We start from the raw sequence: 57,671 nt of genomic DNA on the forward strand, positions 1-57,671 counted from the left end.
AGCAGGAAGCTCCCACTTCAAAATCTGTAAGATTTAAGTGGCGAGAGCATGTCACCAAGTTTCAGATTTGTCTGTGACTGGCCATGAAATAAAATTTTGAAAAAAGTTATTTTCTTAACACAGATTTTATTTCTCAGATGCTATAATGTGTGCATATCAATAAAACGATGCCTGTTATGCGGGGACAAAATCCAAATCTGCGGACAGACATAAGGAATTAACCAATTAAACTGTGAAGCAGTTATTTGGTTAGGAGCAGGTAGAGAAGTGTATGTTTTTATCGGCTTGGCTTAAAAGTAATATAAAAATCATAACAGTAAAAAATGAAGGGAGCTTACTTATAATGAAAAACAGAAGAATGAGATTAATGGCGATTTTTGCAGCAGGTGTATTAAGTGTGACATCTATGGGAGGTATTGTAACTGCACATGCAGAGGAAACTCTTTCAGTGCCTGCAGAGGAAGCCGGTGCAGGTGCGGTTCAGATGGATGGAAAGGATGCTCAGGCAGCAGAAGATGGCAGTGTGGCAGCTTCCGAGGGCTTGATCGCAGGATCTTTCAAACCGTCAGAGATTGCTCAGCCGGCACAGGATACTTATGAATATCCATTCCTTGGAATGAAATTAGGGATTTCCAAAGATCTGAAAGAGCAGATGGAGAAGAAGAACATTTCCATGTTTACAGATGAGAGATGGAATGACAATGCAGATGCAGTCACATATGCTACAGCAAGCTGGTGCACCCTGACAGATGAGCAGAAGGATGCAGAGGTGGACAAGATGGGCACCGGATATGACGACTGGCTGAAAAGTCTCAGCAGAGTAGGTGTGATCGGAATGTATGATGAGGAATCCCAGAAAGATCTGGATACGATTACCGGTTGTACAGAGCATAAAGAACTGGGTACCAGCAGTGACGGTAAATATAAATATTATCTCAGCACAAACAAGGATGCAGATGCAGACCTGTTAAAGGATGTGGAGGGGATTGAGGTAACACTTACAGAAATGACTCCTTTCCAGATGCTCTCTGCATTTGATCAGCCGCAGGATACTTCTGACAGTACAGAGGCAGCTGAAGGAACAAATGTAGGCAAATTTGAAACAACAGGAGTTGACGGAAAAACCTATACACAGGATATCTTCAGCAAATATGATCTGACTATGGTAAATATTTTTACTACCTGGTGTTCTCCATGTGTCAATGAGATTCCTGATCTGGAGAAACTTTATCAGGAGATGAAGGATAAAGGTGTGGGAGTAGTAGGCGTGACACTGGATACAGTAGGCAGTGGTGGAAAGCAGGATGAGGAAGCAGTGAAAAAGGCTCAGGTACTTCAGAAGAAAACAAAGGCATCCTATCCATTCCTGATCCCGGATTCCGGAATGATGAACGGACGTCTCAATGGAATCTCTGCTTTCCCGGAAACATTCTTTGTTGACAAAAACGGAAATATTGTAGGTGAGACCTACTCCGGAAGCCACAGTCTGGATGAGTGGAAAGAGATCGTGGAAAAAGAGCTGGAGAATGTCACAGAGGGAAAATAAATGAATAAATTAAAAACCAGCAAAATATGGAACAGTAAATGGCCGGCGCTGATTCTTATGCTTGTGGGAGTCTGCTTTATGGGATATGGGATTTCCCGCGGAGAGCTGGCAGTGGTGTTTACAAAAGCCATTAATATCTGTATGGAATGTGTAGGAATAGGATAAATGAGTAACAAAAAGAACAGCGATAACAAAAGTAATAAGAAACAAAACACAAAAAATATGAAGATCAATGAGTGGCCCCGCCACGGAATCCAGGCACTGTGGGCGTTCATTACAAACAGTCATGTTACCGGCTTTGTCACAGGCAAAATTTACACAGGCAAATTGAAAAATGCCTGTGTTCCGGGCCTGAACTGCTATTCCTGCCCCGGTGCTGTTGGCGCCTGTCCTATCGGTTCTCTTCAGGCTGTGATAGGGAGTTGGAATTTCAAGATGGCTTATTATGTGGTGGGATTTCTTATCTTCATCGGAGCTATGGTGGGAAGGCTGATCTGCGGTTTTCTCTGTCCCTTCGGACTGATTCAGGATCTGCTGAATAAGATTCCATTTCCTAAGAAAATTCGTACATTCAAGGGAGATAAACTGCTTCGTAAGCTGAAATATGTGATTTTCGCAGTATTTGTAATTCTGCTTCCATTGTTTCTGGTGGATATTATGGGACAGGGGGCACCCTATTTTTGCAAACTAATCTGCCCGGCAGGAACACTGGAGGGCGGACTGCCACTGGTACTTCTGAATAAATCCATGCGCAGTGCACTGGGCTGGCTGTACATATGGAAGAATGTGATCCTTGTCATAACGATCATTCTCTCCATTTTGATCTACCGTCCGTTCTGCAAATATATCTGTCCTCTGGGGGCATTTTATTCCGTCTTTAATCCTGTTTCCCTGTATAAATACAGAGTGGATAAGGATAAGTGTATAAAATGCGGAAAATGTGCAAAAGCCTGCCAGATGATCGTAGACCCTGTGGAAAACTCCAACAGTCCGGAATGTATCCGTTGTGGAAGATGCCGCAAAGTCTGTCCGACAGATGCAATCCAGTGTGGAATCAGAAGAAAATCACAATCATGAAAAAAATAAAGTGATACCAGAGGTATGTATAGAACTGTTATCAGTCAAAATTATTCAGATCCAGCCCATAAAATGATTGATAATAACAGATATGGAAAAGGGATACCTGGCAGATTATAAAAAGTAGTCTGCCAGGTATTTTTGTATGTTTTTATTAAAAAATGTACAAAAATATCGAAAAATATATAAAAAACTGGTAGAATCATATTGTGAAAATACAGAACAGAAAATGAGGTGACTGTATGGCAAAGAAGAGAAAAAAACCGAAGATGGAATTCCGCTATTACCAGATGCCTGCCGGAAGTCCGATCCTGGCTCTTCTGGGGCAGAAGTGGGTTCAGAATTATGGAAATGATGTGGATTATCTTCATTTTCATAATTATCTGGAGATTGGTTTCTGTTACGAAGGGGATGGAGTTATGGCGTTTGGTGAGGCTAAAATGCGGTTTTCGGGAAGAGAATTTACGGTGATTCCACCCAATTATGCTCATACGACTAACAGTGATCTGGGTACGGTCAGTAAATGGGAGTATCTTTTCATAGATGTGGAAGGTTTCATGAAAAAATTTCTGAACAATCCGGTAAAGGCTGAAAAAATGATTCAGAGAATATATTCTAAGGCTTTATTTCTGAAAGAGAATGAGTCCCCCTCTATAGCTGCAAAAATTCTTAAGATCATGAATATCATGCGTGAGGGAGAAGAATTTTATATTGAAGAATCCAGTGGAGTTCTTGCGGCATTACTAGTAGAAATTGCCAGACTGAACCGGGTTTCACCGGAAGACAGGGTGGAAGAGGAAACAGGGAAACTTACAAATATGATCACCCGTGTACTGGATTTTGTTTCTTATCACTATATGGAGGACATTCGGATTGAGGACCTGGCGAAAATCTGTCACATCAGTGAAACTCATTTCAGAAGAGTATTTACATCGCATATGAAAGTAAGTCCTTTGGAGTATATTAATTCTGTGCGGATTCATACTGCCTGTGAATTTCTGCAGAAAACAGATATACCGGTGGCAGATATTGCGCACAAATGTGGTTTCACGACCAATTCAACGTTTAACCGGAACTTCAGACAGATAATGGGAGTGACTCCGGTTGAATGGAGAAAACGGCCGGAGAATTATGAACAGCAGCTTTTGGATTTCGATATTCATTCAGAGGAAGGATGGTAAAAAAGTTATGAACTATAAGATTGTGGAGCAGGTATCAAGAAAGAAAAAGAGTATGTCCGGAGTCCTGTGTGTGGTAATGATTATTTTTGCAGTGCTTTTTGTGGTTATGGGAATCACGATTTCCCAGGCATTTATGCTTCCGGGATTTCTGCTTGCGGGGCTGTATTTTGTCTTTGATATATTCAGTCAGAAGGATTATGAATACATGATGGAAAACGGTCAGTTTGAAATAGATGTGATCTATGGCAAGAAGTATCGCAAAACAGCTCATATACTGGAACTGAGTAATCTGGAGACAGTGGCACCGCACTGGCATGAAAGTGTTGCAAGGTACAAAAAGAATGGTGGAACGGAGAAGCTGAAAAAATACGATTATACCTCTTATGATGAAGATACTCCTTATTATACAATGATCATCCGGGAAGACGGGCACAAAATAAAACTGCTTCTTGATCTTAATGAGGAACTGCTTCATGCGATGAAAACACAATATCCTGAAAAAGTCTATTTTGCATAAAATGAATTAAAAACTGTAAAATATGTACAAAAATTGAACGGAAAATTTATGAAATAATAACAAAGGTCATTTTTAAAGACAAAAATATATATTTTTTTGTCCATGAAAGTGGCCTTTGTTATTAAAATTACATAGTAAAAACATAGTAAATGAGAAAGTGAACAAAAAATATATTTTTAAATATTTTTAATAGTGCAAAATACATAAAATGGTCGAAATTGCACATTATGTGTGCGGTTATGCAAACTATACCTGAAAATCGGATGCTATAATCAACTTACAAGCGATTCGGAAGAAAGAATAAGCTTAATAAAGGAGGATATAAATATGAGAAAAAAATTACTCGCAGTATTAATGACCGGTGCTATGGTAGCATCCTTTGCAGGATCAGCTACAGCTGTTTTTGCGAAATCTGATGATGACAACAAGTTAACTGTATGGGCGTGGGATCAGAACTTCAACATCAAATCCATGCAGATCGCAGCAGATCAGTATGCAAAAGATCATGAGGGATTTTCTGTAGATATCGTAGAGACATCTTCTGATGACTGCCAGACTAAACTGACAACAGCAGCAAATGCAGGCGATTACAGCACACTTCCTGATATCGTTCTTATGCAGGACAACAGCTATCAGAAATATCTGAAGAGCTATCCGGATGCATTCACAGATCTGAAAGATATCAACATTAACTGGGATGATTTTGGTAAACTGAAACAGTCCTATTCCATGGTAGATGATACACACTATGGTGTTCCGTTTGATAATGGTGCTGTTATTGCATGCTATCGTACAGATATCCTTGACGAGGCAGGATATACTATTGATGATCTGACAGATATCACATGGTCCAAGTTCATGGAAATCGGTAAAGATGTTCATGAAAAAACCGGAAAATATCTTCTTACAAGTGAAGCTACAGGTGGCGATACTCTGATGATGATGATGCAGTCCTGCGGAGCTAACTTCGTAAACGAAGATGGCGAAGCTTACATCGTAGGCAATGAAGTTGCAGAGAAATGCATCAATCTTTATGTAGATCTGGTTAAGAATGACGTTGTTAAACTTGTAAATAACTGGGATGAATATATCGCTACTATTACAGGCGGTGAGGCAGCAGGTATTGTAAATGGTAACTGGATCACAGCTACTCTGATGTCTACAGAAGATCAGAAGGGTCTGTGGCAGATCACAACAATGCCTAAAGTAGACGATGTTGATACAGCTACAAACTATGCAAACAATGGTGGATCTTCCTGGTATGTTACATCCAACTGCCAGAATGTAGAACTTGCAGAAGATTTCCTTGCAAGTACATTTGGTTCCAGCACAGATTTCTATGATGCAATCCTTCCGGAAGCAGGTGCAATCTCCTGTTATCTGCCGGCAGGTGAATCTAAGGTTTACAACGAGCCAAATGAATTCTTTGGTGGACAGCCAATCTTCTCCACAATTGTAGAATACTCTTCTCATATTCCGGAGTTCACAAAAACACCGTATCATTATGAAGCAAGAGAATGCGTCAACACAGCAGTTGTAAATATCGTAAACGGCACACCTGTAGAAGATGCCCTTCAGGAAGCTCAGGATACTCTGGCATTCAAGATGACTGAATAAATTCTGATCGCAGGATCAGATGATGTCAGGATTGCGGGAACAGTGAAACTGTGAAGCAATCTGTAGACAGTGATTAAGTGAATGAAAACAGGTAAGTGCGGGGGACTGCCAGCAGTCCCCCATCTTACTGCAAAGAGTTGGTAATTGTCCGGCAAAATGCCGAACAGTTACAGAGTTTTTTGAAAGGAGGAGTTCACGTGAATTCTAAGAAAAAAGGTATGTCTCTGCTTGGCAAGCAGAGGGCAGCAGGATGGACGTTCCTGGCTCCTGCAACTATCATGATCGCGATCATGAGCTTTTATCCAATGATACGTGCATTTATCATTTCCCTGCAGACCGGAGCCGGAGCAAATATGAGATTTGCAGATCCGATCTTCAGCAACTATAAACGTATTCTGGCAGACAAGGTATTTCAGCAGTCTATTGTAAATACATTCCTGTATCTGATCATTCAGGTGCCGATCATGCTGATACTGGCAATTCTTCTGGCACAGCTTCTGAATAACAAAGATTTGAAATTTAAGGGATTTTTCCGTACCTGTGTATTTCTTCCATGTGCGACATCCCTGGTATCCTATTCATTGATCTTCCGTTCCATGTTTGCTACAGATGGTCTGATCAACAGTATTCTGATCAAACTTGGAATCTTATCTACCGGCTATAATTTTCTGGGGAATTCCGCCAGTGCCAAGATTGTAATTATCCTTGCGCTGATCTGGAGATGGACCGGATATAACATGGTATTCTATCTGGCAGGACTTCAGAATATTGAATATTCTGTATATGAAGCAGCAAAGATTGATGGCGCCAATGGCTGGAAGACTTTCTGGAAGATTACTGTTCCGCTTCTGAAACCGACAATTATTATGACATTTATCATGTCAATTAATGGTACACTGCAGTTGTTCGATGAGTCTGTCAACCTGACAAAGGGTGGACCGGCAAACTCAACAATCACAATGTCCCACTATATTTACAACACATGTTTTATTAACGTACCAAACTTTGGATATGCAGCAGCAATGTCATTTATCATATTCATTATGGTAGCTGTACTTGCATTTATTAATTTGAAAGTAGGTGATACACGTGACTAAGAAAAACAAATCAGCCATTCAGAGAAGATTGATTCCAACCTATATTTTTCTGATCATCGTGTCATTTATTTCAGTATTCCCGTTATACTGGATGATTTCAGCTGCAACTAATACATCCACAGATGTATCACGTGGACGAATTATTCCGGGAAGCCATTTTATGGAAAACTTCCGTAATCTTACATCCCAGCAGCCACTGTGGAGAGCACTTGGAAACTCCTTCTTTTATGCAATCCTTACTACAGTGATCTGTCTTCTGATCTGCTCTATCGCAGGTTACGGATTTGAAGTTTACCATGATAAGTGGAAAGACAGAGTATTTTCAATCCTGCTTCTGGCTATGATGGTTCCGCAGGTTGCAACTATGGTTCCGTTATTCAAAATGTTCTCCAAGGCAGGACTTTTGAATACAGCAGTAGGTTTTATCCTTCCGATTATTTCCACACCGTTTATGATCATGATGTTCCGTCAGAATGCCAGATCATTCCCGGTTGATATTATTGAAGCTGCACGTATTGACGGACTCAGCGAAGTAAGGATTTTCTTCCAGATGTTCATTCCTACAATGAAATCTACATATGCGGCAGCTGCTGTTATTACCTTTATGAATGCATGGAATTCTTATCTGTGGCCAAAGGTAATCATGACAGACAACAAGGCAATGACCATGCCAATGCTGATCGCCAACCTGATCACAGGTTATGTGACAGATTATGGTATGCTGATGTGCGGTGTATTGTTCTGTTCTATTCCTACAATGATCGTATTCTTTGTATTACAGAAACAGTTTGCAGAAGGTATTACCGGAGCAGTCAAATAAAAAAATTGAAAAAGAGAACACCCGGCAGATTACGAAAAGTAATTTTGCCGGGTATTTTTTGCCTGTTTATAAATAAATACATTCAAATTTGAGTAGGCATACAGGAAAAAGTAGGGTAAAATAATGCATATGCTGAAAGAATGGGAGAAAAGATATGAGCATTGAATTAAATATTCTGGACTGGTTCCAGACTCTACACACGCCGTTTCTGGACAAATTGATGGTGTTTATTACGAGCTTGGGGAATGCAGGGATTATATGGATCGTGATGACGATAGTATTTCTTCTGATTCCTAAAATGAGAAAAACAGGTGCAGTTATGACAGCTGCTTTGATAATAGATTTATTACTTTGCAATGTAATATTAAAAAATCTGGTGGCAAGGACAAGACCTTATGATGTAAATACGGGAGTGCAGCTTCTGGTATCCAGACTTCATGATTATTCTTTTCCGTCAGGACATACAGCGGCGGCATTTGCTTCGGTAACTGCTTTATATCTGGCAGGAGAAAAGAAGCTGTGGAAACCGGTTCTGGTTCTTGCCTGTCTGATAGGAATATCAAGATTGTATTTGTATGTGCATTATCCCACAGATGTTCTTGGCGGAGCCCTGGCAGGCGCTATATCAGGATATCTGGGATATCGGTTCATCCAGACCATTTTTTACAGAATAAAACAAAAGAGGGAGGGCTGTGCCAAAAGTGAAGAATAAGAAAAAGAAATCCAGTATTATTCAGGTCAGTATCGGTGTTCTGGTAGTTATTCTGGCTATCCTTATTATTATAATGATGGGAATTGTTTCTGATATTCAGGGAACGGCCCGTATTGTAAATTATACCGGTTTAGTCCGTGGAGAGACACAGAGGATCATCAAGCTGGAGGTTACCGGGGAACAGGACGATGCAATGATCCAGGAAGTAAAGTCTTTCATTGATGGTCTGCGCAATGGAAATACGAAACTGAATCTGGTATATCTGAAGGATAGGGATTTTCAGAATAAAATGCAGGAACTGGACGAAGGCTTTTCTGGTCTGTATAACGAAATCTGTTTAGGGAGATCTGAAGGATATGAAAAAACAGATATTATATCCAGAAGTGAGGATTTCTTTGTGATCTGTGATGAAGCAACAGGTCTGGCCGAAAAATATTCGCAGAAAAAAGCCACATCCTTATCATTGCTTGAAAAATATATTACAGCAGATATTGTTGTATTGATGCTGCTGATCGCATATGAGTTCATCAAAGCAATACAATATGCTGCAATGAACCGTTTGCTGCAGCAAAAGGTATATCTGGATGATGCAACGGGACTTCCGAACAAAAATAAATGTGAAGAATTGCTGAGTGAGACAGAACCGGATGCAGATACCGGTGTCTGCAGTTTTGATCTTAATAATCTCCGGCGTATTAATGACAGCAGAGGTCATGAAGCCGGTGATGCCTATATCCGTAGATTTGCCATCTGTCTGCGGGCTTCCATGCCGGCCGAGCAGTTTGTGGGAAGAGCCGGTGGAGATGAATTTCTTGCAGTTACCCATGGACTGGACAGGGAACAGATGATACAGTGCCTTGAAAAGGTGCGCAGGGATATGACAGAGGAATCCAGAGTGTATCCGGATACTCCCCTAAGCTATGCGGTGGGATTTGCACTGGCCGGCGATTTTCCCGGAAGTACAATGAGAGAACTGTTTAATTGCGCAGACAAAAACATGTATATCAATAAGAATCATGTGAAACGGGAAGAGGCTGCAGCAGAAAAGAATCAGGGATATCAGCTGTTAAAGCTGCTTAATCAGCATGGCAGTAATTTTTCAGACTGTCTGTATTGTGATGCCAGGATGGATACCTATCGGGCAATTCGTTCCAGTGAAAATTTTTTCCTGGCCTCTGATGGTGCATATTCCGGAGCAGTGGAACAGATCATAGAGGAACAGATTGAAAAGTCCTGTCAGGCAGATATCCGTGAAGGACTGCAGATTTCGGAGCTTCAAAAGAAGATGCATACGAAGGAAGACGTGCTGGAATATGAGTATAATATCGGGAAACAGGGGGCATATAACCGCCTGACACTGATTCCGGTGGACTGGGATGAGGACAAAAAGCTGCATCATTTTCTTCTGGCATTTGAAACCATCCGAAAGACTTCTGAAGGTCAGACAGGTGCAAAAGAGCAGCTTCAGCTCTATTATGAACAACTGAAACAGTCAATCCTGGAAAATGACAGCTATGTGGATGCGCTTCTGGAATTGTCAGATGTGATCTATACAGTAAATCTGACAAAGGATGCTCTGGAAAGAAGGATCGTACTGAATGGAAAAGAACAGAAGAGTCGGGAACTTTTTATGGACTATCCGCTTCCATGTTCTTATCGGGATTATTGCTGGGAATATGAGAAAAAAATCACCCAGGAAACAATTGCCGGTTACTGTATGACAGATAATTGTGAAAAGCTTCGTAAGAGGTTTGAGAACGGAGAAACCAATATGTCTGTGGAATATTGTGCCCGCGAAGACGATGGAAGTATCCGCTGGGTACAGAAAACAGTTCTTATGACTAGGATGGTAGTGTTTGATACAGAAATCCTTGCTGAGGTGCCTATGATTTATGCGATCATTCTGCTGCAGGATACCACACAGAGACATGAACGGGATGAGCAGGAACAGGCACGCCTTCAGGCAGCATTCAATGAGATGCGTGCCGAGAGCAGGGCAAAAACCAATTTCCTCAGCCGTATGAGCCATGATATCAGGACACCTCTGAATGGTATTATTGGTCTGTTAAAGATTGACGAGACTCATTTTGAGGATAAGGAACTGATACAGGAAAATCATAAAAAGATGAAGATAGCAGCGGATTATTTGCTCTCCCTTATCAATGATGTTCTGCAGATGAGTAAAATAGAGGAAGGTCATATTGTTCTGACTCATGAATATATCTGTCTCAAAGATCTGGTCTATGAGATTGAGAGTATTATCACTCACAAGGCAGCAGATGAGGATATTCAGTGGATTTATGAGAAAAATAAGGAGAATATCCCTTATCCTTATGTCTATGGAAGCTCACTGCATCTTCGCCAGATTTTTCTGAACATCTATGGAAACTGTATTAAGTATAACCGGCCGGGAGGAAAGATTACTACGGTAATGGAGGCTGCAGATGTACAGGATGGGATCTGTACATACAGATGGACGATTTCTGATACAGGTATAGGGATGAGTCCGGAGTTTCTGAGCCGCATTTTTGATCCGTTTTCACAGGAAAAAACAGATGCTCGGAGTGTTTATCAGGGAACCGGTCTGGGAATGGCGATCACTAAGGGATTGATTGAGCAGATGAATGGAAGTATTGAAGTGACAAGTCAGGTGGGAGTTGGGTCTGTGTTTGTCATTACCATTCCATTTGAGATTGCCCGGGAACAGAAAAAGGATAAGGAAATTGCAGAGAAATATGATATTCGTGGACTGCATCTGCTGGCAGCCGAGGATAATGAGCTTAATGCGGAAATCATAGAAATGCTGCTGACAGATGACGGTGCCAAGGTTACAGTTGCAAAAAACGGCAGACAGGCGGTGGAGTGCTTCGAAAATAATCCTCCAGGAACCTTTGATGCCATATTGATGGATGTTATGATGCCTGTTATGGATGGCATTGCAGCAACAAAAGCCATACGTGCCATGGACCGGCCAGATGCAAAAACAATTCCGATCATTGCAATGACTGCAAACGCATTTGAGGAAGATGCCAAAAGATGTCTCGCAGCCGGTATGACTGCACATCTGGCAAAACCTTTCCAGATAGAAGATATGGAAAAAGCCATTGTGGAGTGCTGTGGAAAGTGATGCCATCTGTAAGATCTGTTGCCATCAGTAAATTATCATAAGCAGAGTTAAAAGTCTGGATGACGAAAATATAAGTAGAGAAAGGCGTGAGTCACAGAAATGTGGGTTGCGTCTTTTTTGAGTAAAGGTAAAAAAATGTATATGTTTTGTCATAATCTGACGTATGGAAAAAGGAGGCAGAGGTTGGTATTATATTGTTAACAAAAGAAGTACTTCTAAAATAACAAAAGGACAAAGCAGGTAAAAGAAAGGAGTTTTTATGAGGAAAAAGATGATTAGCCTGATGATGACAGTCGCTATGGGGACAGTCATGATTAGTGGAGCAACAGTTGTAAAAGCGGATTCAGACGAAAAAGAAACCGTTAAATTAGCGGTGTGGTCTTCTGGAGCAGCAGATAATTTTCAGAAAGGTGCAGATGAATTTAATAAGCGCCAGGATAAAATTAATTTTGTAGTTGAAATGCAATCAGGAGATTATAGCCAATATCTTGGAGCAAAGGTGGCATCTAATGATCTTCCGGATATGTTTTTCCTGAATCCATATGCACAGGTGCAGCAGTTTGCAGCAACAGACAGAATTGTGGATTTGAGTGAGGAAGGATTTGCAACAAAGATTTATGATTCTGTAAAAGATGCATGTAGCTATGATGGAAAAATTTATGCGTATCCAATGGCTCTGGAAATGTTGGGAGTTTATTATAATCAGGAGTTATTTGAAAAGGCCGGAATTACAGAAGTACCGAAAACATTCTCACAAATGAAAGAAGTATGTGAAAAACTTCAGGCAAGTGGTATTACACCATTTGCAGCCACCTATAAAGATGCATGGACATTGAATCATTTATTTAGCTGTCTGCAGGGAGCCGCAGTTGGAGATTATGAGTCATGGGTTGCAGATATGAATGCAGGAAAAGGAAGTTTCAGGAATGATAATTCTTCACTTGAATTTGAGTTTATGGATATGATGAAAGAAAATTCCGGTGGAAATTATATGGATGCAGATTCCACATCAGGCTTTAATGCATTTGCATCAGGTGAAGCTGCTATGATTGTGACCGGAGAATTTTCTCTTCTGAATGCACAAAGTATTAATCCGGATTTACAGGTTGGTCTGTTTGGAGTACCACTCACAGAAAATGAGGAAGATGCAAAACTTGATGTAGATGTAGGAATTTGTATTGCAGTAAATCAAAATACTCCACATCTGGATGCAGTGCGTGAGGTTCTGAATTATCTAAGCGATAACACAGATGAAAACGGATGGATGCATTATAGTGCTGATTCAATGGGCGCAGCACCACCTGCAATGGATTTTACAATGTCAACAGAATATCAGTATTTCGAAGATTATAAGAATTATATGTCAAATAACCAGACAAAACCATGGGTATACTCACAGCTTGAGTCCGGCGCTGGCGATATGATTGGGCCGGTAATTCAGGGATATTTTGCCGGAACAACGGATATGGATACTACTTTAGATCAGTTAGATTCGAAATTTTCAGAGCTTCTTGAGTAAAGTAAAATCGGGAAAGATATAAGTGGTAACAGAAGCTTCTGCAGAAATGTTGCAGAAGCTTTTGTTATCAGAAAGGAAGATAATTTTATGTTGGATTGTTGTAAAAAAAATAAATGGTTTTATTTTGGTCTTACGATTCCGTCAATGTTATTATATGTTCTTGCACTTGCAGGTCCATTGCTTTTAGGAACACTTCCGGCGTCTTTTTATAATTGGAATTTGATAAAAGGAAATAAAGATTTTGTCGGTCTGGGAAATTACACTAAGCTTCTTGGAGACGAGACATTCATTCATTCTGTGGTATTTACTTTAATTCTGGCGGTAATATCAATTTTAATGTCAAATCTGATTGGCTTTGTAATAGCATATTTTTTAGATTCAAATGTACGGTGTAAAGGCGTAATACGTTCTTTATTTTTTATTCCTAATATTATCAGTGGTGTAATGGTTTCTTTTGTATGGTCTTTTATTTTTACAGGAGCCATTCCAAATCTGGCCAAAATTTTGCACGTAGATGCATTGGCTAATATCAGCTGGTTTGGAAATGCAGGTACTGCGGCTTTTACAGTTATTTTAGTAACAACATGGCAGTCTACCGGTTTTCTTATGATGTTATACATTACAGGATTGCAGACAATACAAAAAGATGTGTTGGAAGCAGCTGTTCTGGATGGATGTACAGGAATTAAGAAAATTATTTATATCCAATTGCCATTGTTAATGCCGACAATTACAATTAATCTCTTTGTATCAATTGCAGGAGCTTTCAAAGCATTTGACATTCCGTTATCACTGACTGGTGGAGGTCCGGCAAATAGTACACAGACAATTGCACTGAATATATATAATGATGCATTTGGTTCGTTTAAAATGGGATATGGCTCTGCAAAATCTATAATACTGTTTTTACTGGTAGGTATTATTGCATTGATTCAGCTTAAGATTACTAGAAAAAGGGAGGTACAGATGTAAAGTGGAAAAAGAAGGAATGAATAAAACAGTAGTTTTAAAAAGTATTTTGTGGCTGTGCCTTGGAATTATCTTTATACTTCCGGTTTTTCTTATTATCATGAATGCGTTTAAACCGAATAATGATATATTAACCTCGTTTATCTCATTTCCCAAAAGTTTATATCTGGAAAATTTTTCTGAAGCAATGCGGATTATGAACTTTTGGACAGTATTTCGCAATACGCTGTTTGTGACGGTATGTACTGTCATAGTTGCCAGTGCCGTGTCTTTTATGAGTGCATATGGAATTTCACATCTTCCTCAAAAGACAGGTGACAAATTATACACATTGTTTGTAGTAGGACAGATTATTCCGTTTCATGCAGTTATGATTGCAATTTCTATGTTATCTACAAAACTGGGACTGACTAATACGCATTTAGGACTGATTATATTTTATAGTGGGTTTTATACATCGTTTGGTGTTATGACATATGTTGGTTTTCTGAAGAGTGTGCCAAGAGAGTTGGAAGAGGCTGCTGCAATTGACGGTGCGGGACCTTTCAGAACAATGGTGCAGATTATTTTGCCACTGGTAAAATCCACAACAGTGACAATTGGCATTTTGTTTTTCCTTTGGACATGGAATGATCTGTTACTTCCGAGTATTATGATCAGCGATGTGAACCTTCGTACAATTACAGTTAATTTATATATGTTTAAATCTTCTACTAATGCTCAATGGAATCTTTTGATTGCAGGATTAGTTGTAAGTATGATACCAATTATAATTATTTATATTGTAGGACAGAAACATATTACAAGCGGTTTAACAGCGGGTGCAGTAAAATAAAAAAGACAGGAGAAGTAAAGATGAGTACATTTTATGAAGATAATATGAACATAAAAAAGATAAATGGTTTTACACTTCAGCAGGTATCAAGGGATGTATGGGCAATTGATGAGTTTGGTATAGATATTATGTATTTGATTATTGGAACGGAAAGAGCCTTATTGATTGATACTGGCATTGGAATAGGAAATATACGGTCAGTAGTAGAAACAATGACTCATCTGCCTTATGATGTAGTAAATACGCATCATCATTATGACCATGTGGGTGGAAATGGGCGCTTTTCAATGGTTTATGCACATAAAAAAGCAATTCCGGTTATTCAGGAACAGAATAATCTGCAGTCACGTAAGGAATTTTTCCGTTCACAGGAAGCCCGTCCAGAATACAATTATGAAGCAAGCCTGGAATTTGATGCATCAATTATGGGTGACTTTGAGATGAAAGGAATAGAAGAAGGATTTGTTTTCCATCTTGGAAATAGAGATTTGGAGGTTTTGGATACACCAGGACATACTAAAGATGGAATTTGTTTATTAGACAGAAAATACAGATTACTATTTTCCGGAGATACTGTTGTAAGTACGCCAGTATTGATGTTTGATACGTTTTCTGATACAATGAGTACATATCTGGAATCATTGAAAAAATTATCTCAATTAAGAAATTCATATGAACTTATTTTTCCGGGTCATTATCTTCGACCAATCGGAAGCATCTATATAGATGACCAGATTTCCTGTATTCAGGAAATATTAGAAAAGCATTTGCTTGGAGAAAAAGAAGAGTGTGGTATGACAAAGAGCGAAGTGTATTTTTACCAAAAGGCTTTAGCTTCTGTGTTATATACAGAAGATAGAATCTGCTGAATCAATCTCCGGTATAGACGCATGATATATGCGCTATACCGGGGATTCCTGTTTGTAAGAGAGGTACTAAAAAGAGATGAAGGAAAAAAAAGGACGATTATATAAGTTTTATGGAAAATTAACGATTCGAAATAAATTACTTATTTCCTGTCTCCCATTTGTTGTTTTAGGATATTTTTTAATTTTTTATAGTACTACGGTTATTATGTTTGATCAGATGAAGCAGATGGTATATGATCAGACAGAACAGAATGTTATGGAAAAAAAGAAGCTGGTTAATACATTATTAGATAATTATAATCAGGCTACCATAAAATTTTTATATTATACAAATGAAGTGCAGGAATATTTAAATACCCGTCAAAGTGTATTAAGTGTTGAAGAGCAGGAAAAACTGACTGATATGATTTCTTATCAGATAGGATCTCTTATTACAAATAATCAGGATGCGTTAATGAATGTGTGTATTTATAATAAGTTTAACGAATTATATATTAATAATGCAATTTATTATAATACAATAGAACAGACAAATGATTTTGCAGAAATACTGAAAGAAGCAGCAGAAGAAAAGCATGGAAAGCCGGTGCTTCGTATAAATCCCGTGAGGAAAAATATGATTACTTTTGCAAGAAATATCTACGTTCCCCAAATAGAAAAAAGTGATGAAAAAATCGGATTTCTGATGATGGATATTGACAAAACGGGTATGGAAAAAATCATACAGACAGGAGAGGATAGAGATGTGAACGCTATTCTCATATTGGATTCAGAAAATAATATTCTGGTTAATGGTTCAAATTTATCTGATGATAAATGTAAAACCATTTTGAAAGAACCATCTGGAAATTATAAAATTATCAGATATAATCTTCAATATGATGGGTGTAGTCTTGTAGGAATTTTGGATAAAAATCTGCTTTTTAAGAGTGTATATAAAATTTTCTTCAAAGAGATGGTGATGATTTTGGCTGCAATTTCAATTATTTCAATTGCATTATTCATAACTGCGGCTAAAATTGCAGAACAGATTCAGAAATTTATTGTAAAATTACGTCAGACTACAGAGATAAATTCCAATGCGTATGTTGAGGTTGATTCCAATGATGAATTTAGAGAACTGGCAAATGTTTATAATGCGATGTTGGAAAGAATTGACTTGCTGATTCAGCAGGTATATAAACAGCAGTTGTTAATGAAAGATGCCCAGATTGAATCTCTTCAGGCTCAGATTAACCCACACTTTCTATATAATACATTAGACTGTATTAATAGTCTTGCTGATATGGGTAAGACTACGGAAGTTAAAAAGACGGTAACATCTCTTGGAAGCATTATGAGAATGTCTATTAAAGGGGCACAGTTTTTAAAGATTGAAGAAGAATTAAAGTATGTAAATCAATATTTGTATATTCAGAAAATGCGCTTTCAGGAACATATTATCTGTCTGGTAGAAATACCGGAACAATTATATGAATATTACATTCCAAAGCTGATGATACAGCCGCTTTTGGAAAATGCAATTGTCCATGGGGTTTCAGAATTGAAAGAAACAGGAATGATAGCAGTAACCGGGAAGGAAACGGAAGATGCAATTTATATTACTGTAAAAGATAATGGAAATGGGATGCCGGAAACTATTATCAGACAGCTGGAAGAAATAAGAGAAAATGGAATACTGAAAGAGAAGGAACACATTGGTATCTTTAATATTCAGCAAAGACTTTTGCTGCTGTACGGAAAGGAATATGGTTTGACTGTGGAACATGTAAAGCCATCGGGGACAGCAGTAACCATCTGTATTCCCAAAACAAAGGGGGAAAAAGGATATGAAAGTGGTAATTATAGATGATGAACCATTGATATCAGACAAATTAAAAAGGATCATGGAAACGGGACTACGGGGTATGCATACGGTTTGTGCTTTTACAGATGCACAGATGGCATTGGATTATATTGAACAGGAAAAACCTGGGGTTATTTTGACAGATATTCGTATGCCGGGCATCACTGGAATCGATCTGGCAAAGCAGATCAATCAAATGGATTATGGAGCAAAAATTGTTTTTCTGACTGGATATGCAGAGTTTGAATATGCCAGATATGGAATAGAGTATAAAGTTTTTGACTATCTTTTAAAGCCCGTAGATGAACAGGAAGCAATCAAGTGCTTAAATCGAGCGATTAGTGCATTTCATGCAGAACAAAAACATACGGAAATGTATCAGATTTTCCAGGATTATTTTGTTAAAAATCAGGAGCTGATCAGACAACAATTTGTGGAAAAACTCTTTTTTCAACCTGTAATTTTTTCAGAAAAACAGATGGAACTGCAAAAGCAGAAGCTGCGGATTGCAATAAACGGATATAGAGTGGTGGCTGTTACATATGACAGGAATCATATGCCTTTGGAAGAAGAGAGCTATTACAGTTATATAATCCATGAATTTTTTCTGAAAAAATTTAAAGAGATACTGGCACTGGAACATGGTGGTATCTTTTATATGATCTGGCCAACAGAAGAAAAGACACTGTGGAAATTCTGCAGTAAATTAGAGCTGATCAGAAGAGAACTGGCCCAGTTGCAGCCACTGGATTGTATGATAGCTGTCAGCCATTATTCTGAAAATCTGTCTGATATTCAACAGATGAAAAAGGAAGTGTTGAAATGTCTGGAATACGGAAAAGATACGGGATGTACGCAGTTGCTTTCATATCAGGATTTACCGATGGAATATAAGGAAAATGACTTTTTCGATGTTACAGAAGCAATTACAGAACTGATCAGATATCTTCGATCCGGTAATAAGAAAAAAATATTCGAACAGATGCAGAAGATTATCAATGAGACAGAGAAAGAGACAGAAAAATATTTTAACAATATCATGGAGTTGATAGGTGCCAATATATTTTTATTTCTTTCAGGAATTCCATTGGATAAGGAAAGCAAAAATAAGATTACGGAATCATTTGAGCAACAGATTCATGTACAATCGGAAAGAAAGACAAAAGCAGACTATATGAAATATTGGCTGGAGTATATTGCAGATAATATTCAAAGTATGCATAATAATGATCAGAATCAGCTAATCCAGCAAATTTATAAATATCTGAATGATAATTTTTCACAACCAATCGGTCTGACAAATGTTTCAGAACATGTAAACAGAAATCCTTCGTATATCAGTCGTTTTATCAAACAGGCTACCGGAAGAAAATTTTCTGAAATTCTTGCAGAACTGCGTTTGGAGGAGGCAAAAAAATTATTACGTTCGTCTAATTTAAAGATTACTCAGATAGCAGAACAGGTAGGATATCCCAATCTACAATATTTTACCCGGGTTTTTACTGGCCAGATGAATATGACACCGGCAGAGTATCGGAAAATTACAACTTATTTTTAAATATTACTATGTTGCAACTTTATACAGTATTTTATAAGTATAAGGACAGTCGATTCTATAATGGCGATTTTGCAACGCTACATACAAATAAATGTAAAGGCAAATGCAGCCTCTATATCTGTAAGCAGGAAAAAAGAGATATAGGGGCTGCATTTATTTTTTTATTGAATCAAATAAGCACTCTACGTGATTGCGAAAAGCAATAAGCAGTGGATGGGGACTTAACGTACAGAAATAAGAATAAATGTAGTCAAGAAAAGTAATTTGATTTTTAACATAAAACGTGAAAATATTATGAATAAAAACTCATAAAACGTGAAGAATAGATTGACAAATGCTCATAAAACGTGATAGTTTTGAAGAAAGGAGGCGGTTCTATGTATTTAAAAAGAAAGATAGATGAGTACCTGCTGGAGTGGAAAAAAAATGAAGAAAGACTTCCGTTAATTATAAAAGGTGCAAGGCAGATTGGAAAAACGGAATCTATTAATCATTTTGCAGAACAAAATTACAGTAATATTGTGAGTATTAATTTTGTTCTGGAACCTAAATATAAAACAATATTAAGTGACGGATATGCTGTTGAAGATATTATAAAAAATATTTCTATGATAGATACATCAAAAAGATTTATAGCAGGTGACACTGTGATTATTTTTGATGAATTACAGGAGTTTCCGGATATTGCAACTGCCTTGAAGTCCTTCCGGATAGATGGAAGATTTGATGTCATATGCAGTGGTTTCTTGCTTGGAATCAATTACAGAAAAATTCATAGCAACAGTGTGGGATATAAAACAGATTATGAAATGTTTTCGATGGACTTTGAAGAATTTCTGTGGGCGAAAGGATACTCGGAGAAGCACATTGAAGATATCTTGCAACATATGCAGACAGGAACTCCATTTTCAGAAACCGAATTATCAGTCTATAAAAAATTGTTTTTGGAATATTGTGTACTTGGCGGTATGCCTGCAGTAGTAAAAGTATATATTGAAAAAAATCTTTTTACAGATACTCTGGAAATCCAGAGACAGATCCAGATGGATTATGAAGAGGATATCAGAAAATACGCTGAAGGTCTGGATCAGACTAAAATTGTAAGTGTCTATCGGAACGTACCTGTACAGCTTGCAAAAGAAAATAAAAAATTTCAATTAAGTAAAATAGACAAAAAAGCCAGAAGTCGAGAATATATGGGATGTATAACCTGGCTCGAAGATGCAGGTGTGATTTCTGTATGTTATTGTCTGCAGTATCCGGAGCTTCCATTAAAGGGAAACTATGATGACTCAAAATTCAAAATCTATTATCCAGATACAGGATTGCTGATTGCTTCATTAGATGAGGAAGCACAAGAAGACCTTCGGGCGAATAAAAATCTTGGAGTATACAAAGGTGCTTTATATGAAAATTTTGTAGCAGAGGCGTTTGTGAAACAGGGGCTTGGACTATATTACTATAAAAAAGAAAATGCTACCTTGGAAGAAGATTTTTTTGTAAGAACAAAGGATGAGTTGGTTCCGGTAGAAGTGAAGGCGAACAGGAACCGGTCTAAGTCATTGAGGCAATTGATATCCGGTGATTCTTATGGAGATATTCACTGGGGAATAAAACTTGCAGACAGTAATATTGGAATAGAAGACGGGATTTATACATTTCCATATTTCTGTACGTTCTTATTAAAACGATATCTCAAGGGAAAATGATAGCGTTAACATCAAACATTTCAGAATGCCCCGTGGACTGATCCTCCATGGGGCGTTGTATTAGCTTGGAATGGGAGTGTAACACAAATTGGAAAAGTGTACAATGAAGATTTCACAAATTCACAGGTTCACAAATTCTTCACAAAAAAATTAGCACTCACCTCTTGACAGTGCTAATAATAAGTGTTATATTACAGCTAGAACAAAGGAAGGGGAACAAAAAGAGAACAAAGAAATAAGTTCTATGAGATTCCTGATAACCTAAGTTCCAAAGAAACAAGGTAAAGATGCATAACTGAGAGTCCATCATATACAGATGGACGGTATAGAAAAGGAGAGATGACTTATGTTGATGCCTAGTATTTTTGGAGAAAATTTATTTGATGACTTTTTTGGAGATTTTCCATTTTATTATGATGACAGAGCAATGAAAGATACAGAGAAGAAACTTTACGGACGCAGAGCCAGCCATATAATGAAAACCGATATCAAGGAAACTGATAAAGGCTATGAACTGGTCGTAGATCTTCCGGGATTTACCAAAGATGAAGTAAAGGCTGACCTGGAGAATGGTTATCTGACTATCAGTGCAGAGAAAGGTCTGGACAAAGATGAGCAGGAGAAAGAGACAGGACATTATATCCGTAAGGAACGTTACGCAGGTGCCTGCAGCCGTAGCTTCTATGTAGGTAAAGAAGTTGAGAAAGAAGACATTAAAGCAGAATTCAAACATGGTATCCTCACATTATTTGTACCAAAGAAAGAAGCAAAACCAGCAGTAGAACAGAAGAAAACAATTGCCATTGAAGGCTGATGAATAAATATTCTGACTGACCCGTTAAGGGTCAGCCAGAGATTAAAAACAGATATAAAAATAAAAGCTTACACTAATAAAAGATTGAAGATAAAAGGTTGAAAAAGCCTGTAAAGATAGATTTGGAAAGTAAATCTGGCGAACAGATTTGACATATATAAAATATATTAGAAAAGGAGATATGACTTATGTTAATGCCTAGTATTTTTGGAGAAAATTTATTTGATGACTTTTTTGGAGATTTCCCATTCTATTATGATGACAGAGCAATGAAAGATGCAGAGAAGAAACTTTATGGACATAAAGCAAATCATGTAATGAAAACTGATATCAAGGAAATGAATAACGGATACGAACTGGTTGTAGATCTTCCAGGATTTAAGAAAGATGAAGTTCATGCAGCACTTGAAAATGGTTATCTGACCATCAGTGCAGAGAAAGGCCTGGATAAAGACGAGAAGGAAAAAGAGACAGGACGTTATATCCGCAGAGAACGTTATTCAGGTGCCTGCAGTCGTAGCTTCTATGTAGGTAAAGAAGTACATCAGGACGACATCAAAGCAGAATTCAAACATGGTATCCTGACATTATTTGTTCCGAAGAAAGAAGCAAAGCCAGCAGTGGAACAGAAGCACAGCATCTCCATTGAAGGATAATAGATGTTAAGTTACAGCAACGGGAGGTCAAATCTTTTGGCTTCCCGTTGTTTGCATAATGAGGATTGCAGAAATATGAAGTCAGGAATGATTGCGTTAGAATGTGTTTATGAGGGAAGGTGATGATATTGAAAAGAGACTACTATGAAGTTCTTGGCGTGAACAAAAACGCAGATGCAGCAACGATTAAGAAAGCATACAGAAAACTGGCCAAGAAATATCATCCGGACAGTAATGAGGGAAATGCTTCGGCAGCAGAGCATTTTAAGGAAGTAAATGAAGCCTATGATGTTCTGAGTGATGAGAAGAAACGTAAACTGTATGATCAGTTTGGCCACGCTGCTTTTGAAGAAGGTGCCGGTAATTATGGAAACGCACAGGGAAGTCCTTTTGGCAGTGGCTTTGGCGGAGCACAGGGCAATCCATTTGGCGGTGGTTTCCATGGCTCGTACAGTGATGGCAATGGTTATCATGAATATCATTTTGAGAATGGCGAAGATATGGATGATATCCTGAAGAACATCTTTGGTGGTGGATTTAAGAAGAGTAAATCATCCGGTGGTTTTGGAAGCAGCGGTTTCGGTGGCAGTGGATTTCATGGAAGTGGTTTTGGTGGATTCGGAAGCAATGGAACTGGCGGCTTTAGTGGTTCTTACAGCAGTAAAGGTGAGGATCTTCATGCGGAGGTTACTGTCAGCTTTGATGAAGCTGCTTTTGGCGGTAAGAAGGTTATCCGCCTGCAGAGCAGCAACGGTGGCGTCCAGAATTACGAAGTCAATATTCCGGCAGGTATTGAATCCGGTAAATCTATCAGACTTAAAGGAAAAGGATATCCGGGAGTCGGCGGAGGTGAAGCCGGTGATCTGCTTCTGAAAGTAAATGTTCAGGATAAACCTGGATATAAACGGGAAGGCAGAGATATTTACACAACTGTAAATATCCCATTTACAACAGCAGTATTTGGCGGTGAGGCGAAGGTTCACACTATTTACGGTGATGTTCTCTGTAACATTAAACCAGGTACTCAGTCCGGAACGAAGATACGTCTGAGAGGCAAAGGTATCGTTGCAATGAATAATCCGTCGGTACACGGTGATGAATATGCAACTGTACAGATTGAAGTTCCGACAAATCTGACACCGGAAGCAAGACGGAAACTGAAAGAATTTGAGCAGGAATGTAATGGAAGCCGCAGAAGCCGTGGATTTGGCAGCGGGAGTGCGGCGTGAAGAGTAATCAGAAATATTTTTGAGAATATAGTGAAGCAATTTTACAGAGAAACGAAAAGGATACATGCACAGTAACATTACCGTGTATGTATCCTTTTAGCATAATAGGGAAAAATATTCTATGAGCTTTTTCTGATATAGAATATTGTTTATCTGGGTTCTTTTCCATCGCGGAAGAGCATCATCATTTCCTTGGTCAGGCTGATATTATTGCCCTGATCCGGGATTTTGTCACGTTCTACCCACTGTGCCATGGAGAGCTCTTCATGGTCAACGGTCAGGGTATCATCGCCGTCCACATCACAGAAGAATCCGAAAAGCAGGGTACCGCTGAAGGACCATGGCTGGCTTTTGTAATAGCGGAGATTTTTTACCTTAAGGCCAACTTCCTCCATTACTTCTCTGTGAACAGTTTCTTCAATGGTTTCTCCGATTTCTGCAAAGCCTGCGATAAGGGCGTAACGCTTAAATCTGCGGCCCTCATATTTGGAAAGAATGATTTTATCTCCGTTTGTGATTCCTACGATTACTGCAGGACACAGGACAGGGTACTCCTGATTGCTGCAGGAAGGGCATTCCATCATACGTTCTTTTTGGCTGTGCAGCATTGGTTTTCCACAGCAGCCGCAGAACCGGCGCTTGCTGTACCACTGGAAAAGCTGATGTCCTGTAACTCCTGCAAATGCCAGATGCTGTGGCCGGGCTGTCCGAAGATTTCGTATATCCTGGAATTCATAATCTGGAAGAAGGGTGGTATCCAATTCCGGGATCAGATAGAAACGCTGATCATCGATAGAAAACAGATAAATATACTTGCTGTAGAGATCTGAAACTTTTTCCTCCAGATCCTGAAAACGTGGAAAATAAATATCTGCTTCCCGTTCCTGATGTGGAAGAAGAATACTGCCTTTTTCGTAGGCAAGGATAAAACTGTTCTTATCCGGGGCAGAAGGTTTGTATTCGTTGTGATAAGTATGTGGTGCGATGTCCTGAATCATATTGTAGATATCCTTTTCTTTATTTTGTTATAAAATAATTTCATAAGATTCTGATAAGATTATTTGTGAGTGTAGTTATAAATTCTTTATGGTTTATCAGAAAAATATAAGAAGATAATGAGTGGCAAAATAATACAGATTCATTATCTGTTCATAGTATATTCTTGGAGTTTTGTAAAAGCAAGCAATAAATATTTATTCTGAAAAAAGACAATATGTCAGATAATTTAATAATAATACAAAGAAAATTCATAGGTATACAAAAAAAACTAGATAGTTTATAATAGAATTTCAGAAGGATTAATGTTAGTATATGCGGAAATAGACAGGGAGGAAGAAGATTGAAGGTATTAATAGCAGATGATGAAATAAAGGTATGTCGGCTGATCCAGCACCTTGTAGATTGGGATGCCCTGGAAATGGATATTGTTGGTTTTGCAAATGATGGAAAAACTGCTTATGAAAGTATTTGTGAAAAGAAACCGGATATTGTGATTACAGATATACGTATGCCGGTATATGATGGACTTGAACTGATACGCAGGGCAAAAGAAGTGAATCCGGAGATTAATTTCATAGTAATCAGCGGTTACAGTCAGTTTGAATATGCACAGCAGGCAATCAAGTATGGGGTAAAAGACTACCTGCTGAAACCATTAAAAAAGAGAGAACTGGAAAACTCATTAACTGAAATTAAAGAATCACATGAATCTCTGATTAAGAGTACCAGAATCAGAAACGAAATGGAATCTATCATTGAAGCATCCAGAGAACATATACGGGAGAATTTTCTTATGAAAACGCTCCAAAACTCAGCAACTAATCCGCTAAAAGCAGATATGAGTCTGGAACAGTTGAATGAACAGTATGGTTGTAAATTTCATAAAGGATTTTTTACAGCAGTCAGAGTCAGGCCATTTTTCTCAAAAAATTCGGACAAATCTGCCGGTGACAGTGAAGAATTTGTAATGAACAAAATTCATCAGATGGTAAAAGAAAAATTGGAGATATACTGCGAAACTTATATGTCTACAGTATATCAGGATGAAATCGTATGCATTTTAAATACAGTGGATAAAGAGATTGAACCAGTCAGAAAAAAGCTAAAACATTTGATAGTTAATGTATCTAATTTGAAAACTGTATTTCCTGATATCAGAATAAGGATCGGACAGGGAAATACACATAGTTCTTATATGGGAATCACGGATAGTTTCCGAGAGGCAGAACTGGCGATCATGAATCGAATGGGCGAAAATGAAGATACATATATCTGCTACAGTGAAGACAGTAAAAGTGGAAAAACTAAAGAAGAAATTTTTGACAGTGGTCTGCGAAATGAAATTCTGACCTATCAGGAAAGAATGGATATTGAAGGAACCCTCCGCCTTGTTGACAAGGTTGGAGAGAAATTGAAGCCATTTAAGTATGACGGAAAACTGGTTTATGAAGTTTTTGGTGAATTAGTTGAAACATTGCGGTTTGGTATGAAATATTCTCGTGAAGGCAGAAATCTTTTTCTGATTGAAGATTATAAAAAACAGTACAGAAGGATATGGGATTATGATGAACTCTTTCAGTGGATCAAATCGGATCTGTCCCGGGTGCATCAGGTTTATATGAAGAATATTCAGGATGAAGAGAGTAAACCGATACGTGATGCAAAGAAATATATCCATGATAATTTCAACAAACATATCAGTCTGGAGAATGTCAGTGAGTATATTGGATTTAATGCTGCCTATTTTTCTACACTGTTTAAGAAAGAAACAGGAAAAAATTTCCTTGAGTATGTGACAGAGCTTCGTATCCAAAATGCAAAGAACTATCTCATACAGACTAATTATGACATTGCGGAAGTAGCATCTGCAGTAGGATATAATGATCTGAAATATTTTTCTAAATTGTTTAAGAAGACAACAGGATTGAATCCTTCAGAATTTAGAAAGTTATATAGTTAATCAAAATGTGCAGGTGCAAAAACTATGAAAAAAAGAAATATATTTAGCAGACAGGCAGTTAATTTTTTGTGGGTTCTTCTGGGATTAGGGGCAGGTCTTCAGTTTATAGAAGTTATATGGGCTGCATCGAAAGGATATCTGGGATTCTTTTCTATGATGGTGGTTGTTGTGACAGAGATAGTTATTACAGGAAGCATTTATGTGATTATTTATAAGTTTCTGATAAAACCATGTAATGAGACCAGAAAATTATTCAAACATTTTATACAGAGTGGAAGTTTTCAGGAACTGATTGATCAGGATTATCAGATTTTTCCAGAGCAGAATGAAGTAATGCAGAAGCTGGATTCCATATTGGATAAAAAGAACATTATTGAGTTATCGACAAAACATGCAGAACTTCTTGCACTGCAAAATCAGATCAATCCTCATTTTCTGTATAATACGCTGGAAGCAATACGAGGAGATGCGCTATGTGAAGGAATTGATAGTATTGCTGATACGACGGAAGCATTGTCTACATTTTTCAGATATACCATCACGGATACAGGAAATCTGGTTTCAGTAGAAGATGAACTGGAGAATGTAGAGAATTATTTTAAAATACAGCAGTATCGTTTTGGAGATAAACTGGATATGAGAGTTAATTTTCCGGATGACTATGCAAGGATCCTGGAATGTAAACTCCCTAAACTTACTTTGCAACCTGTAGTTGAAAATGCAATTTTCCATGGTCTGGAAGCGAAAGCAGAAGGTGGAGTTATCACCATTTCACTGGAGATGACAGAGAAGAAACTTCTGATCAATATTCATGATGACGGAATTGGAATTGACGAAGAAGAGCTTATAAAGATCAACCAGAGACTGGAGATAACTTCAGGGCCGCTGACAGAAGAGAAGCGTAAACGTGGAGGTATTGCTCTGCCGAATGTATCCAGGCGTATTAAGCTGTTATTTGGGGATGAATATGGAATACATATTTATAGTATTCCTAATCTTGGAACAGAAGTCAGGATATCGGTACCGATCATTACAAACAGGGAGCAGAGAAATCAGTGAAAAGAGAATTACTGAATATAGAAGGCGGAAAGATAAAAAAAGGGAATAATGTTATATTTGATGATCTGTCTCTGGAACTGTTTCAGGGAGAAATAACAGGAATCGTATTCGATGATATTCTGGAACAGAAGCTCTTTATTGATATGCTGCTTGGAGATGTTTTACTTTATTCAGGAAAGATTTTTGTAAATGAGGAAAGGAAAGCTTATGAAGAAGCTGCCAGATTGTTAAAACAGCAGGTGGCGGTGATTGGTTCTAAAAGTAAATTACTGCCTTCTATTACGATAGAAGATAATATATTTCTTTTTTCAGACAGAAAACTGTTTCTGGATCAGAAAGAGTATAGAGAACGTTTCCAGAAGTTAAGGACGGAACTGAATATTTCGGATGATATGCCTCATAAAGTCAGAAATTTATCTGCCAAGGAAAAGGTTATTATAGAATTACTTAAAGCCTATGAGGAAAGAAAGAAAATTGTGATTCTGGATGAGATTACCAGCCTTTTATCAGAAAAGGATCTGGGAGAAGTGTTTTCTCTTATTGACAAAATGAAATCCCAGATGTCATTTCTGGTTACAGTAGGATTTGAAGATTTTATTATGGAATGGATGGAATCTATTGCAGTTGTTCAAAATGGAAGAACTACATTTGTATCTGGGATTTCTCAGTTAAACTGTAAGTTGAGTAAAGTTCTGAAAGCTCTGATATATGAAAATAAGGCAGAAACATTTGGAGCCTATGGGCAGAAAGTAATAAATGGGCAGAACAATGTATTAGAAGTAAGAGATGTAAGTACCTGTTATCTGAAGAATCTTAATTTTACATTGTGTTCCGGAGAGCTGCTTAAGATTTATTATTCAGATGAAAAAAGCAAGAGCAGTTTCTGGGAAATGTTTTCGGGAGAAGAGAGCATTGAAGAAGGACAGATTTATATTTCTGAGAAATTGTATAAGGTATCAAATATGAGCCAGGCAGTACGTGAGGGCGTAGGGTTTATAACAGAAGCACCGTATAGGAGCATGATCCTGGATAATATGAGTGCAACGGAAAATGTGAGTGTGCCGCTGCATGAAAAGGTAAGAGGATTCTGGTTTGCGAAAAAGTATACCAGAAGTGTAAGTGATTTCCTTCAGAACGATGAGCTGAATAAGAAGAAACTGAAAAATATTGGAAATGCAGAACTACAGAAGCTGGCCTATGAAAAATGGCTGGTGTATCAGCCAAAGATTGTGATCATTGAGAATCCATTTACAGATATGGATATTAATATGAGGGAAATTACAAGAAAGATGATCGGAGCATTGCAGAAAAGAGGAATCGGAGTAATTCTTCTTACTGCTAACTTTGCAATTATGAATAAAATCAAGGGAGAATCCATGTTTATTAAGCACGGTGTGCTGACAAGAGAAGAAGAATGGTAAAACAAAAAAAGACGAATGTGCAATAATGATAAAAAATTTGGATAATTCGTCTTTTTTTTGTACAAAAATAAGAAACAAAAGAATGTCCCCCTTAATCTAAATATCAAAAGTTGAAAAAATAGGACCTCAAAGTTAATATGAATATACAAAATAACAAACGCGTAAAATAAACTAATGGGAGGGTTTACAAATGAAGAAAAAGTTATTAAGTGTCTTAATGGCAGCAGTAATGGTAGCCGGTGTTGGCGGCGTAGGTGCAGCACAGGTAAAGGCTGATGATGAGAAGATTCTTGGTGCAGGTATTTATTCAGCTTCTGATAACTTCAACTCTTATATTGGAAAAGCGATTACAAATGCATGCGATGGAATCTTTAAAACAAACATCGAAGATGGACAGAATGACCAGTCCACACAGAACAATCAGGTTGATACAATGCTGGCTAAAGGCGCTTCTGCAGTTGCAGTTTCTGTATGTGATGTAACAGCAGCTCCGACACTGATCCAGAAATGTAAAGACGCAGGAAATGTTCCGATCATTTTCTTCAACAAAGAGATAACAGATTACGATGTAATTAATTCTTATGAAAATGCTTATCAGGTAACATCTACAGGTGGAGATTATGGTGCATCTATTCAGGCACAGATGGTAATCGACTACTGGAAAGAACATCCGGAAATGGATAAAAACGGTGATGGAAAATTACAGCTTGTATATCTGATGGGTGACCCGGGACATACAGCATCCCAGCCGAGATGTGATTATCTCAAGAGCACGATCGAAGATGCAGGAATTGAGATTGACCTTCTTGCAGAAGATACAGGAATGTGGGTAACAGCAACTGCAAAAGAAAAAATGGATGCATGGGTATCTAAATACGGTGACGAAATTGAATGCTGCGTAGCAGGAAACGATGCAATGGCACTTGGTGCTTTATCAGCAGTAGAAGCAGCCGGATTTAATACAGATGGAGAAGAAAGCAGCAAATACATTCCGATTTATGGAATTGATGCTCTTCCTGAAATTCTTTCCAAGATTGAAAGCGGTGAGATCACAGGTTCCGTATTACAGGATGCTAAGACTCAGGGACAGACAATTGTAAAAATGGCAGAGAACCTTACAAGTGGTAAAGACGCTGTGGATGGAATCGAAGGTGTAGAAGTGGAAGAAGAAGCAAAAGCTGTACGAGTTCCATATCAGGCAATCACCAAAGATAATCTTGATTTAGCAAAGTCAACTTATGAATAAAAAATAACTGATTTTACAGGCAGGCATTCGTTTTAAACGGATGCCTGTAATAAAAAAGAGGGAAAGGATTTTAAAATGGGAACAGAATATATATTGGAATTAAAGCATATTTCAAAATCGTTTCCTGGTGTAAAAGCACTTGACGATGTAACGTTATGTGTACGTCCTGGAACAGTGCATTCTCTTATGGGAGAAAATGGTGCAGGTAAATCCACATTAATGAAATGTCTGTTCGGTATTTATTCATTTGATGAGGGCGAAATCATTCTGGATGGCAAAAACATTAAATTTTCCAGCCCATCAGAAGCATTACAGAATCATGTATCCATGGTGCATCAGGAACTGAACCAGGTATTAAATCAGACAGTTATGGAAAATATGTGGCTTGGAAGATTTCCAATGAAGCATGGTCTGGTAGATGACCAGAAAATGTATGAAGACACAAAAGCGATTTTCGATGATTTGGATATTCAGGTAAATCCGAAGGTTAAGATAGGAACCCTGAAAGTTTCACAAAAACAGATGATAGAGATTGCAAAAGCAGTTTCGTATAACTCAAAAGTAATTGTAATGGATGAACCGACTTCATCGCTTACAGAGAAAGAAGTAGAGCATCTTTTTAAGATTATAGAAAAGCTTAAGAAAAAGAATACCAGTATTATTTATATATCACATAAAATGGAAGAAATTTTGCGTATTTCTGATGATGTAACAGTCATGAGAGATGGCAAGTGGATCGATACAAAACCTGCCAGTGAGTTGACCATTGATAAGATCATCAAAATGATGGTTGGACGAGAATTAAAAGACCGCTATCCGGAAAAGAAAGCCAAGATAGGTGATGTATTAATGGAAGTAAAAGACCTCGGTACATTAAATCCAGGATTTGAGGGCGTTAATTTTCAATTACATAAGGGAGAAATCCTTGGAATCGCCGGATTAGTAGGATCTAAGAGAACGGAAATCCTTGAAACATTATTTGGCATAAGAATGAAAGGCAAAGGTCAGATACTGGTAAAAGGAAAAGAAGTTCAGAACAGAAGTCCAAAAGAGGCAATGGCGAATGGATTTGCAATGCTGACAGAGGAACGAAGATCGGATGGTATTTTTGGAGGTTTGAGTGTTGGATTTAATATGACAATTTCCAATTTACCGAAATATCAGAAGACGGGACTTTTAAACGGAGAAAAAATGAAAGCAGATATTACCAAAATGATAAATGCCATGAAAGTAAAAACTCCGTCAATGAAGTCCAAGATCGCAAACCTTTCAGGAGGAAATCAGCAGAAAGTAATTCTGGGCAGATGGCTGCTGACAGATCCTGATATCCTGCTCTTGGATGAGCCTACCAGGGGTATTGACGTAGGTGCTAAATTTGAAATCTATCAGCTGATCAACCAGCTGGCTGAGCAAGGAAAAGGAATTATCGTAGTAAGCTCAGAAATGCCGGAACTGTTCGGAATTTCCGACAGGATTCTGGTTATGAGCAATGGACATCAATCAGCTATATTTGATTCAAAAGAAGTAGGACAGGTAGATGTTATGCAGGCAGCGGCCCGATTTATCTGATCTTTCAATACGAACTCAGGAGGGGATTCTGGTGAAAAATTCAAAGAACATTTCAATTAAAGAACTTATTGCTGAAAAAGCAATTTATCTGGTTTTTATTATCCTGTTAGTTGCAATTGTGGTAGTAGAACCAAGATTCTTATCATTCAATAACTTTAAAAATATTTTTGCGCAGTCATCAACTAAGATTATTATTGCATTAGCAGCCGGAATGGTACTGGTAGTGCAGGGCGTTGACCTTTCCACAGGACGTATGATCGGTCTGGCAGCAGTTATCTTCGCATCTTTAGTTCAGAATCCGGACTATGCATACAGAATGTATCCGAATTTAAAAGAGCTTCCGCTGATCGTTCCATTATTACTGGTACTGGCAATCTGTCTTGTACTTGGTGGAATATCCGGTGTGCTTGTTGCAGTATTTAAAGTACCGCCGTTTATCGCAACGCTTGGTATGCAGTTGATCTTATATGGTGCATCTTCTATTTATTTTGACCGTCCGCCATATGGTGCACAGCCAATTGGTGGTATTGATTCAAAAGTAACTCAGATTGCAATTGGTTCCATTGGAATCGGAGATTTCCAGATTCCGTATCTGATCATCATTGCCGCAGCAGTATGTGTAGTTATGTGGATCGTATGGAATAAAACAAAATTTGGTAAATATATGTTTGCAGTAGGTGGTAACCCGGAAGCTGCAAAAGTATCCGGTGTAAATGTTATAAAGACACAGATTATGGTTTACGCAATTGCAGGTATGATGTATGCATTTGCAGCAGCCCTGGAAGTAGGACGTATCGGAAGTGCTTCCAATACAACCGGTAACGGATATGAAATGGATGCAGTTGCTGCCTGCGTAATCGGCGGTGTATCTCTTTCAGGTGGTGTTGGTAGTGTAGGCGGTATCGTAATTGGTGTTCTGATGTTCACAGTTATCAATTATGGCCTTGCATTCATTGGTGTAAACATGTACTGGCAGTATATCGTAAAAGGTCTGATCATTCTTCTTGCTGTTATTATTGACATGAGAAAATATGCAAAGAGAAAATAAAAATAAACATCAGACAAGTGCAATTATGAAAGGAGAAGTAAAGGATGAGGGATGTAGTAAAAAGAACAAAACTGACAGAAAATTGTTCAAAAAAAACAATAAAGAAATATGTAGATGAAGTGATCCAGGAACTCACACTGGATGAGAAGATCGGTGTAATGTCAGGCCAGGTTACAGAGAAGAAATTACTGGATGATCTGTTCCTGATCGAACACTATAATGTAAAGCCATATCCGACAAAGGCAGTAGAACGTCTGGGAATTCCGAATATCCGTTTCGTAGACGGACCAAGAGGTGTTGTTGCCGGATCTGCCACCTGCTTTCCTGTTTCTATGGCAAGAGGTGCCAGCTTTGACCGTGATTTGGAAGAGAAGATTGGAGAAGTGATCGGTGCAGAGGTTCGTGCAGTGGGCGGAAACTATTACGGCGGTGTGTGCATCAATCTTCCAAGAAATCCACGCTGGGGCCGTGCGCAGGAGTGCTACGGAGAAGATACCTATCATCTGGGAGAAATGGGGGCAGCTCTGACGAGAGGTGTTCAGAGCCAGAATGTTATGGCGTGCATTAAACATTTCGCAATGAACAGTATTGAAAATGCGAGATTTAAAGCTGATGTGCATGCAGATAAGAGAACACTTTTTGAAGTATATCTTCCTCACTTCAAGAGATGTATTGAAGAAGGCGCGGCTTCTGTAATGGGAGCATACAATAAAGTTTATGGAGAACAGGCATCTGAGAGTAAATATTTGTTAAAAGATATCCTCAGAGATAAATGGGGATTCGAGGGATTTACTTTATCTGATTTCCTCTGGGCTGTAAAAGATGGTCCAAAGGCAGTAAAGAGTGGAATGAATGTTGAAATGCCATGTATCTGTCATTATGCAGAACAGATCCCTAAAGCAATTGAAGACGGAACTCTTGCTATGGAAGATGTAGATGAAGCAGTTGGTTACATTCTTCGTACTGTACTCTATTATGAGACAAGAAAAGATCCGCAGGAATATACAGAAGATATTCTTGCATGCCCGGAACATATAGCAGTAGCAAAGAGAGCAGCAGAAGAATCGATGGTACTTCTGAAGAATGAAAATCATGTACTTCCGCTTGATAAAGAGAAAACAGAGAAGATCGTAGTTCTTGGAGTACTGGGAGATACAGAAAATATCGGCGACCATGGTTCCAGTAAGGTTCATCCATATTATACAGTTACGCCATTTAAAGGCCTGATGAAAAAAATGCCGAAAGCACAGATCCTTTATAATGACGGAAGTGATCTGGAACGTGCAAAAGAACTTGCAGCAGATGCTGATGCAGTAGTGATCGTTGCCGGTTATATCCATAGCGATGAAGGAGAATATCTGGCTGATAGAAGTGATATTGCCGGAATGGGCGGAGACAGAGCAAGCATGAGACTTCATCAGAGAGATATCGATCTGATTCATGGTGTAAAGGGTGTGAATCCGAATACTGTCGTTTCCATTATCGGAAGTAGTGCGATCCTGATCGATGAGTGGGAAAAAGATGTTCCTGCAATTATCTTCTCCTTCTACAGTGGAATGGAAGGCGGGAATGTACTGGCAGATATTCTGTTCGGTGATGTTTGCCCAAGCGGTAAACTTCCATATACAGTAGCACTTTCCGAAGACAGTTATCCTGATTTTGATCCTGACTGCACATATGCAGAGTATGAATACTATCATGGCTACTGCAAGATGGATAAAGAAAACATTCCTGTTTTGTATCCGTTTGGCTATGGTTTATCCTATACAACATTTGACATCAGCGAGCCGACAGTTGAAGTATTTGATAAAACAGCAAAGATTTCTGTTAATGTAAAGAATACAGGAGATGTAAAAGGCGCAGAAGTTGTACAGCTTTATATCGGATGTGAGGGAAGTGCTGTAGATCGTCCGGTTAAAATCTTGAAAGATTTCGCGAGAGTAGAATTAATGCCGGGAGAAGAAAAGAAAGTTTCTCTTCAGGTAAGTTCGAAGGATATGGCTTATTATTCAGAAGAAAAAGATGATTTTGTAGAAGAGGATATTACATATATTGCATATACAGGTGATTGCAGCTGTAAAGAAGCATTAAAATCCGTGAAATTTGAATTTGGAAAATAACAGGGAGAAAATACTATGAGAATTGGTGCGGATTATTATCCAGAACATTGGGAAAAAGAGCGTTGGAAAACAGATGCAGAGATGATGGTCAAAGCAAATATCAAAGTAATCAGAATTGGTGAATTTGCATGGAGCCTTTATGAGCCTGAAGAAGGAAAATACGAATTTGACTGGATGGATGAGGCACTGGATTTTTTTGGAAAGTACGGAATCAAGGTAGTAATGTGTACACCTTCAGCTACCCCTCCTAAATGGATGATAGATAAGTATCCAGATATTCTTCAGAATGATATTCATGGAAATCCGAAGCTCTTCGGAACAAGAAAGCATTACTGCTTTAACAGTGAGACATACAGAGAAAAAACAAAAAAATTAAATACCCTTATTGCAAAGAGATATGCAAAACATCCTGCAATTGAAGCATGGCAGGTAGATAATGAACTGGGATGGTCAAATACAACCAGATGTTACTGTAAATCCTGCGAAAATCGTTTTCGTAACTGGCTGAAAGAGAAATATGGTACCATTGATAATCTGAATAAAACATATGGAACTACTTTCTGGAGTCAGATATACAGAAGCTTCGATGAACTGATCATCCCGAAGGCAGGAGCCTGCTATGATACCTGCCATGACACACAGGGACAGAATCCTGCACTGTTGTTAGATTATTATCGTTTCTGCAGCGATTCCGTAATTGATTTTACAAAAGAATCTGTAAAGACGATCAGAGAATATTCTGATCTTCCGATAACCAGTAATCTTCTGGATGCTGCAATTAATTCAGGAACAGGAATCGACTACTTTAAGTTATCCAAAGAATTTGACTTCGTAACATGGGATAATTACATTGAATTCCAGTGGGGAAAAGCAAAACCGGAAACAGTATCAAGAGACCATGCATTACTAAGAAGTTATAAAAAGAAACCATTCTGGGTTATGGAACAGCAGTCCGGTCCCTGTGGATGGAGCAAGATGGGTCCGACACCAACACCTGGAAAACTCCGTCTGTGGACATATCAGTCTGTAGCAAATGGAGCTGATACAGTTGTATACTTCCGCTGGAGAGCATGTCCGTTTGGAACAGAAGAGCTCTGGCATGGTATTTTGAATCATGATGGAAAACCAAACAGAAGATATGCTGAGATTTCCCAGGTGGGAGCAGAAATGGAAGAATTAAGTAAGAGCTATCAGGCACTGATGCCGAGAGCACGTGTTGCGATCATTAAATCCTTTGACAGTGAATGGAGCCAGTCCATCCATCGTCAGGTAGAAGGATTATACTATGATTCCTTATTGCTTGATTATTACCGCCCATTCTGGAATATGGGAATTCCGGTAGATTTCGTGACAGCAGAAGAAGAATTAGATGGATATGATCTTGTTCTTGCACCAATGCTGATGATGGTATCAGATGAAGGAAAGAAGAACATTGAGTCTTATGCACAGGCAGGTGGAAAAATTCTGTTCTCATTCAGAAGTGGAATCAAAGATATGTACAATAACATGCTTACAGAAACTGTACCAGGTGTATTTGCAGACCTGGCAGGTGTAGAAGTTGAAGATTATGATCCGCTTCTTGAGAAAACAACAGCTGCATCCGGTGTATTTGGCAACGGAACTGCACATATGTGGTGTGATATAGTGAAACCGGTTACTGCAAAAATACTTGGCAGATATACTTCTGATTTCTATGCAGGTGAAGCATGCATGACTGTAAATCAGACAGGAAAAGGTGAGGTATATTACCTTGGCTGCGATCTGGATGAAAAAGCCATGAAAATGTTGGCTGTTTATCTGGGAAGAAAAGCAGGGATTGATATGGATTTATATAAAGTTGATGGTGTAGAAGTTGTAGATGCTACAGATGGAACAAATGATGCATTGTTTATTTTGAACTATAATGACCATTCAGTTATAGTTTCAATGGAGCAGTCATATGAGAATATGATCACACATGAAACAGTGGAGAATGTTGTTGAATTAAAACCATATGATGTTGCAATTTTAAAAGAAGCAAATTAAAAAAATAATGAAGGGGAGCTGCTGTGAAGCAGGCAGTTCTAGAGCAGGGTGAGCAATTCATTTAGAATTACTCGCCCTGTTTATGTTATAGAAAAAAAGAAAAATAAAATCAGAAAAAACAGTTGATTTTTAAAAGCGATGGTAATATAATCATTTTAACAAATTGATTGGTATAACCAATATAAGAAGAGGTAATACTATAAGGAGGGGCTTTGCAGTTATGGGATATGTAAAATGGAGTTATGACACATTAAATACTTTTTGCCACGACGTATTTCGTAAATTTGGTTTTAATGAAGAAGAGACGAATATCATCAAGGATGTTTTGCTTACCGCAGATCTGTACGGGATTGAAAGCCATGGAATGCAGAGAATGGTAAGATATGATAAAGGAATTGAGAAGGGAACCATCCATCCGGATGCGAAACCTGAGGTCGTATTTGAGACACCTGTATCAGCAGTGATCGACGGACATGACGGTATGGGACAGCTGATTTCCCATTTTGCAATGGAGAAAGCTATTGAGAAGGCGAAGAAAACAGGTGTTGGATTTGTATCTGTAAGAAACTCCAATCATTTCGGTATTGCAGGATATTATGCGGAAATGGCTTCCAAACAGGGCTTACTTGGTATGGCATGTACCAACTCGGAAGCAATCATGGTACCTACCTTTGGACGAAAAGCAATGCTTGGTTCCAATCCCATTGCAGTGGCAATGCCGGCAGAACCTTATCCATTCCTTTTTGACTGCTCCACAACAGTAGTTACCAGAGGAAAACTGGAAATGTATAATAAGATGGGAAAACCACTTCCACAGGGCTGGGCTCTGGGAGCAAATGGTCAGGAAAGCACAGATGCCCCGGATGTACTTGCCAATATTGTTGCCAAGAAAGGCGGCGGAATCATGCCACTTGGTGGTAATAAAGAGGTAAACGGAAGTCATAAGGGTTACGGTTATGGAATGCTCTGCGAGATTTTCAGCTCCATCTTTTCCATGGGTGTTACTTCTGATAAATGCTGTACATTTAAAGACAAGACAGGTATCTGTCATGGATTTGCTGCCATTGATCCCGCAATCTTCGGAAATGCAGATGATATCAGGGCGCATTTTTCCGAATATCTGGAAACTCTTCGTCAGAGTCCAAAGGCAGAAGGCGCAGAGCAGATTTATACTCATGGTGAGAAGGAAGTATTTGCAGAAAAAGAGCGCAGAGAGAATGGCATTCCTGTAAATGACAACACAATGGTTGAGCTTGCCAACCTCTGCAATTATTTGAAGGTTGATTTTGGCTCTTACTTCAAGGGCTATGAACTGCCGAAGGACAGTAAGTTCTTTAGTGGTAATTATTAAATAAGCGCCCATCATGCTGATAACCATAACTATAGAATATATCATATAAAATTACTTTTTTTGAGACGCCCGTTTATCAGCATGTGGAAATAAAAAGAAACTGCATAATCAGATACGACCGGTAGAATTTACAGATCGTATCTGATATGCAGTTTTTTGTTTCCTTTAATTTTCTTCAGTATTCTTCGGACAGTTATGAGCATTCATGTCATCGTTGTCTGTCATAAGATATTTGCGGATCGCAAACAGAACTGCGATACTGAGTACGCCAAGAAGAGTTTCTGCTGGCCCGAGGTGTTCGACTACCATCTGACGTGCTGTGGCAAACATCAGAACCTCAACAACTGTCTGTGCGGAATGCTGGCAGAGCATTTTTACAAATTCCACGCCTACTACCAGAGACAAAGCCTGGGAAAGGAAAGTGCTGAAAAATTCTGTATCCATGGACATAACAGAAGTATCTGCAACCTCCATGATCAGCCGGAAGCCTGCCAGTGCGATCACCAGCAGAATTACCATAGAAAGAGCAATTTCCGCGTAACGTGAAATATTGTAAATGATTGTGTTAAAGTGTTTACGAATGTTATGGTTAACCTGTCGTTTGGGGCTCATAACTGTGAGTCCTTTCTGTTTTGTTGTATATGGTGAATGTAAAGAAGTGTAACTGTTTATAGTGTTACGAAAAAGATTAATATAAATAATCTTTATTTACATAACCATATTTGCAGAGTTTCTGGGAGTAAACATACCAGTACTGTGCATCAGTTGTATCCACAAGCTGAACTGTATCGCCGGAATATAACTGTCCGATCTCGTTGGAAGAGTCGTAAGCCTTCGCAGAGCGCAGAGCCAGATAACCGGTAGCAACACTGACTGTTCTGGTGGCATATGTGGTTGTTCCGCCAATCAGATAATCTTTATTTACATATCCGTTTTTTCCTAACTTCTGAGAGTAAACGTACCAGTACTGGGAATCGCTGGTGTCGATAAGCTGAACTGTATCGCCGGAATACAGCTGTCCGATCTCATTGGAGGAATCATAAGCTTTTGCGGAACGCAGAGCCAGATAACCCTTGGCAACACTGACAGTCCTTGAATCTCCGGAAGAACTCTGTGCACTGGCAGCAGTATCGCCACTGTAATATAAGTAATCTTTATTTACATAGCCGGATAAGTTCAGTTTCGGAGAATAGACATACCAGTACTGAGGATCACTGCTGTCAGAAACTGTTACTGTATCACCGGAGTATAACTGTCCGATCTCGTTAGAAGAGTCATAAGCCTTTGTAGAACGCAGAGCCAGATAACCTTTGGCAACACTGACAGTATAAGAACCGGACGAACTTGTCGGCTGTGATGAGAGGAAATACAGGTAATCGTTATTTACGTATCCGGATTTGTTCAGTTTTGGAGAATAGACGTACCAGTAATCACTGGTGGTATATTCTGTAACTTCAACAGTATCACCGGAATACAGCTCGCCGATCTCGTTGGAGGAATCATAAGCCATGGCAGAGCGCAGAGCCAGATACCCTTTACTTACACCTACCTGATAAGTGTCAGATGCCATAACGATCTGTGAGCTGCAGGGTACAGATACAGCAGCAATCGTAGCTGCAAGAATCATGGGAATTGCAATATTTTTTCTTTTTTTCATAGTGAACCCCTCCTTTGGGTTATTATGTACTCTGAGAGTACATTATTTAATTATAGTAATCGTAAATCGTTCTGCTTAAGGTAGCGATTGTATTCTGTGCGGAACCGGCGCTTGAGAGATTCTGGGACATAAATACGATTACTACGTCATTTTTGGAATCATAGATGATTCCGGCATCATTTTCCACGTTGTCAAGTTCTCCGGTTTTATTTGCGGTTTTGACTCCTTCCGGAAGCTGTGCGGGAATTTTGTTACAGCGTGTCTGTGCCTTGAGCAGATTAAACATATCAGTGGCATGGGTGTAGCCGGATGTATCCTGTTTATAAATCTCCTGCAGGAGATGACCACAGTCTCCTACAGATGTGTAGTTATCATCATTCTCATTGCTGGCAAGGAGCATACGTCCCATGTGAGTCTGGTCATAGCCATGTGCCTGGCAGAAGCTGTTGACAGCCTGCATACCTGCTGCGGAATCACCGCCGCCAAGATAAGTTGTCAGGGTATTGGCTGCATCGTTATCGCTGACTGTGATCATGGAGTACAGATTGGAGTCTACAGAATCTCTGCCGTATTGTCCGGTTATCTGATCATAATTCTCGTAGACAGCTCCCATGATATAGAGCTTGATCAGGCTTGCAGCCTGCATTTTCTGATCATTAAGACTGCCCTCGGTTCCATTTACAAGATCGGATATGAAAACAGCCCAGGTTCCGTTTTCAGCGGGAAGCTGACTTTGAACCTGTTTTAAAATTGTCTCCAGTTTCTCATCTGTGACCGGTTCTGAAGATGTGCCTGCCCCGGAACCGTTAAAGACGCTTTCAGAACTCTCTGAAGATGAAGAAGGGGAAAGCATTCCCTGACCTTCTACGGATGTTCCCGCGGCCTCTGCATTTTCAGCAGCATGACTGCTGTATGCAGGAGTAACAAGAAGGCTGAGCGATAGCAGAGGTATTAATAATTTTTTTGAAAACATTGCGTTCACCACCTGTTAAATATTTACTGTAAAACATTCGGAATCTGTTGATCTGTTATATAAATCGTATTTCTTCATGTTTAGATAAATCAGATTTAAAAGTCTTATTGTGCAAGCACAAATGATTTTTAAAATCTGATATCTGTATGTACAAAATTATACAGTGTTAAGAGTTGTGTTACAAGTGTATTTACGGTTGATTTTAAAATTTATTATATGGCTGCCGGTTACTGTTGGCACAATACTTGAGATGCGTTCATACAATTTGTAGGAATACGGGCGTGAAAAATCCGCATATCTGATTATATATTTTGAATTATATAAATGCTACAATAAAATCATCAGAAACGAGATAAAGAACGACAAATTAAACAAATAAATGTGGGAATGTGGGGGCATTTTCATATTGCATGAGGAGGTAGATTATATGTTAACACCGAAACAGAATATGCTGGAAGTTATAAAAGGCGGAAATCCTGACAGATTTGTTAATCAGTATGAAGCAGTGCAGCTTCTTTTTCATCCGTTTATGTTTACAAACCCGCTGCTTCAGCCCGGACAGGAAAATGTAGTGAATGCATGGGGGGTAACCAATACTTTTCCGAAAGGAGTTCCGGGTTCTTTTCCTGTACATACTCCTGACAAGATCGTGGTAAAGGATATTGAAGACTGGAAAGACTATGTACATGCACCGTCTTTGAAATTTACCCAGGATCAGTGGGATATGGTGAAGGCTCAGTATGATGCAGTTGACGGAGAACAGGCATTTAAAGCAGCTTTCGTTGCACCGGGATTATTTGAGCAGACTCATCATCTGTGTGAGATCAGTAATGCGTTGGTTTATTATATTACTAATCCGGATGAAATGCATGATCTGATCAAATATCTGACAGAGTGGGAACTGGAACTTGCTGAAGGTATCTGTTCCAACCTTCATCCTGATGCATTATTCCATCATGATGACTGGGGTGGACTGGACAGTACATTTATGAGTCCTGCAATGTTTGATGAATTTTTACTTGAGCCATATAAAGAAATTTACGGATATTATCACAGTCATGGCGTTGAGCTGGTTATCCATCATTCTGACAGTTACGCAGCAACACTGGTTCCTTCTATGATTGAGATGGGGATCGATGTATGGCAGGGATGTATGGAAACCAATAATCTTCCGGAACTGATCAGGAAATATGGCGGAAAGATCAGCTTCATGGGCGGTATCGAAAATCGTGCAGTTGATTTTGAGGGCTGGACAGATGAGAATTGTGATGCAGTGGTACGTCGTGTCTGCGAAGAATGTGGAAACAAATACTTTATTCCGTGTATCGCTCAGGGTGGCCCTGGTTCTGTTTATCCGGGTGTTTATAAATCTCTCTGTGATTCCATTGACAAGCTGAATGAAGAGAAATTTGGCATTAAGGCATCTGAATCTACAAGGCTTCCATGGCAGATTATGTTCTGATCTCAGGTGTTGCAGAGGATGATGCTATGGAGGTGTTTGAAAATGATTATTATTGGTGAGAAAATTAATGGTTCTATCCCGATCGTTGCAGAAGCGATCGCGAAAAGAGACTCTGAATTTATTAAAGCAAGAGCAAAGCTTCAGGCGGAAAGCGGAGCTACTTATATTGACTGTTGCGCTTCTGTTCCGGAAGCGGAAGAAGTGGAAACATTGAAATGGATGATCGACTGTATTCAGGAGGTTACAGATCTTCCGATCTCAATTGACAGCCCGAGTCCGGATGTTCTGGCACAGGCTTATAAGTTCTGTAAGAAACCTGGAATTTTTAACTCTGTATCAGGAGAGGGACATAAGATTGATACGATTTTCCCGATCATGGCTGAGCCGGGAAATGAGGGATGGCAGGTAATTGCGCTGCTGAGTGACAATACAGGTATTCCGAAATGTGCAGCAGACCGTCTGAAAGTTTTTGACAAGATCATGGCGAAAGCGAAAGAGTACGGAATTGCTCCGGACAGGATTCACATTGATCCGCTGGTTGAGATGCTTTGTACTTCTGAGGATGGTATTGCAACGAATATTGAGACGATCACAAGTGTACGTGAGCAGTATCCGACCATTCATATTACGGCAGCGATCAGTAATATTTCCTTTAATCTGCCGGTTCGTAAGCTGATTAATTACGGGTTCCTGGTACTGGCAATGAATGCAGGACTGGACAGTGGAATTATGGATCCGACAAATAAGGATATGCTTGGACTGGTTTATGCAACAGAAGCATTACTTGGTCTGGATGATTATTGTATGGAATATATAGGGGCTTACAGAGAAGGCTTAATTGGTACAACAAAGAAGAAGTAGGTTGAATCTGCAGAAACTGTGTAAATGAATTAAGTGGTTGGAATCTGAAATTGAGAAATAACAGGAGGATTTGATTATGTCTAAGATAAATGAAGTTGCGGAATTAGTTGAAAAAGGGAAAGCGAAATTAGTAGGACCGGCTGTACAGGAAGCCATTGATGAGGGTGATGATCCGGTTGCGATTCTGAATGATGGTATGATCAGTGCGATGTCTGTAGTTGGTGAGAAATTCAAAAATGGTGAGATCTTTGTTCCGGAGATGCTGGTTGCAGCTCGTGCTATGAAGAAAGGTGTTGAGGTTCTGAAACCGCATCTGGCATCTGGTTCTACAGGTGCACTTGGTAAGGTTATCATTGCTACGGTTTCCGGTGACCTTCATGATATTGGTAAGAATCTGGTTGCCATGATGATCGAGAGTGCCGGATTTGAGGTGATCGATCTTGGAGTTGATGTTCCGGCGGCTAAGATTATTGAGTGCTATAAAGAGAATCCGGATGTTAAGATCATTGCTCTTTCTGCGCTGCTGACTACTACTATGCCGGCTCTGAAGGAGACTGTTGAGGCGTTGAATGCGGCGGATTTCAGAGGTAATATTAAGGTTATGGTTGGCGGAGCGCCGATTACAGAAGCTTTTGCTGAGGAAATTGGTGCTGACGGATATTCTGATGATGCGGCTAGTGCGGCTTCACTGGCTAAGAAGTTGGCGGCCTGATCTGATTGGTTTGTGCAGGTATTAGTATAACGCGAAAATATTATGAGGGGACTGCTCTGTGGAGTGGTCCTTTCGTGTATTTTGGGATTTTTTGGAGTGTGTTATAATGGGAAAAAGGGGACGCTCAGAAAAATATTTTATTTCATGTGCGGTTTCGGGGTCTAAGATATTCTAACCTCTCAGAAATCTGCTAAAGGCATGAGCAGCCTTCTCAAACTCGCTCCGTTGCAAACTTCGCTCAGACAGTGATACAGTCTGCTCATAACGCAGATTTCTGAGAGCTAAGAATATCTAAGACCCCTGCAAATGCACATGAAATAAAATATTTTTCTGAGCTGGCTGTTGGTTGTTGTGATGTTTGGATTGGATATGTGGGAGGTTTTTATGGCTTGGGTTAAGTTTGTGCGTGAAGGGATTGAGATAGAAGTGAATGCCGGGATGTCTGTGTTGGAAGCTGAGATTCGGGCGGGTTTGAGGCCGGATGCGCCTTGTGGCGGGCTGGGAAAATGTGGGAAGTGTCTGGTTAAGATTGATGGTGAAGTTGTTAAGGCGTGTCAGGTGCGGATTGGTGAAGGTGAGACTTGTGTAGTGGAGACATTGGACAGGGCTGGCAATGAGAAGATTTTAACGGATGGATTTAACAGAGAAGTTGTGTTTGAACCGGGACTACGGATGGCTCAGGTTGAGCTGGAGAAGGCGAAAACCGGGGAGAAGCGGTCGGACTGGCAGAGGCTGCTGGATGCGCTGGCGGAGACAGATGGTGAGGTTGAGCCGGGGCAGATGGAGGTGGATCTGAAGCTGGCGGGTGAATTGTATGGGATGCGCAGGGATTCTGATGAATGGTATGTGATTTACAGTAGACGACGAATTCTGGAAATGAGGAAGGAAGCTGGTCGGAGGTGTCTGGCGGCTTTTGATATTGGGACGACTACCATTGCGGGGTATTTGCTGGATGGTGCGGATGGGAGGACTCTGGCAGTTGAGAGCAGGATGAATCCGCAGGCGCAGTATGGTGCGGATGTGATCATGCGGGCGAATTATGCGTTGGAGCATGGAACAGAAGCGTTAAGTATGTGTGTTCGGAAAGCGGTTAATGAGATGTTGGGAAGTCTGGCAGAGGATGCAGGGATAAGGAGAGAGGATGTTTTTCAGGTGTGTGTTGTGGGAAATACTTGTATGCATCATCTGTTTCTGGGGATTTCTCCGGCTTCGCTGGTACATGCGCCCTATATTCCGGCTGTGAGTGAGAGGCTGGTGCTGAATGCGGGGGATTATGGTCTGGCTGTGCAGGAGCGTGCAGAGTTGATCATGCTTTCGGATATTGCAGGATATGTGGGAGCGGATACCTGTGGATGTCTGCTGGCTATCAGGCAGGATCAGCAGGAAGAGATTTCTCTGATGATCGATATTGGAACGAATGGTGAGATGGTTCTGGGAAACAGGGAGCGGATGGTGACCTGTTCTACTGCGGCCGGGCCTGCTTTTGAGGGTGCAAAGATTGAGTGTGGAATGCGTGGCGCGGCCGGGGCTGTGGATCATGTGAAGTATGAGGATGGGAAGTGGAACTATACAACTGTTGGGAATAAGCCGGCGGTTGGTTTGTGTGGTTCGGGATTGATCGATCTGGTGGCGGGTCTTCTGGATGCTGGAATGCTGGATGAGAATGGTGTGCTGAGAAGTGGACAGGAGAAGCAGGGTGTGTTTATTCTGGTACCGCCAGAGCGAGGCGGTAATGAGAGAGGGGTTTATCTGACGCAGAAGGATCTCGGAGAGGTTCAGCTTGCGAAAGCTGCGATTGCAGCGGGAATTCAGATGCTTATGGAGCGGCTTGGGATTACAGAAGATGATATCTGTTCGGTATATATTGCAGGTGCTTTTGGCAACTATATGGATCCGGTCAGTGCCGGGAAGATTGGCTTGCTTCCGGCGACGCTTGTGAAGAAAGTGAAACCAGTGGGAAACGCTGCTGGTGAGGGTGCGAAGATCGCACTTGTGAATGAGAAGGAAATGCTGGAGATGGATGAGCTGGTGAGAAAGATTGAATTCGTTGAACTGGCTGCTTCGGCTGATTTTCAGGATCATTTTATTGATGAACTGGGATTTGAGACAGGTGAATGATTTTATCCGCCTGATGAGATTGCTATAGACTATACAAGAGAGTAAGGGGTTAGATTATGGATATAAAAAAAATAGAGCAAATGGGAATGGAGCAGGGGTTTTCGCATGTGGTGTTGCTGGATTGTGATACGATTGAGCTGAAGCCGGAGGTTCGACAGATGTGTGCAGCGGATACCTGTCATAAGTATGATAAGTGCTGGAGCTGTCCTCCGGGATGTGGCTCTCTTGAGGAATGTGAAGCGAAAGTCCGGCAGTATAAGTATGGGATTATTGTTCAGACAGTTGGTGAATTGGAGGATATTTTTGATGGCGAGGGAATGATGGAAACGGAAGCCAGACATAAGGAGTATTTTGTGGAATTTGAGAAGAAACTTCGGGAGATTTATCCGGATATGCTGGCGATTGGTGCGGGATGCTGTACGAAATGTAAGGTCTGTACTTATCCGGATGCTCCATGCAGGTTTCCGAAACAGGCTTTCTCATCGATGGAGGCTTACGGGATGCTGGTAACACAGGTCTGCCAGGCCAATGAGCTACAGTATTATTATGGGGATTGTACGATTGCTTATACGAGCTGTTACCTTCTGGAATAACATTTTAGCCGAATCAGGTAAGTCCCCTGTGGAGCAGTTATTTGGTGTAGCGAAGCGGATTACGAATATCTGCTTGATTTAAATCAAGTAAATTCTCTGGTTACTGTTCACTGGTAATATCCCGCGAGGTGTTTTTTGTGAGCGAAGGTCACAGAAAACCCGAGATATACCGCGCGAATTTATGCGATTAGCATAAATTCTGTGCATCGCGAAGCGTGTTACTGAGAACGGAGTGAACAGTAACATTCTCTGTGGAGGTTGCGGAAGGGGAAGTCAGTTTTCGTTGTAAATAACAGTGAGATATGATAAAATACAGATATTGAAAGCGCAGAGCGTGTTTGAAAAAACAAAAAATCCTTCGCCGCAGGGCGGGGGATTTTTGGCAGAAGGTATTAAGGGTGGCTTGAGGATATGACAGTACTGGAACAGTTAAGAAAAACAATTGAAGACGGACATCCGGGGGAGACAGAGAAGTTGGTGAGGGAGGCATTGAAGCAGCATATTCCTGCAGGGCGGATTGTGGAAGAGGCCATGACTCCGGCTATGCGAACAGTGGGGGAGAATTACAAATCCAATGGTGCGGATATTATTAAAATTCTGGCAGCAGCCCGAAGTGTGCGCAAGGGTTTTGAATTGTTGGAGGAACAGGACTCGCAGTTTGGCAGGAGGAATATCGGAACTGTAATCCTTGGAACGGTGGAAGGTGATCTGCATGATGTAGGTAAGAATCTGGTTGCGATCATGTTTCGTAGTGCCGGATTTAAGGTGATCGATCTGGGAGTGGATATTTCTGAGAAGCAGTTTCTGCGTGCAGTGAAGCAGAATCCTGATGTGTCGATCGTGTGTATCTCCTCGCTTCTGAGTACTTCAATTCCGGAGATGGAGCAGGTGGTGAAGTCTCTGAAACGAAGCAGCAATAAGCATAAATTTAAGATTATGGTTGGTGGAGGTGCAGTAACGGAGCAGCTGGCGAAGAATATGGGAGCAGATGCCTATACGGAGAACTGTATTGAGGCTGTGGAAGTTGCGAAGACGTTTATTGTGTGAGAACCGGGCTGACAGGTGCGTATAAGAAAGACATAATGTGAGTTAAATTGCTATAGAATTGACTGGTAAAATAGGTGCTTCAATTATGTGACAGGAGGATTGTAGACTTGCAGCTGTCATCAGTTTATTTATATGAAAAAATAAAAGAGAAATATGAAATTACGGAAAGGGGAACTTTATCCGGTTCAGACGGATATCTGCGCCCCTTTTTGTGTTATGAAAAAAAAGAAACATTTCGACATGGGCATGTTTATGTGGTACAGAGATATGACAAAGAGTGGGAATCGGCAGTTCTGACTGCTGAAAATATACTCTGGGTATTTTGTGGGAGAGAGGAAATTGATGCTGCATCAGAAGAGCTTCAGCAGATTCCGTATATTCATATTGCACTTGATAGTCTGGAAGAAATAGCAGAATTTATGAATGATGTGCAGGAGATTTTTGATGCGGCTGATGAATGGGAACGGAAGATTCATGATTTGATGTTAGAACATGCCGGAATGGACAGGCTTTTGCAGGTGACATCGGAATTTCTGCAGAATCCGATGACTGTAACAGGACTGGATTTTACCTTTGTGGCGGAAGCGGGAAGCGAGTATCTGCCGCCGAGGGCGCGGCTGTATACAGATGACGGGTTGAATATGGAATATGTAAATGCACTTTTGCAGAATGAGACTTATCGAGATATGGCAGATACGCATGAATATGTGATGTTTCCGGCTTACATCAGTGGATGTCGTTCGATGAACAGAAATCTGTTTGTGGATGGGAAAGCAACTCACAGGCTGGTTTTGACTGAGTGCAGATCAGAGATTACACTGAGAGTTATCTGTGTACTGGATATTCTGGTGGAGAAACTGGAGTATTTGCTTGCGCATGAAGCGGAGGAAGAAGATCCGGACAGGGATATGGAGCAGATTTTTGTCAGGATTTTGTCGGACAGAACTGCGGATTATATGCAGGTGAGTAGAGAACTGAGTGAACTGGGATGGAGTGGAAATCATGAATATATGTGCCTGATCCTGCAGATTACCTATCTGAATCAGCAGAATCTTTCCACAAAGGCAATCTGCCGATATATTAAGAAGAAATTTGAGGATTCTGTGAGTTTTCTTTATCAGGATGAAATTGTGGCATTTTTTGACCTTACCAGACTTGGAAAAAGCCAGGAGGAAGTAGCCGGAAAACTGGTTTATTTTATCAGGGATACTTATCTGAAAGCCGGATACAGCAGGGTGATGACAGGACATATGAATCTGAGACGGCAGTATGTGCAGGCGAAGACGGCTTTGGATGTAGGAAGCCGTAAGAAGCCTTATCTGTGGATTCATTATTTCGGTCAGGTGGCATTGACTTATATTCTGGAACAGGCAACAAGAAGACTGCCGGGAACAATGATCTGTCATGAAGGGCTGCTGGAATTGAAGAAGCATGATGAGGAGAATCAGACTCAGTACATGGAGACATTGAGAGTGTATCTGGAGCAGCATCTCAGTGCAACCCAGGCGGCAAGGGAATTGTTTATCCACCGCAGTACGTTTCTTTACAGGCTGGACAGGATTAAGGAAATCCTGCAGTCGGAGCTGGATGATCCGGAGGAGATTTTTTATCTGGAATTGTCGTTTAGGCTGCTGGAGCAGGAGCGAGAGAAAGAATAGTACGGGAACAGAATAGTGCAGATATCTGGAAAGGTCAATTATTTGTGGAGGGAGATGTTTTGATAAAAAAATTCAGGTACGCTTGAGCGTACCTGAATAAATGTTAAAAGAGATATTATGTTATTTAGCTTCTTCTTCGGCAGCAGCCTCTTCTTCAGCTTCCAGAGCCGGGTCTACGTGAACGGCGGCTACGGATACAACTGCAGCTTCAGGGTCTGTCTTTAAGTCTACATCTTTGTCCTGGGCGATGGCGAGGTCTTTGACTTTGATTACGTCGCCGACTTTCATGTCACCGACATCTACCATAATTTTGTCTACCAGTGCTGATGGGAGAGCTCTGAAGGAGATTTCTTCCAGATGCTGCTGTAATACACCGGCTTCCAGCTTGTCGTGGTTTACAAGTACGATCTCTGCTACGGAATGTACTTTCTCGTTGCTTACCAGTGCCTGGAAATCTATTTCATCCACCTGTCCTTTTAACGGATTGAACTGGATCTCTTTGATCAGTACGTCATATGACTGACCATCTACATCCAGCATAATCTGGCTTCCTTTGTTATTTGTCTTGAGAAGTTTCTCGACAGCAGATTTCTCGATTTTAACAGGAAGAGAACCTTCCATTTCTCTGCCAAATACGTTACCTGTAACGTAGCCTTCTCTTCTTAATCTTTTGGCCTTTGTGTCCATTGTTCTTTTTTCAGCTTTTAAAGTATTCATTTGACTTTTCCTCCATTTTACAGCTGAGGTGACACGCTTGACACTATCTTTAATTTATGAGCATCCGAAATGCTCCAGGTGGTGTTAAGTATTTTTGAGTATTCAGTTGTTTGTTCTTTATCTTTGTTACAGCTGTATTATAACACGCTAAAAATGAAATGCAAGAGGAAAATGTGAAGAGTTTGTGAAATTTAAGTAAACACAAACAAAGCCCTCCGGAAGTGACCGCTTCCGGGGGGCTTTGCATTTAATCTAATTAATCATTAATTACAGAGTATCATTTCTTCTGATATAACCAGGCTGTTCAGTCGGGGAAACGATTTCTTTTTTATGAACGAGTTTCGCCCATTTGTCAACTACTTCATTCTCTACGTGAACACCCTCACCTACAGTAACTTCAGCGAGAACAACACTGTTTCTTACAACAGCACCTTTTTTAATGACGCATCCACGACCGATTACGGAATTCTCAACAGTACCTTCAATCTGGCAACCGTTGGAGATTACGGAATTCTTCACATCTGCAGTATTGAAATACTGAGTCGGGCAGGAATCATTGGTACGTGTATAGATTGGCCAGTTATCATGGAAAAGTTCCTGAGCTGACTTGTAATTAAGGAGAGCCATGTTTGCAGCATAGTAACTTGGGAAGTCTGTAATGCTTGCAAAGAATCCCTTGTGTGCAACACCGCGGATGTCCAGAGTTTCGCATTTATCATTCAGGATGTCTGCCAGTGTATACATGGAAGAAAGATTCTTGGCTTCTTTGATCAGGCTGATGAAAAGCTCTGTTTTCATAACACAGGTATCCATATAAACATACTGATTCTTCTTATTACCATGATTCGGTTCGATGGATTCCACACCTTTCTGGCGGTTCAGTCCCAGAACATTACAGGTAAGATAAGCCTCTTTTGCGTTATCAACAGCGTGATAAAGCAGGGTAACATCTGCACCGGACTCAATGTGTGTATGTAAAAGCTGGTCAAAATCAATTGAATAAACCATATAGCTCGGGGCAATGACAACATACGGATGATTCATTCTGCTGAGGGACTCCATGTTGTCCAGATAGCAGGAGATATCGGTGTTATAGATATCATTGTCATTATTGTGCTCTGAGAAGAGAAGCTGAAGTTTGCCGCTCTTGGAGTTGATATTGTAATGACGTCCTGTTCCAAGATGTTCTACAACAGAACGGGGTTTATTATTGATATAGACCTGAATACGTTCAATGTTGCTGTTGGTCATATTGGAGATAGGGAAGTCAATGACTCTGTATCTGCCAAGGAAAGAAAACGCACCGATTGGGCGATAATCCTGCATACCATCTACATAAATATTTCTCCCGGAAGAGCTTACGATTCCAAATGCCTTATACATATTATTCTGCCCCCTTTACGCGTTTCGCTACAAGCTCAATGTGCTCACTGTCTGCGGCACCGACAACTGCACCTTTACCGATGCGGACACCGTCAGCTACAAGTGCACGCTGAACAACGGCACCCTCTTCTACAACAACACCCGGCATCAGTACACTGTCGATAATTCTGGCACCTGCACCAATCTTAACACCTGTAAAGAGAACGGAATGCTTAACTTCGCCCTGAACAACACAGCCCTGTGTGATATATGCATCTTTAACATCTGCTTCTGCGCTGATGTACTGTGGAAGTGCGGTAACATCTTCTGTATAAATCTTCCATGACGGATCACCCAGATCCAGTTCATTCTTGGAACTTAACAGATCCATGTTTGCTTCCCAGAGAGAGTCGATGGTACCAACATCTTTCCAGTATCCTTCAAATTTATATGCATAAAGAGTTCTGTTATCGTTAAGCATAGTAGGGATGATATCCTTACCGAAGTCATGGCTGGAATCCGGATTCTTGATATCAGCCATCAGCATCTTGCGGAGGAGTTTCCAGGTGAAGATATAGATACCCATGGATGCAAGGTTGCTCTTCGGATGCTCAGGTTTCTCTTCGAATTCTACGATACGTCCGGATTCATCAGTATTCATGATACCAAAACGGCTTGCCTCTTTCATCGGAACTCCGATAACTGCGATGGTTGCATCTGCCTTTGCTTCTTTGTGGGCTGCAAGCATCTTGTCATAGTTCATTTTATAAATATGGTCACCGGAAAGAACAAGAACGTATTCAGGATCAAATTTATCAATGAAATCAATATTCTGGGAGATTGCATCTGCAGTTCCGCGATATACATTCAGATTCTCATCTGCTTTCTCACGTGGAGGAAGAACGTAAACACCGCTGTTTTTAGCATCAAGCCCCCAGCGTCCGCCGGCTGCCACATAACTGTTCAGCTGGATTGATTCATACTGTGTAAGTACACCTACAACATCAACGCCACTGTTGGCGCAGTTGCTTAAAGGAAAGTCTACGATACGATATTTACCGCCGTATGAAACGGCCGGCTTTGCCACTTTATTGGTAAGATCATGCAGACGGCTGCCACGACCGCCGGCCAGGATCATGGCCAACATACTATTTTGTTTCATAATAGTGAACCCTCGCTTTCATTTGTTATGTATTATTATACATTTTCTCCTGACATTTTTCCATAGGTTTCTGAAAAAAATATGTAAAAACTTTGCTACAAACTAAGTAAAATCGACGAAAAATTATACATTATATACAAATATCGAGACGAATCGCATGACGGGGGATTAAAGATATTTGTAAATTATGCTTATAACGTACCAAAATTCATTCCAGATTGCCTGCGGCAATGGAATTTTGGCCTGTATGTCTCGGGATTTTGGCATATTCATGCCAAAACACCTCGCGGAATAATGCTGTGTGAACAGTAACATTTGTTCACAAATTTAAGTGAAACGGGTGGACGTATAATAGTTCTTACGTTATAATAGGTAGGAATTTATAGAAGAAACGCGTAACTGTGAAAATACTGAACAGTTACAGAGAAACAGAGGTTATCACGTGAGTAAAAGAGAAGATTATAAACGATTTATCGTATTTTGTCTGGCGAGTCTGGTGGTTCTGGCACAGGCGGCGGTCTTTGCATGGGTGTGGTATTCCGTTTACAGAGGACAGATTGACGAGCCTTTCTGGCGCAAAGGTAACTGGGTACTGATCGCAATCTACGGTCTGATGTTTGCCCTGTTTGCCAAATTGTACGGAGGACTTAAGGTTGGATATCTTAAGAGGATTGATGTATTTTATTCGCTGACACTGGCACTTTTGTGTACCAATGTGGTGGAATATCTGGAGATCACCCTGATCAACAGATGGTTCCTGAGCGTATGGCCTATGATCGAGATGACAGGAATACAGCTGGTGCTGATCATTATCTGGATATTTGGTTCAAGGTATATCTATTCCGGACTTTACCGCGCACGCCGGCTTCTGGTCATTTACGGTGACCGGGATCCAGGGGACGACCTGATCCATAAGATGAATTCCCGAAAGGACAAATATGACATCAGCGGCAAGGTACACATCAGTGTGGGAGAAGAAAAAATCCATCAGATGATGCAGGATTATGACGGCGTGATCATCTGGGATCTGCATTCAACAGAGAGAAACCGTTATCTGAAATACTGTTTTGCACATTCTGTCCGATGCTATGTGAGTCCGAAGATTTCGGACATCATTCTTATGGGAAGTGAACGCATCCATCTTTTTGACACACCGCTTCTGGTATCCAGAAATATGGGACTGGCAGTAGACCAGCGTGCCGCAAAGAGAGTTATGGATATTCTGATCTCAGGGATCGGCATTATAATCACTTCACCGATCATGCTGATCATAGCGATTGCGGTAAAAGCATACGACAGAGGTCCGGTGTTTTATTTTCAGGACCGTCTGACATTGGGTGGAAAGCCCTTTAAGATCTGTAAATTCCGCAGTATGTGCGTAGATTCGGAGAAAAACGGTGCAAGACTGGCATCCAAGCATGATTCCCGTATCACACCGGTAGGTCATGTGCTGAGAAATCTTCATCTGGATGAGCTTCCTCAGCTTTTCAATGTATTTAAGGGAGATATGTCTCTGGTAGGTCCGCGTCCGGAACGTGAAAGTATCATGCTTGAGTATGAGAAAGAGCTTCCGGAATTCTATTATCGTCTGAAAGTTAAAGCAGGTCTTACCGGATATGCGCAGGTCTACGGTAAGTATAATACAACTCCTTATGACAAATTAAAGCTGGATCTGTTTTATATTGAGAATTATTCCTTCCTGCTGGATATCAAGCTGATCTTTATGACAGTTAAAATCTTTTTCCAGAAAGAAGTATCTGAGGGAGTAGATGACAGACAGGTAAATGCGTTGAAGGATTCCGGGAAAAACGCCGGAGTGTCAGAGAATAAAACGGAGGAATGACAATGAATAAACCGCTGGTATCTGTGATCATGCCGGTTTACAACGGAGAAAAATATATTAGAAAGGCTGTGGAATCCGTCTATGAACAGGGAGTTTCGCTGGAACTTCTGGTGATCGATGACGGTTCTACAGACCATACAGAGGAAGTCCTGTCTGCCTATGAGGGCAGAGAGGACTTTCGGTATATTAAGAATGAACAGAATATGGGAGCTGCAGGCTCCAGAAACAGAGGAGTCGGGCTGGCACAGGGAACCTACATTGCTTTTCTGGATGCAGATGACTGGTGGGAGCCAGGCAAGCTGAAAGAACAGCTGAAACGTCTGGAAGAGACAGGATACGTGCTGTGTTCTACAGGGCGGGAACTGATGAAAGCAGACGGAAGCAGTACAGGACGGACAATCCCTGTAAAAGAGAAGATCACCTACAGAGAACTTCTGAAACATAACAGCATCAACTGTTCTTCGGTAATACTCAGAAGGGATGTGGCGCGTGAATTTCCCATGGAGCATGACGACAGCCATGAGGATTATATCACCTGGCTGAAAATCCTGCGAAAATACGGCTGTGCTGCCGGAATCAACAAACCCTATCTGAAATACCGTCTCAGCGAAGGTGGCAAATCCAGAAACAAACTGAAATCAGCAGCCATGACTTACAATGTCTACAGATACGCCGGTTACGGCAGGATCAGAAGCTGTATTTTTTTCTGTTCTTATGCTGTACATGGAATATGGAAATATTGCTACTGTTCACTTCGTTCACAGTAACGTAGCCAAAATTCATTCCAGATTGCCTGCGGCAATGGAATTTTGGCTTGTATGTCTCGGGATTTTGGCATATTCATGCCAAAACACCTCGCGGGATAGTGGTGTGTGAACAGTAACAAAATATTTCCATTGACCGAAATGTTAAGTTTCTATTCCATAAATCGTAAAAATATGTTATGCTTGTTGCAGTAAATATGACTTTGCGGTTAATTGCCCGTTACATTGCTGTGCGTTTTTTGTCTGCCGGTCATCTGAAGAATCTGGCAGAATGGGGTTGTATGTTCACACAGTAGAAGTCAGAAATATGATTAGAGGATAGTACTTAAACATGAAAATAAAAAAAGAGAGAGCGGCGGTGCCGTACTCCTGCCTGATCGATAACATTAAAGTTTTGCTTATCTTTCTGGTAGTATTTAACCATATTATTGCATTTAACCTTGTAAAGGTAGACACTGTAGTGAGATATGTGTGGTATGCGATCACGATTTTTCACATGCCTGCATTTGTTTTTATTTCAGGATATCTGTCAAAGAAACCTCAGAATGTGCTGAAGAATTTTAAGAACCTGCTGATCCCTTATGTTCTGGGATATACCTTAACCTGGTATTCACAGATATGGCTGGGCAGATCTGTAGATTATGAGATACTGCGTCCTACCGGAAGTGTCATGTGGTATATACTGGCACTGTTTATTTACCGTCTTACCATTGAGGCCCTGGGTAAGATCAGATTTATTGTTCCGCTCAGTATCCTGTTCGCATTATGGGCAGGAACCAGACCGGAATTTACCACATTCCTGTCATCATCAAGAATCGTGGTATTTTTCCCGTTCTTTGTTGCGGGGTATCTCTGGAAGAGTGAATATATCACAGCGATCCGTAAATTTAAGGGAAAATGGATCCTGGTGGCAATCTCCGGAGTCCTTTTGTGGGCGATACCGAATTATATGATCCCAAATGAAATGGGAATTGCTATTTTCCGAGGTAATCATGGATATCAGCTCTGTGGCCTGACGGATCCTCAGGGAGTGATCCTCAGACTGCTGATGTATCTGGTATCTTTCGTAGTTGTCTATACGATGCTTGCGTTAGTGCCGGACATCAAACTGCCGCTCACCTATGTGGGACGACATACAATGGGAATTTATTTCTTCCATTATCCGATCATGATCATTATGAATGGTTTATATATCCTGATGCTTCCTGCAATGAACAATGTATGGGTGCTTCTGGGAGTATCACTGGTATTTGTACTTGTGCTGGGAAGTCTGCCTGTGGATCTGCTCTATACGGGTGTTCTGAATCTGATCGCATTTATCCTGATCAAGAAGGATAAGACAGTCAGAGATGAAGGTCTGGAAGAAGAGTATGACAGCGAATATGATGAATATGAACTTCTCAGAAGAAAGAAAGCCATCGCAGAGCTTGCGGCAACGCTTGATTCAGAGAGTGAGCAGGACGGACATGTGGAGAAAGTAAATATGGACGAGGATACACCGGATCATACTTCTTCCGACAGGCATGAAGGCTTCAGCAATGTGGCCGGCATGGAGCTGGAGATTGAAGAGGATAATCTGGATGATATCCCTGATGAACTGATCAAAGGGGAAGAGGAGCTTTCGCTGGAAGACCTGATCCAGGAACTGGAAGCTACTACCAGAACGATGGACGACAATAAAGAACCATAAACACAAAGGAAGAGTTTTGAGATACAAAAACAGTATTTCAAAACTCTTCTTTTTATAAAGTTAATGCGAATTTAACATTTTTGTAACGGACAGGTGACGGAAGTTGGGAAGTATGATATAATCAAAGTATCTATCGTATGGAGGTTACTGTGAACGGAGTGAACAGTAACGTATGGAGCAGGAAAACTGTTCGGCAAAATAAGAATATTTTTTTCAGGGGAGTTATGACGAAAGAATGAAGAGAGTAATCACATATGGCACTTTTGATCTTTTTCATAAAGGCCACTACAATATTATCAAAAGAGCAAAAGCACTTGGTGATTATCTGATCGTAGGTGTCACAAGTGAGAGCTTTGACATTGAGCGGGGCAAACTCAATGTGCGGGACAGCCTCATTAAGAGAATCGAGAATGTGCGAAGGACGGGGCTGGCAGATGAGATCATCATTGAGGAATATCAGGGACAGAAGGTCAATGACATCATTAAGTATGATATTGATGTCCTGGTGGTAGGATCTGACTGGAGAGGGAAATTCGATTACCTTAAGAACTACTGT

47 protein-coding genes (1 of these 47 running past the window's edge) are annotated in these 57,671 nt (G+C 40.2%); 40 read left to right on the forward strand and 7 right to left on the reverse strand.

The genetic code is table 11. The annotated features are described in order from the left end of the window. Positions 1–343: 343 nt before the first annotated feature. The 20 genes from LI074_RS03775 (at position 344) to LI074_RS03870 (ending at position 23,698) form a co-directional block, all read left to right on the forward strand. Positions 344–1,546: a TlpA family protein disulfide reductase gene (locus LI074_RS03775; RefSeq protein ID WP_173745124.1), complete on the forward strand. Its 1,203-nt coding sequence runs from the start codon at positions 344–346 to the stop codon at positions 1,544–1,546. Beyond that, complete coding sequence (locus LI074_RS03780) at positions 1,547–1,711, forward strand: CD1871A family CXXC motif-containing protein (RefSeq protein ID WP_055152223.1); 165 nt, start codon at positions 1,547–1,549, stop codon at positions 1,709–1,711. Beyond that, entirely contained in the window at positions 1,712–2,623 is a 912-nt protein-coding gene (locus LI074_RS03785) for a 4Fe-4S binding protein (protein ID WP_330601130.1), read from the forward strand. Between the two features lie 242 nt (positions 2,624–2,865). Further along, positions 2,866–3,804 carry a helix-turn-helix transcriptional regulator gene (locus LI074_RS03790; RefSeq protein ID WP_022380179.1) on the forward strand — a complete coding sequence of 313 codons (939 nt, stop codon included), beginning with the start codon at positions 2,866–2,868 and terminating at the stop codon, positions 3,802–3,804. Positions 3,805–3,811: 7 nt separating this feature from the next. Beyond that, the gene (locus LI074_RS03795; RefSeq protein WP_025577999.1) at positions 3,812–4,321 is read left to right on the forward strand and encodes a hypothetical protein; all 510 of its coding nucleotides are present in this window, start codon (positions 3,812–3,814) and stop codon (positions 4,319–4,321) included. Between the two features lie 327 nt (positions 4,322–4,648). Further along, positions 4,649–5,938, forward strand: a complete 1,290-nt coding sequence (locus tag LI074_RS03800; RefSeq protein WP_055054103.1) for an ABC transporter substrate-binding protein — start codon at positions 4,649–4,651, stop codon at positions 5,936–5,938. Positions 5,939–6,135: 197 nt separating this feature from the next. Next, a complete protein-coding gene (locus LI074_RS03805; protein ID WP_055054104.1) occupies positions 6,136–7,035 on the forward strand; it encodes a carbohydrate ABC transporter permease in 900 nt (299 codons plus the stop codon). Next, positions 7,028–7,855: a carbohydrate ABC transporter permease gene (locus LI074_RS03810; protein ID WP_020993239.1), complete on the forward strand. Its 828-nt coding sequence runs from the start codon at positions 7,028–7,030 to the stop codon at positions 7,853–7,855. Before LI074_RS03805 ends, LI074_RS03810 begins: the two co-directional genes overlap by 8 nt. Positions 7,856–8,009: 154 nt before the next feature. Then, on the forward strand, positions 8,010–8,567 hold the full coding sequence (locus tag LI074_RS03815) for a phosphatase PAP2 family protein (RefSeq protein WP_173683222.1): 558 nt from the start codon (positions 8,010–8,012) through the stop codon (positions 8,565–8,567). Next, on the forward strand, positions 8,557–11,694 hold the full coding sequence (locus LI074_RS03820) for an ATP-binding protein (RefSeq protein ID WP_173697772.1): 3,138 nt from the start codon (positions 8,557–8,559) through the stop codon (positions 11,692–11,694). The genes LI074_RS03815 and LI074_RS03820 overlap by 11 nt, the downstream gene beginning before the upstream one ends. Before the next feature lie 259 nt (positions 11,695–11,953). Beyond that, the gene (locus tag LI074_RS03825) at positions 11,954–13,213 is read left to right on the forward strand and encodes an ABC transporter substrate-binding protein (RefSeq protein WP_022380409.1); all 1,260 of its coding nucleotides are present in this window, start codon (positions 11,954–11,956) and stop codon (positions 13,211–13,213) included. A gap of 87 nt (positions 13,214–13,300) precedes the next feature. After that, positions 13,301–14,185, forward strand: coding sequence for a carbohydrate ABC transporter permease (locus LI074_RS03830; RefSeq protein WP_022380410.1), 885 nt, complete (start codon positions 13,301–13,303; stop codon positions 14,183–14,185). 1 nt (position 14,186) lies between these two features. After that, positions 14,187–15,017 (forward strand): carbohydrate ABC transporter permease, encoded by an 831-nt coding sequence (locus LI074_RS03835; RefSeq protein WP_022380411.1) that lies wholly within the window; start codon positions 14,187–14,189, stop codon positions 15,015–15,017. Positions 15,018–15,037: 20 nt separating this feature from the next. Continuing rightward, on the forward strand, positions 15,038–15,886 hold the full coding sequence (locus tag LI074_RS03840; RefSeq protein WP_055152187.1) for an MBL fold metallo-hydrolase: 849 nt from the start codon (positions 15,038–15,040) through the stop codon (positions 15,884–15,886). 76 nt (positions 15,887–15,962) lie between these two features. Next, a complete protein-coding gene (locus LI074_RS03845) occupies positions 15,963–17,738 on the forward strand; it encodes a sensor histidine kinase (RefSeq protein ID WP_025578048.1) in 1,776 nt (591 codons plus the stop codon). Further along, complete coding sequence (locus tag LI074_RS03850; RefSeq protein ID WP_062808271.1) at positions 17,716–19,290, forward strand: response regulator; 1,575 nt, start codon at positions 17,716–17,718, stop codon at positions 19,288–19,290. Before LI074_RS03845 ends, LI074_RS03850 begins: the two co-directional genes overlap by 23 nt. 377 nt (positions 19,291–19,667) lie before the next feature. Next, the gene (locus tag LI074_RS03855; RefSeq protein WP_119243669.1) at positions 19,668–20,999 is read left to right on the forward strand and encodes an ATP-binding protein; all 1,332 of its coding nucleotides are present in this window, start codon (positions 19,668–19,670) and stop codon (positions 20,997–20,999) included. Positions 21,000–21,345: 346 nt separating this feature from the next. Next, positions 21,346–21,813: an Hsp20/alpha crystallin family protein gene (locus tag LI074_RS03860; protein ID WP_055054114.1), complete on the forward strand. Its 468-nt coding sequence runs from the start codon at positions 21,346–21,348 to the stop codon at positions 21,811–21,813. A gap of 188 nt (positions 21,814–22,001) precedes the next feature. Beyond that, positions 22,002–22,469, forward strand: a complete 468-nt coding sequence (locus LI074_RS03865) for an Hsp20/alpha crystallin family protein (protein ID WP_118330446.1) — start codon at positions 22,002–22,004, stop codon at positions 22,467–22,469. A 125-nt stretch (positions 22,470–22,594) separates the two neighbouring features. Continuing rightward, positions 22,595–23,698, forward strand: a complete 1,104-nt coding sequence (locus tag LI074_RS03870) for a DnaJ C-terminal domain-containing protein (RefSeq protein ID WP_243097777.1) — start codon at positions 22,595–22,597, stop codon at positions 23,696–23,698. Between the two features lie 149 nt (positions 23,699–23,847). On the opposite strand, the gene nudC is transcribed toward LI074_RS03870, so the two are convergent. Beyond that, on the reverse strand, positions 23,848–24,696 hold the full coding sequence (gene nudC, locus LI074_RS03875; protein ID WP_118573028.1) for an NAD(+) diphosphatase: 849 nt from the start codon (positions 24,694–24,696) through the stop codon (positions 23,848–23,850). 341 nt (positions 24,697–25,037) lie between these two features. Between nudC and LI074_RS03880 the strand changes: the two genes are divergently transcribed. The 9 genes from LI074_RS03880 (at position 25,038) to LI074_RS03920 (ending at position 38,496) form a co-directional block, all read left to right on the forward strand. Beyond that, positions 25,038–26,657 carry a response regulator gene (locus LI074_RS03880; protein WP_118614556.1) on the forward strand — a complete coding sequence of 540 codons (1,620 nt, stop codon included), beginning with the start codon at positions 25,038–25,040 and terminating at the stop codon, positions 26,655–26,657. A 24-nt stretch (positions 26,658–26,681) separates the two neighbouring features. Beyond that, positions 26,682–27,716, forward strand: coding sequence for a sensor histidine kinase (locus tag LI074_RS03885; RefSeq protein WP_119243648.1), 1,035 nt, complete (start codon positions 26,682–26,684; stop codon positions 27,714–27,716). Next, positions 27,713–29,137 (forward strand): ATP-binding cassette domain-containing protein, encoded by a 1,425-nt coding sequence (locus LI074_RS03890; protein ID WP_119243649.1) that lies wholly within the window; start codon positions 27,713–27,715, stop codon positions 29,135–29,137. Before LI074_RS03885 ends, LI074_RS03890 begins: the two co-directional genes overlap by 4 nt. Before the next feature lie 190 nt (positions 29,138–29,327). Beyond that, a complete protein-coding gene (locus LI074_RS03895; protein ID WP_118575352.1) occupies positions 29,328–30,383 on the forward strand; it encodes a galactose ABC transporter substrate-binding protein in 1,056 nt (351 codons plus the stop codon). A gap of 75 nt (positions 30,384–30,458) precedes the next feature. Then, on the forward strand, positions 30,459–31,952 hold the full coding sequence (locus LI074_RS03900; RefSeq protein ID WP_118614562.1) for a sugar ABC transporter ATP-binding protein: 1,494 nt from the start codon (positions 30,459–30,461) through the stop codon (positions 31,950–31,952). A gap of 31 nt (positions 31,953–31,983) precedes the next feature. Further along, complete coding sequence (gene mglC, locus LI074_RS03905; protein ID WP_055153308.1) at positions 31,984–33,000, forward strand: galactose/methyl galactoside ABC transporter permease MglC; 1,017 nt, start codon at positions 31,984–31,986, stop codon at positions 32,998–33,000. A 44-nt stretch (positions 33,001–33,044) separates the two neighbouring features. Further along, positions 33,045–35,120, forward strand: a complete 2,076-nt coding sequence (locus tag LI074_RS03910; RefSeq protein ID WP_118670324.1) for a beta-glucosidase family protein — start codon at positions 33,045–33,047, stop codon at positions 35,118–35,120. A 15-nt stretch (positions 35,121–35,135) separates the two neighbouring features. Further along, entirely contained in the window at positions 35,136–37,145 is a 2,010-nt protein-coding gene (locus LI074_RS03915; protein WP_118670323.1) for a beta-galactosidase, read from the forward strand. Positions 37,146–37,365: 220 nt separating this feature from the next. Further along, a complete protein-coding gene (locus LI074_RS03920; protein WP_022380451.1) occupies positions 37,366–38,496 on the forward strand; it encodes an Ldh family oxidoreductase in 1,131 nt (376 codons plus the stop codon). Between the two features lie 165 nt (positions 38,497–38,661). Here LI074_RS03920 and LI074_RS03925 read toward each other — a convergent pair whose 3' ends face one another. The 3 genes from LI074_RS03925 to LI074_RS03935 form a co-directional block, all read right to left on the reverse strand. Then, complete coding sequence (locus tag LI074_RS03925) at positions 38,662–39,108, reverse strand: phosphate-starvation-inducible PsiE family protein (RefSeq protein ID WP_008705419.1); 447 nt, start codon at positions 39,106–39,108, stop codon at positions 38,662–38,664. Positions 39,109–39,184: 76 nt separating this feature from the next. Next, positions 39,185–40,153: an SH3 domain-containing protein gene (locus tag LI074_RS03930; protein WP_243101437.1), complete on the reverse strand. Its 969-nt coding sequence runs from the start codon at positions 40,151–40,153 to the stop codon at positions 39,185–39,187. Positions 40,154–40,199: 46 nt separating this feature from the next. Continuing rightward, the gene (locus LI074_RS03935) at positions 40,200–41,126 is read right to left on the reverse strand and encodes a serine hydrolase (protein WP_025578062.1); all 927 of its coding nucleotides are present in this window, start codon (positions 41,124–41,126) and stop codon (positions 40,200–40,202) included. 427 nt (positions 41,127–41,553) lie between these two features. On the opposite strand from LI074_RS03935, the gene LI074_RS03940 reads away from it, so the two are divergent. The 7 genes from LI074_RS03940 to LI074_RS03970 all read left to right on the forward strand — a co-directional run bounded on the left by LI074_RS03940 (position 41,554) and on the right by LI074_RS03970 (position 49,577). After that, positions 41,554–42,588: a vanillate--corrinoid protein methyltransferase gene (locus LI074_RS03940; protein ID WP_022380455.1), complete on the forward strand. Its 1,035-nt coding sequence runs from the start codon at positions 41,554–41,556 to the stop codon at positions 42,586–42,588. A 42-nt stretch (positions 42,589–42,630) separates the two neighbouring features. Beyond that, positions 42,631–43,449: a methyltetrahydrofolate cobalamin methyltransferase gene (locus LI074_RS03945; RefSeq protein WP_026649855.1), complete on the forward strand. Its 819-nt coding sequence runs from the start codon at positions 42,631–42,633 to the stop codon at positions 43,447–43,449. A 76-nt stretch (positions 43,450–43,525) separates the two neighbouring features. Continuing rightward, the gene (locus tag LI074_RS03950; RefSeq protein ID WP_008705414.1) at positions 43,526–44,161 is read left to right on the forward strand and encodes a corrinoid protein; all 636 of its coding nucleotides are present in this window, start codon (positions 43,526–43,528) and stop codon (positions 44,159–44,161) included. 384 nt (positions 44,162–44,545) lie between these two features. Beyond that, positions 44,546–46,279 (forward strand): ASKHA domain-containing protein, encoded by a 1,734-nt coding sequence (locus tag LI074_RS03955; protein WP_243868767.1) that lies wholly within the window; start codon positions 44,546–44,548, stop codon positions 46,277–46,279. A 56-nt stretch (positions 46,280–46,335) separates the two neighbouring features. Further along, complete coding sequence (locus LI074_RS03960) at positions 46,336–46,872, forward strand: DUF2284 domain-containing protein (protein ID WP_118616805.1); 537 nt, start codon at positions 46,336–46,338, stop codon at positions 46,870–46,872. A 411-nt stretch (positions 46,873–47,283) separates the two neighbouring features. After that, complete coding sequence (locus LI074_RS03965) at positions 47,284–47,919, forward strand: cobalamin B12-binding domain-containing protein (RefSeq protein ID WP_008705404.1); 636 nt, start codon at positions 47,284–47,286, stop codon at positions 47,917–47,919. A gap of 107 nt (positions 47,920–48,026) precedes the next feature. Further along, complete coding sequence (locus LI074_RS03970) at positions 48,027–49,577, forward strand: PucR family transcriptional regulator (protein ID WP_179962932.1); 1,551 nt, start codon at positions 48,027–48,029, stop codon at positions 49,575–49,577. A 120-nt stretch (positions 49,578–49,697) separates the two neighbouring features. On the opposite strand, the gene LI074_RS03975 is transcribed toward LI074_RS03970, so the two are convergent. From LI074_RS03975 to LI074_RS03985, 3 genes are all read right to left on the reverse strand, one after another. Continuing rightward, the gene (locus LI074_RS03975; protein WP_173697777.1) at positions 49,698–50,294 is read right to left on the reverse strand and encodes a 50S ribosomal protein L25; all 597 of its coding nucleotides are present in this window, start codon (positions 50,292–50,294) and stop codon (positions 49,698–49,700) included. Between the two features lie 267 nt (positions 50,295–50,561). Continuing rightward, positions 50,562–51,677: a glucose-1-phosphate adenylyltransferase subunit GlgD gene (gene glgD, locus LI074_RS03980; protein WP_173697778.1), complete on the reverse strand. Its 1,116-nt coding sequence runs from the start codon at positions 51,675–51,677 to the stop codon at positions 50,562–50,564. 1 nt (position 51,678) lies between these two features. Further along, positions 51,679–52,818, reverse strand: a complete 1,140-nt coding sequence (locus tag LI074_RS03985) for a glucose-1-phosphate adenylyltransferase (RefSeq protein WP_022380243.1) — start codon at positions 52,816–52,818, stop codon at positions 51,679–51,681. Between the two features lie 442 nt (positions 52,819–53,260). Here LI074_RS03985 and LI074_RS03990 point away from each other — a divergent pair, with 442 nt between their 5' ends. The 4 genes from LI074_RS03990 to LI074_RS04005 all read left to right on the forward strand — a co-directional run. Next, the gene (locus LI074_RS03990) at positions 53,261–54,661 is read left to right on the forward strand and encodes an exopolysaccharide biosynthesis polyprenyl glycosylphosphotransferase (protein ID WP_022380407.1); all 1,401 of its coding nucleotides are present in this window, start codon (positions 53,261–53,263) and stop codon (positions 54,659–54,661) included. Between the two features lie 2 nt (positions 54,662–54,663). Beyond that, positions 54,664–55,428 carry a glycosyltransferase family 2 protein gene (locus LI074_RS03995; RefSeq protein ID WP_022380408.1) on the forward strand — a complete coding sequence of 255 codons (765 nt, stop codon included), beginning with the start codon at positions 54,664–54,666 and terminating at the stop codon, positions 55,426–55,428. Positions 55,429–55,756: 328 nt separating this feature from the next. Next, entirely contained in the window at positions 55,757–57,115 is a 1,359-nt protein-coding gene (locus LI074_RS04000) for an acyltransferase family protein (RefSeq protein ID WP_118759331.1), read from the forward strand. Positions 57,116–57,350: 235 nt separating this feature from the next. Continuing rightward, positions 57,351–57,671 carry the start of an adenylyltransferase/cytidyltransferase family protein gene (locus LI074_RS04005; RefSeq protein ID WP_118341630.1) on the forward strand. 987 nt of this gene lie beyond the right edge of the window, so 321 of the gene's 1,308 nt are visible here — the first part of the coding sequence; its start codon is at positions 57,351–57,353; its stop codon lies off the right edge, out of view.

Origin of the sequence: Blautia sp. MSK18_10 (assembly GCF_020553185.1) — a bacterium.
GTDB classification, from domain to species: Bacteria; Bacillota; Clostridia; order Lachnospirales; family Lachnospiraceae; genus Blautia_A; species Blautia_A wexlerae.

Excerpts from the sequence above, each read along its gene's own strand:
- LI074_RS03910 (WP_118670324.1), top strand. The coding sequence starts at position 33,045 with ATGAGGGATGTAGTAAAAAGAACAAAACTGACAGAAAATTGTTCAAAA.
- LI074_RS03850 (WP_062808271.1), top strand. The coding sequence starts at position 17,716 with ATGAAAGTGGTAATTATAGATGATGAACCATTGATATCAGACAAATTA.
- LI074_RS03860 (WP_055054114.1), top strand. The coding sequence starts at position 21,346 with ATGTTGATGCCTAGTATTTTTGGAGAAAATTTATTTGATGACTTTTTT.
- LI074_RS03975 (WP_173697777.1), bottom strand. The coding sequence starts at position 50,294 with ATGAATACTTTAAAAGCTGAAAAAAGAACAATGGACACAAAGGCCAAA.
- LI074_RS03840 (WP_055152187.1), top strand. The coding sequence starts at position 15,038 with ATGAGTACATTTTATGAAGATAATATGAACATAAAAAAGATAAATGGT.
- LI074_RS03940 (WP_022380455.1), top strand. The coding sequence starts at position 41,554 with ATGTTAACACCGAAACAGAATATGCTGGAAGTTATAAAAGGCGGAAAT.
- LI074_RS03955 (WP_243868767.1), top strand. The coding sequence starts at position 44,546 with ATGGCTTGGGTTAAGTTTGTGCGTGAAGGGATTGAGATAGAAGTGAAT.
- LI074_RS03920 (WP_022380451.1), top strand. The coding sequence starts at position 37,366 with ATGGGATATGTAAAATGGAGTTATGACACATTAAATACTTTTTGCCAC.
- LI074_RS03790 (WP_022380179.1), top strand. The coding sequence starts at position 2,866 with ATGGCAAAGAAGAGAAAAAAACCGAAGATGGAATTCCGCTATTACCAG.
- LI074_RS03830 (WP_022380410.1), top strand. The coding sequence starts at position 13,301 with ATGTTGGATTGTTGTAAAAAAAATAAATGGTTTTATTTTGGTCTTACG.
- nudC (WP_118573028.1), bottom strand. The coding sequence starts at position 24,696 with ATGATTCAGGACATCGCACCACATACTTATCACAACGAATACAAACCT.
- LI074_RS03815 (WP_173683222.1), top strand. The coding sequence starts at position 8,010 with ATGAGCATTGAATTAAATATTCTGGACTGGTTCCAGACTCTACACACG.
- LI074_RS03895 (WP_118575352.1), top strand. The coding sequence starts at position 29,328 with ATGAAGAAAAAGTTATTAAGTGTCTTAATGGCAGCAGTAATGGTAGCC.
- LI074_RS03985 (WP_022380243.1), bottom strand. The coding sequence starts at position 52,818 with ATGAAACAAAATAGTATGTTGGCCATGATCCTGGCCGGCGGTCGTGGC.
- LI074_RS03800 (WP_055054103.1), top strand. The coding sequence starts at position 4,649 with ATGAGAAAAAAATTACTCGCAGTATTAATGACCGGTGCTATGGTAGCA.
- LI074_RS03795 (WP_025577999.1), top strand. The coding sequence starts at position 3,812 with ATGAACTATAAGATTGTGGAGCAGGTATCAAGAAAGAAAAAGAGTATG.
- LI074_RS03915 (WP_118670323.1), top strand. The coding sequence starts at position 35,136 with ATGAGAATTGGTGCGGATTATTATCCAGAACATTGGGAAAAAGAGCGT.
- LI074_RS03885 (WP_119243648.1), top strand. The coding sequence starts at position 26,682 with ATGAAAAAAAGAAATATATTTAGCAGACAGGCAGTTAATTTTTTGTGG.
- LI074_RS03945 (WP_026649855.1), top strand. The coding sequence starts at position 42,631 with ATGATTATTATTGGTGAGAAAATTAATGGTTCTATCCCGATCGTTGCA.
- LI074_RS03785 (WP_330601130.1), top strand. The coding sequence starts at position 1,712 with ATGAGTAACAAAAAGAACAGCGATAACAAAAGTAATAAGAAACAAAAC.
- LI074_RS03950 (WP_008705414.1), top strand. The coding sequence starts at position 43,526 with ATGTCTAAGATAAATGAAGTTGCGGAATTAGTTGAAAAAGGGAAAGCG.
- LI074_RS03960 (WP_118616805.1), top strand. The coding sequence starts at position 46,336 with ATGGATATAAAAAAAATAGAGCAAATGGGAATGGAGCAGGGGTTTTCG.
- LI074_RS03780 (WP_055152223.1), top strand. The coding sequence starts at position 1,547 with ATGAATAAATTAAAAACCAGCAAAATATGGAACAGTAAATGGCCGGCG.
- LI074_RS03995 (WP_022380408.1), top strand. The coding sequence starts at position 54,664 with ATGAATAAACCGCTGGTATCTGTGATCATGCCGGTTTACAACGGAGAA.
- LI074_RS03900 (WP_118614562.1), top strand. The coding sequence starts at position 30,459 with ATGGGAACAGAATATATATTGGAATTAAAGCATATTTCAAAATCGTTT.
- LI074_RS03925 (WP_008705419.1), bottom strand. The coding sequence starts at position 39,108 with ATGAGCCCCAAACGACAGGTTAACCATAACATTCGTAAACACTTTAAC.
- LI074_RS04000 (WP_118759331.1), top strand. The coding sequence starts at position 55,757 with ATGAAAATAAAAAAAGAGAGAGCGGCGGTGCCGTACTCCTGCCTGATC.
- LI074_RS03845 (WP_025578048.1), top strand. The coding sequence starts at position 15,963 with ATGAAGGAAAAAAAAGGACGATTATATAAGTTTTATGGAAAATTAACG.
- LI074_RS03775 (WP_173745124.1), top strand. The coding sequence starts at position 344 with ATGAAAAACAGAAGAATGAGATTAATGGCGATTTTTGCAGCAGGTGTA.
- LI074_RS03865 (WP_118330446.1), top strand. The coding sequence starts at position 22,002 with ATGTTAATGCCTAGTATTTTTGGAGAAAATTTATTTGATGACTTTTTT.
- glgD (WP_173697778.1), bottom strand. The coding sequence starts at position 51,677 with ATGTATAAGGCATTTGGAATCGTAAGCTCTTCCGGGAGAAATATTTAT.
- LI074_RS03935 (WP_025578062.1), bottom strand. The coding sequence starts at position 41,126 with ATGTTTTCAAAAAAATTATTAATACCTCTGCTATCGCTCAGCCTTCTT.
- LI074_RS03965 (WP_008705404.1), top strand. The coding sequence starts at position 47,284 with ATGACAGTACTGGAACAGTTAAGAAAAACAATTGAAGACGGACATCCG.
- LI074_RS03930 (WP_243101437.1), bottom strand. The coding sequence starts at position 40,153 with ATGAAAAAAAGAAAAAATATTGCAATTCCCATGATTCTTGCAGCTACG.
- LI074_RS03825 (WP_022380409.1), top strand. The coding sequence starts at position 11,954 with ATGAGGAAAAAGATGATTAGCCTGATGATGACAGTCGCTATGGGGACA.
- LI074_RS03855 (WP_119243669.1), top strand. The coding sequence starts at position 19,668 with ATGTATTTAAAAAGAAAGATAGATGAGTACCTGCTGGAGTGGAAAAAA.